The 55744-nt window shown below is 55.7% G+C and carries 58 protein-coding genes, 11 tRNA genes, 1 pseudogene and 2 riboswitches (1 of these 72 cut by a window edge); of the genes and pseudogenes, 57 read left to right on the forward strand and 13 right to left on the reverse strand.

The window, feature by feature from the left end; genetic code table 11:
• Together KDN35_RS00005 and KDN35_RS00010 are read left to right on the forward strand one after the other, a co-directional pair.
• A partial coding sequence (locus KDN35_RS00005) for an SRA domain-containing endonuclease (protein ID WP_481752762.1) occupies positions 1 to 252 on the forward strand: 252 nt, incomplete at its 5' end.
• 78 nt (positions 253 to 330) lie between these two features.
• A complete protein-coding gene (locus KDN35_RS00010) occupies positions 331 to 1155 on the forward strand; it encodes a nuclease-related domain-containing protein (RefSeq protein WP_171564465.1) in 825 nt (274 codons plus the stop codon).
• Positions 1156 to 1205: 50 nt separating this feature from the next.
• On the opposite strand, the gene KDN35_RS00015 is transcribed toward KDN35_RS00010, so the two are convergent.
• Positions 1206 to 1490: a hypothetical protein gene (locus KDN35_RS00015; RefSeq protein WP_171564464.1), complete on the reverse strand. Its 285-nt coding sequence runs from the start codon at positions 1488 to 1490 to the stop codon at positions 1206 to 1208.
• A gap of 1093 nt (positions 1491 to 2583) precedes the next feature.
• On the opposite strand from KDN35_RS00015, the gene KDN35_RS00020 reads away from it, so the two are divergent.
• From KDN35_RS00020 to KDN35_RS00140, 25 genes are all read left to right on the forward strand, one after another.
• Positions 2584 to 2913 (forward strand): PadR family transcriptional regulator, encoded by a 330-nt coding sequence (locus tag KDN35_RS00020; RefSeq protein ID WP_171564463.1) that lies wholly within the window; start codon positions 2584 to 2586, stop codon positions 2911 to 2913.
• Positions 2859 to 3623, forward strand: a complete 765-nt coding sequence (locus KDN35_RS00025; RefSeq protein ID WP_212131803.1) for a VanZ family protein — start codon at positions 2859 to 2861, stop codon at positions 3621 to 3623. Before KDN35_RS00020 ends, KDN35_RS00025 begins: the two co-directional genes overlap by 55 nt.
• Positions 3624 to 4069: 446 nt before the next feature.
• Complete coding sequence (locus KDN35_RS00030) at positions 4070 to 5074, forward strand: LacI family DNA-binding transcriptional regulator (protein ID WP_171564461.1); 1005 nt, start codon at positions 4070 to 4072, stop codon at positions 5072 to 5074.
• A gap of 383 nt (positions 5075 to 5457) precedes the next feature.
• Positions 5458 to 6456, forward strand: a complete 999-nt coding sequence (locus tag KDN35_RS00035) for a Gfo/Idh/MocA family protein (RefSeq protein WP_212131804.1) — start codon at positions 5458 to 5460, stop codon at positions 6454 to 6456.
• Positions 6457 to 6592: 136 nt separating this feature from the next.
• Positions 6593 to 7609, forward strand: a complete 1017-nt coding sequence (locus KDN35_RS00040; protein WP_212131805.1) for a Gfo/Idh/MocA family oxidoreductase — start codon at positions 6593 to 6595, stop codon at positions 7607 to 7609.
• A gap of 83 nt (positions 7610 to 7692) precedes the next feature.
• The gene (locus KDN35_RS00045) at positions 7693 to 8667 is read left to right on the forward strand and encodes a sugar ABC transporter substrate-binding protein (protein ID WP_212131806.1); all 975 of its coding nucleotides are present in this window, start codon (positions 7693 to 7695) and stop codon (positions 8665 to 8667) included.
• A gap of 16 nt (positions 8668 to 8683) precedes the next feature.
• Complete coding sequence (locus tag KDN35_RS00050; RefSeq protein WP_171564457.1) at positions 8684 to 10189, forward strand: sugar ABC transporter ATP-binding protein; 1506 nt, start codon at positions 8684 to 8686, stop codon at positions 10187 to 10189.
• A gap of 27 nt (positions 10190 to 10216) precedes the next feature.
• Entirely contained in the window at positions 10217 to 11221 is a 1005-nt protein-coding gene (locus tag KDN35_RS00055) for an ABC transporter permease (RefSeq protein WP_212131807.1), read from the forward strand.
• Positions 11222 to 11271: 50 nt separating this feature from the next.
• The gene (iolD, locus tag KDN35_RS00060; protein WP_212131808.1) at positions 11272 to 13206 is read left to right on the forward strand and encodes a 3D-(3,5/4)-trihydroxycyclohexane-1,2-dione acylhydrolase (decyclizing); all 1935 of its coding nucleotides are present in this window, start codon (positions 11272 to 11274) and stop codon (positions 13204 to 13206) included.
• A gap of 21 nt (positions 13207 to 13227) precedes the next feature.
• Entirely contained in the window at positions 13228 to 14145 is a 918-nt protein-coding gene (gene iolE / locus KDN35_RS00065) for a myo-inosose-2 dehydratase (RefSeq protein WP_212131809.1), read from the forward strand.
• Between the two features lie 10 nt (positions 14146 to 14155).
• The gene (iolB, locus tag KDN35_RS00070) at positions 14156 to 15001 is read left to right on the forward strand and encodes a 5-deoxy-glucuronate isomerase (RefSeq protein WP_212131810.1); all 846 of its coding nucleotides are present in this window, start codon (positions 14156 to 14158) and stop codon (positions 14999 to 15001) included.
• A complete protein-coding gene (gene iolC, locus KDN35_RS00075; protein ID WP_212131811.1) occupies positions 14998 to 16005 on the forward strand; it encodes a 5-dehydro-2-deoxygluconokinase in 1008 nt (335 codons plus the stop codon). The genes iolB and iolC overlap by 4 nt, the downstream gene beginning before the upstream one ends.
• 456 nt (positions 16006 to 16461) lie before the next feature.
• Positions 16462 to 17124, forward strand: a complete 663-nt coding sequence (locus KDN35_RS00080) for a YitT family protein (protein ID WP_171564451.1) — start codon at positions 16462 to 16464, stop codon at positions 17122 to 17124.
• A gap of 208 nt (positions 17125 to 17332) precedes the next feature.
• Positions 17333 to 18142, forward strand: coding sequence for a hydroxyethylthiazole kinase (thiM, locus tag KDN35_RS00085; RefSeq protein ID WP_212131812.1), 810 nt, complete (start codon positions 17333 to 17335; stop codon positions 18140 to 18142).
• Between the two features lie 254 nt (positions 18143 to 18396).
• Positions 18397 to 18489 (forward strand) — tRNA-Ser (locus KDN35_RS00090).
• Positions 18490 to 18499: 10 nt separating this feature from the next.
• Positions 18500 to 18576 (forward strand) — tRNA-Glu (locus tag KDN35_RS00095).
• Positions 18577 to 18663: 87 nt separating this feature from the next.
• Positions 18664 to 18739: transfer RNA gene (locus KDN35_RS00100), tRNA-Val, on the forward strand.
• A gap of 23 nt (positions 18740 to 18762) precedes the next feature.
• Positions 18763 to 18849: transfer RNA gene (locus KDN35_RS00105), tRNA-Leu, on the forward strand.
• Positions 18850 to 18891: 42 nt separating this feature from the next.
• A tRNA-Gly gene (locus tag KDN35_RS00110) sits at positions 18892 to 18967 on the forward strand.
• Positions 18968 to 18989: 22 nt separating this feature from the next.
• Positions 18990 to 19066: transfer RNA gene (locus KDN35_RS00115), tRNA-Arg, on the forward strand.
• A gap of 46 nt (positions 19067 to 19112) precedes the next feature.
• A tRNA-Pro gene (locus KDN35_RS00120) sits at positions 19113 to 19189 on the forward strand.
• 68 nt (positions 19190 to 19257) lie between these two features.
• Positions 19258 to 19331: transfer RNA gene (locus tag KDN35_RS00125), tRNA-Gly, on the forward strand.
• 9 nt (positions 19332 to 19340) lie between these two features.
• Positions 19341 to 19417: transfer RNA gene (locus tag KDN35_RS00130), tRNA-Met, on the forward strand.
• Positions 19418 to 19427: 10 nt separating this feature from the next.
• Positions 19428 to 19503: transfer RNA gene (locus KDN35_RS00135), tRNA-His, on the forward strand.
• A gap of 40 nt (positions 19504 to 19543) precedes the next feature.
• Positions 19544 to 19628: transfer RNA gene (locus tag KDN35_RS00140), tRNA-Leu, on the forward strand.
• A gap of 303 nt (positions 19629 to 19931) precedes the next feature.
• On the opposite strand, the gene KDN35_RS00145 is transcribed toward KDN35_RS00140, so the two are convergent.
• Complete coding sequence (locus tag KDN35_RS00145) at positions 19932 to 20840, reverse strand: EamA family transporter (protein WP_212131813.1); 909 nt, start codon at positions 20838 to 20840, stop codon at positions 19932 to 19934.
• A 258-nt stretch (positions 20841 to 21098) separates the two neighbouring features.
• Here KDN35_RS00145 and rarD point away from each other — a divergent pair, with 258 nt between their 5' ends.
• Positions 21099 to 22007, forward strand: a complete 909-nt coding sequence (rarD, locus tag KDN35_RS00150; RefSeq protein WP_171564448.1) for an EamA family transporter RarD — start codon at positions 21099 to 21101, stop codon at positions 22005 to 22007.
• A 54-nt stretch (positions 22008 to 22061) separates the two neighbouring features.
• On the opposite strand, the gene pdxK is transcribed toward rarD, so the two are convergent.
• Positions 22062 to 22877 (reverse strand): pyridoxine/pyridoxal/pyridoxamine kinase, encoded by an 816-nt coding sequence (pdxK, locus tag KDN35_RS00155; protein ID WP_171564447.1) that lies wholly within the window; start codon positions 22875 to 22877, stop codon positions 22062 to 22064.
• Between the two features lie 173 nt (positions 22878 to 23050).
• A complete protein-coding gene (locus KDN35_RS00160; protein WP_171564208.1) occupies positions 23051 to 23224 on the reverse strand; it encodes a hypothetical protein in 174 nt (57 codons plus the stop codon).
• 212 nt (positions 23225 to 23436) lie between these two features.
• Here KDN35_RS00160 and KDN35_RS00165 point away from each other — a divergent pair, with 212 nt between their 5' ends.
• The 3 genes from KDN35_RS00165 to KDN35_RS00175 are packed head-to-tail and all read left to right on the forward strand — an operon-like array spanning position 23437 to position 27167.
• Positions 23437 to 24138: an ABC transporter ATP-binding protein gene (locus tag KDN35_RS00165; protein ID WP_171564446.1), complete on the forward strand. Its 702-nt coding sequence runs from the start codon at positions 23437 to 23439 to the stop codon at positions 24136 to 24138.
• Positions 24139 to 24162: 24 nt separating this feature from the next.
• Entirely contained in the window at positions 24163 to 25620 is a 1458-nt protein-coding gene (locus KDN35_RS00170) for an ABC transporter permease (RefSeq protein WP_171564445.1), read from the forward strand.
• A 20-nt stretch (positions 25621 to 25640) separates the two neighbouring features.
• Positions 25641 to 27167, forward strand: a complete 1527-nt coding sequence (locus KDN35_RS00175) for an efflux RND transporter periplasmic adaptor subunit (protein ID WP_212131814.1) — start codon at positions 25641 to 25643, stop codon at positions 27165 to 27167.
• Positions 27168 to 27277: 110 nt separating this feature from the next.
• On the opposite strand, the gene KDN35_RS00180 is transcribed toward KDN35_RS00175, so the two are convergent.
• Together KDN35_RS00180 and KDN35_RS00185 are read right to left on the reverse strand one after the other, a co-directional pair.
• Entirely contained in the window at positions 27278 to 28063 is a 786-nt protein-coding gene (locus KDN35_RS00180) for a class I SAM-dependent methyltransferase (protein WP_212131815.1), read from the reverse strand.
• 95 nt (positions 28064 to 28158) lie between these two features.
• Positions 28159 to 28323 carry a hypothetical protein gene (locus tag KDN35_RS00185; RefSeq protein WP_171564442.1) on the reverse strand — a complete coding sequence of 55 codons (165 nt, stop codon included), beginning with the start codon at positions 28321 to 28323 and terminating at the stop codon, positions 28159 to 28161.
• A 152-nt stretch (positions 28324 to 28475) separates the two neighbouring features.
• On the opposite strand from KDN35_RS00185, the gene KDN35_RS00190 reads away from it, so the two are divergent.
• The 3 genes from KDN35_RS00190 to KDN35_RS00200 are packed head-to-tail and all read left to right on the forward strand — an operon-like array spanning position 28476 to position 30000.
• Positions 28476 to 28928: a DUF1284 domain-containing protein gene (locus KDN35_RS00190; protein ID WP_212131816.1), complete on the forward strand. Its 453-nt coding sequence runs from the start codon at positions 28476 to 28478 to the stop codon at positions 28926 to 28928.
• Positions 28929 to 28949: 21 nt separating this feature from the next.
• Positions 28950 to 29171 carry a hypothetical protein gene (locus KDN35_RS00195; protein ID WP_212131817.1) on the forward strand — a complete coding sequence of 74 codons (222 nt, stop codon included), beginning with the start codon at positions 28950 to 28952 and terminating at the stop codon, positions 29169 to 29171.
• Between the two features lie 19 nt (positions 29172 to 29190).
• Entirely contained in the window at positions 29191 to 30000 is an 810-nt protein-coding gene (locus tag KDN35_RS00200) for an EcsC family protein (RefSeq protein ID WP_212131928.1), read from the forward strand.
• 62 nt (positions 30001 to 30062) lie between these two features.
• Here the strand turns inward: KDN35_RS00200 and KDN35_RS00205 are convergent, their stop codons facing one another.
• Positions 30063 to 30608, reverse strand: a complete 546-nt coding sequence (locus KDN35_RS00205) for a GNAT family N-acetyltransferase (RefSeq protein ID WP_212131818.1) — start codon at positions 30606 to 30608, stop codon at positions 30063 to 30065.
• Between the two features lie 125 nt (positions 30609 to 30733).
• Positions 30734 to 31177 (reverse strand): flavodoxin, encoded by a 444-nt coding sequence (locus tag KDN35_RS00210; protein ID WP_171564437.1) that lies wholly within the window; start codon positions 31175 to 31177, stop codon positions 30734 to 30736.
• A gap of 149 nt (positions 31178 to 31326) precedes the next feature.
• Positions 31327 to 31513: riboswitch (Lysine riboswitch) on the forward strand.
• 92 nt (positions 31514 to 31605) lie between these two features.
• Between KDN35_RS00210 and dapD the strand changes: the two genes are divergently transcribed.
• From dapD to KDN35_RS00235, 5 genes are all read left to right on the forward strand, one after another.
• Entirely contained in the window at positions 31606 to 32316 is a 711-nt protein-coding gene (gene dapD, locus KDN35_RS00215) for a 2,3,4,5-tetrahydropyridine-2,6-dicarboxylate N-acetyltransferase (protein ID WP_171564436.1), read from the forward strand.
• Positions 32317 to 32332: 16 nt separating this feature from the next.
• The gene (locus KDN35_RS00220; protein ID WP_212131819.1) at positions 32333 to 33550 is read left to right on the forward strand and encodes an aspartate aminotransferase family protein; all 1218 of its coding nucleotides are present in this window, start codon (positions 32333 to 32335) and stop codon (positions 33548 to 33550) included.
• A 4-nt stretch (positions 33551 to 33554) separates the two neighbouring features.
• Positions 33555 to 34700, forward strand: a complete 1146-nt coding sequence (locus KDN35_RS00225) for an N-acetyldiaminopimelate deacetylase (RefSeq protein ID WP_212131820.1) — start codon at positions 33555 to 33557, stop codon at positions 34698 to 34700.
• Between the two features lie 375 nt (positions 34701 to 35075).
• Positions 35076 to 35669, forward strand: a complete 594-nt coding sequence (locus KDN35_RS00230) for a hypothetical protein (RefSeq protein WP_171564433.1) — start codon at positions 35076 to 35078, stop codon at positions 35667 to 35669.
• Between the two features lie 123 nt (positions 35670 to 35792).
• Complete coding sequence (locus tag KDN35_RS00235; RefSeq protein ID WP_171564432.1) at positions 35793 to 36155, forward strand: DUF4912 domain-containing protein; 363 nt, start codon at positions 35793 to 35795, stop codon at positions 36153 to 36155.
• A gap of 60 nt (positions 36156 to 36215) precedes the next feature.
• On the opposite strand, the gene KDN35_RS00240 is transcribed toward KDN35_RS00235, so the two are convergent.
• A complete protein-coding gene (locus KDN35_RS00240; protein WP_171564431.1) occupies positions 36216 to 36644 on the reverse strand; it encodes a DUF1885 family protein in 429 nt (142 codons plus the stop codon).
• A 184-nt stretch (positions 36645 to 36828) separates the two neighbouring features.
• On the opposite strand from KDN35_RS00240, the gene KDN35_RS00245 reads away from it, so the two are divergent.
• From KDN35_RS00245 to KDN35_RS00265, 5 genes are all read left to right on the forward strand, one after another.
• On the forward strand, positions 36829 to 37353 hold the full coding sequence (locus KDN35_RS00245; protein WP_171564430.1) for a MarR family winged helix-turn-helix transcriptional regulator: 525 nt from the start codon (positions 36829 to 36831) through the stop codon (positions 37351 to 37353).
• Between the two features lie 179 nt (positions 37354 to 37532).
• Positions 37533 to 37832, forward strand: a complete 300-nt coding sequence (locus KDN35_RS00250; protein WP_171564429.1) for a DUF3055 domain-containing protein — start codon at positions 37533 to 37535, stop codon at positions 37830 to 37832.
• Positions 37833 to 37884: 52 nt separating this feature from the next.
• Positions 37885 to 38688 (forward strand): alpha/beta hydrolase, encoded by an 804-nt coding sequence (locus tag KDN35_RS00255; RefSeq protein ID WP_212131821.1) that lies wholly within the window; start codon positions 37885 to 37887, stop codon positions 38686 to 38688.
• A 151-nt stretch (positions 38689 to 38839) separates the two neighbouring features.
• The gene (locus KDN35_RS00260; RefSeq protein ID WP_171564427.1) at positions 38840 to 38965 is read left to right on the forward strand and encodes a GapA-binding peptide SR1P; all 126 of its coding nucleotides are present in this window, start codon (positions 38840 to 38842) and stop codon (positions 38963 to 38965) included.
• A 118-nt stretch (positions 38966 to 39083) separates the two neighbouring features.
• A complete protein-coding gene (locus tag KDN35_RS00265) occupies positions 39084 to 41180 on the forward strand; it encodes a hypothetical protein (protein ID WP_212131822.1) in 2097 nt (698 codons plus the stop codon).
• A gap of 112 nt (positions 41181 to 41292) precedes the next feature.
• On the opposite strand, the gene KDN35_RS00270 is transcribed toward KDN35_RS00265, so the two are convergent.
• Positions 41293 to 42765 (reverse strand): aminotransferase class I/II-fold pyridoxal phosphate-dependent enzyme, encoded by a 1473-nt coding sequence (locus KDN35_RS00270; protein ID WP_171564425.1) that lies wholly within the window; start codon positions 42763 to 42765, stop codon positions 41293 to 41295.
• 111 nt (positions 42766 to 42876) lie between these two features.
• On the opposite strand from KDN35_RS00270, the gene KDN35_RS00275 reads away from it, so the two are divergent.
• On the forward strand, positions 42877 to 43914 hold the full coding sequence (locus KDN35_RS00275; RefSeq protein WP_171564424.1) for an NAD(P)H-dependent flavin oxidoreductase: 1038 nt from the start codon (positions 42877 to 42879) through the stop codon (positions 43912 to 43914).
• A 115-nt stretch (positions 43915 to 44029) separates the two neighbouring features.
• On the opposite strand, the gene KDN35_RS00280 is transcribed toward KDN35_RS00275, so the two are convergent.
• Complete coding sequence (locus KDN35_RS00280) at positions 44030 to 44680, reverse strand: YktB family protein (protein WP_212131823.1); 651 nt, start codon at positions 44678 to 44680, stop codon at positions 44030 to 44032.
• Positions 44681 to 45086: 406 nt separating this feature from the next.
• Between KDN35_RS00280 and KDN35_RS00285 the strand changes: the two are divergent.
• The 6 genes and pseudogenes from KDN35_RS00285 to typA all read left to right on the forward strand — a co-directional run.
• Positions 45087 to 45368, forward strand: a pseudogene (locus tag KDN35_RS00285) (hypothetical protein); the annotation flags it as partial.
• A gap of 186 nt (positions 45369 to 45554) precedes the next feature.
• Positions 45555 to 46208, forward strand: coding sequence for an endonuclease III domain-containing protein (locus KDN35_RS00290; RefSeq protein ID WP_171564422.1), 654 nt, complete (start codon positions 45555 to 45557; stop codon positions 46206 to 46208).
• Positions 46209 to 46284: 76 nt separating this feature from the next.
• The gene (locus tag KDN35_RS00295; RefSeq protein WP_171564421.1) at positions 46285 to 46809 is read left to right on the forward strand and encodes a DUF4446 family protein; all 525 of its coding nucleotides are present in this window, start codon (positions 46285 to 46287) and stop codon (positions 46807 to 46809) included.
• 324 nt (positions 46810 to 47133) lie between these two features.
• Positions 47134 to 47730 carry a hypothetical protein gene (locus tag KDN35_RS00300; protein ID WP_171564420.1) on the forward strand — a complete coding sequence of 199 codons (597 nt, stop codon included), beginning with the start codon at positions 47134 to 47136 and terminating at the stop codon, positions 47728 to 47730.
• A gap of 234 nt (positions 47731 to 47964) precedes the next feature.
• The gene (speD, locus tag KDN35_RS00305; protein ID WP_171564419.1) at positions 47965 to 48369 is read left to right on the forward strand and encodes an adenosylmethionine decarboxylase; all 405 of its coding nucleotides are present in this window, start codon (positions 47965 to 47967) and stop codon (positions 48367 to 48369) included.
• Between the two features lie 171 nt (positions 48370 to 48540).
• Positions 48541 to 50382, forward strand: coding sequence for a translational GTPase TypA (gene typA / locus KDN35_RS00310; protein ID WP_171564418.1), 1842 nt, complete (start codon positions 48541 to 48543; stop codon positions 50380 to 50382).
• 81 nt (positions 50383 to 50463) lie between these two features.
• Here typA and KDN35_RS00315 read toward each other — a convergent pair whose 3' ends face one another.
• On the reverse strand, positions 50464 to 50694 hold the full coding sequence (locus KDN35_RS00315) for a hypothetical protein (RefSeq protein WP_171564417.1): 231 nt from the start codon (positions 50692 to 50694) through the stop codon (positions 50464 to 50466).
• A gap of 159 nt (positions 50695 to 50853) precedes the next feature.
• On the opposite strand from KDN35_RS00315, the gene KDN35_RS00320 reads away from it, so the two are divergent.
• The 4 genes from KDN35_RS00320 (at position 50854) to KDN35_RS00335 (ending at position 53831) form a co-directional block, all read left to right on the forward strand.
• The gene (locus tag KDN35_RS00320; protein WP_171564416.1) at positions 50854 to 51714 is read left to right on the forward strand and encodes a deoxyribonuclease IV; all 861 of its coding nucleotides are present in this window, start codon (positions 50854 to 50856) and stop codon (positions 51712 to 51714) included.
• 3 nt (positions 51715 to 51717) lie between these two features.
• Positions 51718 to 52044, forward strand: a complete 327-nt coding sequence (locus tag KDN35_RS00325) for a YlaH-like family protein (RefSeq protein WP_171564415.1) — start codon at positions 51718 to 51720, stop codon at positions 52042 to 52044.
• Positions 52045 to 52054: 10 nt separating this feature from the next.
• Positions 52055 to 52327, forward strand: a complete 273-nt coding sequence (locus tag KDN35_RS00330) for a hypothetical protein (RefSeq protein ID WP_171564414.1) — start codon at positions 52055 to 52057, stop codon at positions 52325 to 52327.
• 205 nt (positions 52328 to 52532) lie between these two features.
• The gene (locus KDN35_RS00335; protein ID WP_212131824.1) at positions 52533 to 53831 is read left to right on the forward strand and encodes a hypothetical protein; all 1299 of its coding nucleotides are present in this window, start codon (positions 52533 to 52535) and stop codon (positions 53829 to 53831) included.
• Positions 53832 to 53834: 3 nt separating this feature from the next.
• Here the strand turns inward: KDN35_RS00335 and KDN35_RS00340 are convergent, their stop codons facing one another.
• On the reverse strand, positions 53835 to 54167 hold the full coding sequence (locus KDN35_RS00340; protein WP_171564412.1) for a DUF5665 domain-containing protein: 333 nt from the start codon (positions 54165 to 54167) through the stop codon (positions 53835 to 53837).
• 150 nt (positions 54168 to 54317) lie between these two features.
• On the opposite strand from KDN35_RS00340, the gene KDN35_RS00345 reads away from it, so the two are divergent.
• Both KDN35_RS00345 and KDN35_RS00350 read left to right on the forward strand, forming a co-directional pair.
• Positions 54318 to 54776 (forward strand): pyridoxamine 5'-phosphate oxidase family protein, encoded by a 459-nt coding sequence (locus KDN35_RS00345; protein WP_212131825.1) that lies wholly within the window; start codon positions 54318 to 54320, stop codon positions 54774 to 54776.
• Between the two features lie 89 nt (positions 54777 to 54865).
• Positions 54866 to 54978, forward strand: a riboswitch (SAM riboswitch).
• A gap of 96 nt (positions 54979 to 55074) precedes the next feature.
• Positions 55075 to 55744, forward strand: the 5' portion of a protein-coding gene (locus tag KDN35_RS00350; protein ID WP_212131826.1) for an aminotransferase class I/II-fold pyridoxal phosphate-dependent enzyme. 497 nt of this gene lie beyond the right edge of the window; the window shows 670 of its 1167 coding nt (coding positions 1-670); the start codon lies at positions 55075 to 55077; its stop codon lies beyond the right edge, outside the window.

Below are 55744 nucleotides of genomic sequence, written 5' to 3' on the forward strand. Positions count from 1 at the left end.
ACCGGTGAAGGACAAGAAGGGGATATGCAGTTCATCAGGGGAAATAAAGCAATTTTAGAGCATGAAAAGGACGGGAAGGATATACACCTCTTTGAGTACGTCCGAACCGGGTATGTGAAGTACGTTGGTCAGATGCTCTGTGTTGGATATAGGGTAAAGGACAAGGACAACAAGGGACAAAATCGGAAAGTAATTGTGTTTGAGTTGATGCCGATCGAAGCGGAGTTACCTCAGAAGGGTTCATTTAAGTGATGACTTAGCGAAATAAGAAGAGAATTGAGATTGAAATTTTACGGAGCAGCAATAGCATTTCTCCAAGGAGTGTTACTCTTGATATCCAAAATACTTGGTCTCTTTCAGTCAAAAAAAGAGGAACCTGCCACGAAAAAGGTGACGCAAAATAAAAATAAACAAGAGCAGCAGAAAAAATCTGTGAGAAAAGGGGAAATCGGTGAGTACAAGGTAAATATTCAGTTGGACCAGATGCCAAAAGAGTATAAGCATCTTGCTGACCTTCTGGTGACAAACCCAGCAGCGAAGTCTGGCTATTCTCAGATTGACCACGTACTCCTTACACCGTATGCCATTTTTGTTATCGAGACGAAGAATTATCAAGGGGAGATCAAAGGAGGGCGAGACGACAAACAGTGGAACGTTAACAATCGATTTACTATGATGAATCCGTTTAACCAAAATTACGGACATATTGAAATCGTACGAAAGATTACAAACGCATCACGAGAAGATATCGTTTCCCTAATCTCATTTACCAGACGGGCTACGTTTAGTGTCGATCCAGCGTTACGGAAGATTTCTTCCAATGACCTGATAGTATATGACATAGAGTTGACGGAATTCATTGAACGAAAGATAAACTACATCAAACTGACAGAGAAGAAAAGCAAATTTACGGCTGAGCAGATTGACGAGATGTATTTGGCGTTAAAACAAGCCAATATCACCGATCCGGCAATTCGAGCATTGCATACTGACAGTCTGAAAGGGAACGGCCTTTTTACTCAAAAGACAATTGTTAATGAACAGGCAAAATGTGCCATATGCGGCAAGCCAGTACCCCAAAAGGTAAAAGAGTACTGCCTGGCCAATCCCGCCCGATTTAAAGGAAAAATTTATTGTTATGATCACCAAAAATAAGTCGCTTGTGCGAAAGGACATGAAGGGTATGTCATAAGAAAAGCCGCCTTTTACTGGCGGCTATTTTGTCTCACGTAAATGTTCAAGAGACTGTTGATGCTATCCACTGCATCGAATCGCTGGTAGAGCCGATACAGGATCTCAATGATTTCTGCAAACCCATACATTAAGATACTGCTGACAATAGAGTAAACCAGAGGGGACACGAGGGTGAGAAAGAAGTGTCTCTCGTCAATCATCCAGAGTACGACTCCACTGATAATTCCAACGGCAAGTACTACACCTGCAAGTACACGAATCCAGCGCGCATATTGATTGGTATAATGATCAAACACCGAATGCCACACTCCTAACAGCAGAAATCCTTGAGAAATCAAGGATTTCTTGATTTTATCGGTAACTTGCTGAACAGGGGAAACCAGAACGGAAAACGATCGAATAACGGCCAATCTTTTTACAAAGTAGGTATAAGCACAAACCTGATAAGGATGAAACCATTAAAAGGCTTCTTCGGAATCCCACAGATTTTGCAGCCGCCCTTGAACCTTTTTATGGAAAGGCAATCGCAGCACGACTTGGCGATTTGTTGAGCCTGACATTTTACGATAGCGGCTGAACTGGTTCAGGCGCTGAAAACAGGCAATACCACAGCAGCTGTAGATGCCCAGAAACGTTGGTTCGCAATGAGGATGAGATTGCTGCCTTCTGGGCAGAATTAATGGTCCACAGAGGAATGGAGAGACATGTTGTATAAACATTTGAGGCTGCTCAGCAGCGAAGTGGCTGCCCGTATCGCCGGAAACTATGTAGAAAAACATTGCATTAAGTGACAGGATTGAAGCACAAGCACTTAAAATGACCGACGTTATGACGAACGGAATTGTTCAACAATTTACGATGGCCTTTGCCTATTAATTGTACAAAATGGTTACACACCCCGGTAAATCGTAATTAACCAATGTGTAGGGAGATTATGGTTGTTTGTTGGATTTAAGATTTTTGTCGAAAGAATCCCAGAGATAATACACTGCCCAGAATACGATTACGACAAGCAATGTAAGTGGTTTTTGTTTTGGAGGTAACCAAAAAGCCAGTATTACTGCAATTGCCAAAAAAGGAGGGAGTAACATCCAATAAATTTTATTTCGGAACATAGGGTAACCTCCTCACAAACATTAAAACTTCCACCTATTTTACCACAATGTGGCTTTGACTGTTTCGAGAATTTCGATTCTAATCACCCCATTTATATTTGCTAAACAAAAACCCCAGGGATTACCCCGGGGACGGCCGAGCGACTCTTGGAGAACATCATTTCCATTGCGTTCAGTCGTTGGGAGTGCTTAATGCTCACCAAAATTTTTTTACCGTATTACCTTGTAAAGCGACATATGTTGCTATACAATGTCTACCAGGAGGTGTAAACATATGGATAAGGAGATATTAAAGGGGAGTATTGATATCCTACTTCTTTCTATTATTGGCCGGCAGGATACATATGGATATGACATTATCCAGCAGCTAAAGGCTCTTAGTAACGGTGAATATTTGATGAGCCAGGGAACGCTATATCCTGCTCTGAAACGGTTGGAGAAAAAGGGATTGTTGAGATCCTATTGGGTAGAGAATGAAGAAACGGGACGGAGGAAATTCTACTCCCTTACGAACGAAGGGAAAGCGGAATTGCAAGAAAAATTACGATCATGGAATCAGATAAATCTTCTTATTCAAGCATGCAGAAAGGTGGAATTCGCATGAATCCTTTCGATTCATATCTTAAAAAAATCATTGCAAACATTGATGTCTCGGAAGAAGAAAAACATGAACTCTACACTGAATTTTTGGATCATCTTACGCAGTTAAAAGCGGAGTATATAGCAAAAGGTTTTTCGGAGTCAGAGTCTATACAAATGGCAATTAACGCTTTTGGTGATACGGAAAAAGTTGGCAAGAGCTTGGAAAATGCCATCTTTCCTTATAAGCAGTGGATTAATGGGTGCGCCTGGATCGGGTTATTGATCTACATTGCGGTGGTACTTCAACTACTCTTTTTTGATGAGTTTAGATTGAGTTCTCGGGAGCATGTAATAACCTCGGGTGTTGAACCCACAAGTCGTTATAACCTGGTTCCATTTAAAAATATCATTACCTATCTCCTGAATTTTGAGCACTATAATTTTAATACGTGGTTTTTCAACACCTTCGGAAATATTTTGATATTCCTGCCTTTCGGTGTGCTGCTGCCAGTACTGTTTTCGAAAGCTAGATCCGCATTAAGAATTCTCGGTTATTCCCTTGCATTTAGCTTGGCGATCGAGATTATCCAAGTTACTACGAAGCTGGGATATTTTGATGTTGATGATCTAATTTTGAACACATTCGGCGGGTATGTTGGGTTTATTCTTTGGATGCTGATGAATAAAGTCATCGCCAAGTTGACGAAAAAAACAAAACCAACGATAGCATGAGGCAATTAACATATTCCAATAGTTGACCAAGAGGCCGAGCAGTGTTAGGGGTTTTACCTGATCACTTGTTCGGCTTTTCTCTTTTCGTATCCTCTGAGAATTTTCTTGGCAAGCTTTCGCTACCGGAACATTAAAGATGAGTATGATAAATCTCTCCAAAATTATCCAGCCTTCAGAGCCGCATAAGCGAGCACGCAAACGTCAATAAGCATGCTCGCCAAACAGCCGTACTTCATCAACAGGAGACGTACTGTCATGTATCACTTCCTCCGCATACCCGCCCCCAATAGCTCAGGGGGAGGGTTGTTTTGTGCAAAATCGTTAAAAAATTCCCACAAAAATCAATTGCGAAACAAAAAACGACCCGGTAAACTGAAGACAGACAGGAGAGCAAGCGCTTTCCCAAATGGCGAATCGCCAAAGTCTGATAGGAAAGTGGATGAGAAATGAAGACGACCATTTACGACGTGGCAAAAAAGGCTGGCGTGTCCATCTCCACGGTATCCCGGGTGATCAACAATACCGGCCGGATCAGCGCGAAGACGAAGAAACGGGTCCTGGACGTGATTGAACAGTTGGGCTATCAGCCCAGCGTGGTCGCATCCGCGTTGACGGGAAAGCGTACGCGCACGATCGGCCTCATCATTCCGGATGTGGCCAATCCTTTTTTTGCGGAGCTTGCGCGGAGGGTGGAGGACCGGGGACGGGAATTGGGCTTTAACCTGTTGATGTGCAACACGGACAACAACCCGGATACGGAAGACATGTACCTGTCCTTGTTGAGGCAGAAAAGTGTCGACGGTATCATCATCGGCACGAACGCGAGAAATCATCGCGTCCTCAGGGAGCTGTTGGAGGAGAATCTGCCGGTGGCGCTGATTGCGCAGGACATCCCCGAATTGATGATCGACGTGGTAGCGGTCGATGACTATCTGGGCGGGTATCAGGCGGCCCAGCATCTGGTATCGCTGGGGCACAAACGGATCGCCATCCTGGTGGGCAACATGAATCGCACGAGTGACAAATATCGGCTGGAGGCGTTTCGGCAGGCGCTGGAGGACCATGGGCTGGAGCTTACGGAAGACCTGGTGATCCGGACGGATTATTCGCGGGAGGACGGGAAGCGGGCGGCGCGTGAACTGCTGACGTCACCCAAACGGCCGACAGCGATTTTTGCTTGTTTTGACTTCCTGGCGATTGGCGTCTACCAGGCAGCCAAAGAGTTGGGGCTGCGCATCCCTGACGATGTGTCTGTCGTTGGGTTTGACAACACGATACTGGCGTCCATTGTTGATCCGCCGCTGACGACCATCGCCCAGCCGATTGACGAGATGGGACGTCAGGTGATGGATTTGCTGGTACGTGAAATCGAAGGTGACAAAAAGACGAAGCAGCGTGTCATTTTACCGCCCGAGCTGATTATTCGCCAGTCCACAAAGCCCATTGCGTAGACGGACCAGCAGTAGGACGGACCGGCGGTAGATTCCCATAAGCATCGCGATGCTGCCCGGAGACAGACGCTCTGCCCCTCTTCACACACGTGAAGGGGATGGCTGCGCGTCTTTTTCTTTCTTTTTTAAATTTTTGAAAAAATGTGTTGCAAGAAAATGGGCAATGGATGTAAAATGAAGGCAAATTAGAGAAAGCGCTTGCGCAAGTATCGGCAGGAAGCCTCCTGCACCATAAACGCAGTGATTTCACGGCATAAACCATCCTCTCAATCGGTTCAGTCTACTAAGAAAAGCGAGCAGGGTGCAATTTTTCGGAGGAAAAGTGTAAGCGCTTTCCACTGACGTTAACCCGGATTTGTGTGGAGAGAGGAGAGACGTTTTGCATGGCACAGGTAAAGGTAGGCATTTTGGGAGCAGGCGGGATCGCCAAGGTACATACCTCGATCCTGAAGCGCGATGAGCGGGTGGAGATTGTGGGCGTGGCCGATATCTCGCAAGAACGGGCGACAGCCCTGGCGGTGGAGGCAGGGAGGGCGAAAGCGGTCGGAAGCCTGGAAGAGCTGTTTGATCTCGGTGTTGACGCGGTCTATGTCACCACCCCCAATACGCTTCACGTGGAGCCGGTGCTTGCGTGTTTGCAGCGCAACATCCACGTGTTTTCTGAAAAACCGATGGCCACGTCGTTGGCGGAAGCGCAGCAAATCAGAGAGGCGGCGGCAGCGTCGAAAGCGGTGTACAATCTGGGGATGAATCGCCGGTATGCGTCCGTGTACAAACGCGTGAAGGAGTTGATTGGCTCCGGCGAGGTCAACCCGTACCTGGCGCACCTCAAGATGAACCGGGGAGAACTGCTGCACCCCGCCTGGACTGCCGACCCGAAGGTTACCGGCGGGTTCCTGTACGAAACGCCTTTTCACCTCCTGGACTTGAGCCGCTACTTGTTTGGAGAAGTGCAATCTGTCTCCTGCGAGGGCAGACAGCATATCTCCCAGTCGGAATTGGACACGTTTGCCATTCTGCTGACGTTTGAATCGGGAACCGTGGCCACGTTTGTCACGTACGCCCATGCCGGTTGGAGCTTTCCGTTTGAGAGCGTGGAGGTGTACGGGACATATGCGACTGTCGCGACACAGGAATTGGAAAAGGTGATGTACGCCCCGGGCTTGAAGCAGGCGGCACACGTCCACGACTTCTTCCAACTGCCGATGGAGGAGAAGTGGGGGTACGCGGAGGAAGATCGGCTGTTCATCGACGCGATTGTCCACGGGACAAAACCGCCCGTGACCGCAGAAGACGGATATCGTTCGATTCAACTGCTGGAAGCCGTGTACGAAAGCGCCAAAACGGGCAGGCGCATCGAGATGCGACAGGCGGCACGGTAGGCGGGCAGGCAGCGGCAGTGATGCTGCGGACGGCATTGCACAAGCAGCAGGTACGGACCGGATGAATTGGTCCGGACAATGAGCAAAATGGTCTGAATATACCGTAAATTCATCAGTCGGAAAGGAGCGTGATTCCATGACGGTTCGCTGTGCAGTTCTGGGATTGGGACGCCTGGGGTATCACCATGCGAAAAATATCGCCACCCATCAGATCAGCGGGGCCAAACTGGTGAGTGTTGTCGACACGATGGAAGGACGGGCGGAACAGGTTGCAAGGGAATTGGGCCTGCAAACGTGGGCGAAGAATCCGGAGGAAGTCATTGCCGATCCCGATGTCGACGCGGTCATTATTGTGACGCCGACCAGCACCCATGCCGAGATGATCAAACAAGCGGCAAAACACGGCAAGCCCGTGTTTGTGGAAAAGCCGCTCACGCAGCATCTCGAAGAGGCGGACGAGATCATCGACATCATCAAGGAGAGCGGGGTGATCTGCCAGGTGGGCTTCATGAGACGGTTTGATCCTGCCTACGCCGAGGCAAAGCGCAGGATCAGCGCAGGAGATATAGGAAAACCCGTTTACTTCAAGGCAATTTCCCGTGACGCCGGATCGCCGCCCGCTTCGTTTATCAAGCACAGCGGACGGATGTTTATGGACGTCTCCATCCACGACTACGACATGGCGCGGTACCTGATGGGGGCGGAAATCACTGCCGTGTCCGCACACGGGCGAGTGCTGGTGCATTCGTTCATGGAAGAGTACAACGATGTGGATCAGGCGCTCACGTATGTCGAATTTGACTCCGGTGCAGCAGGGGATATCGAGGCCAGCCGAAACTCGCCCTACGGTCACGACATCCGCACGGAAATCATTGGCACGGAAGGCTCGCTGTTTATTGGAACACTTCGCAATCAATCGATCACGTATCTGAACCACAAGGGCAGCCACTACGAGATCATCCCCGATTTTCAGACCCGCTTTGACGATGCCTACCGATTGGAACTTGCTCATTTCATCCACTGTGTCCAGCACAAGCAAACACCAAGCGTTACAGAATTAGACGGCAGACGCAATCTGCAAATCGCCATCGCGGCCACTCAATCATTTGACACCGGGAAAAAGATCACAATCGAGGGGGGAAGTCCGGAATAAAGAGCGGATCGGGTCTACCTGTCTACGATGGAACGCGGTGTGCAAACGGGCAGGATCGCCTGCAAATAAGGAGGGGGCTATTCATGAAGGGACAAAAAAAGGGTGCATGGTGGTTGATTGTATGTCTGGTCGCTGTCTTGGTCGCCGGATGCGGAGCCGACCAGGAGACAGCGCAGCAGGCAGGCTTTGACAAGAAGGACAAGATTGTGATCGGCGCAGCGCTTCCCGACTTTGATGACAAGTGGTTGAGCTACCTGCAGGACGGTATGAAACAGTACGAAAAAACGCAGGAGAACGTGGAAGTGATTTACGTCGATGCGATGAATGACGCCAGCAAGCAGCTCTCCCAGGTGGAGAATTTCATCCAGCAGAAAGTGGACGCGATCGTGCTTATTCCCGTCGATACCACGTCCGCGCCCAATCTGGTCGAAAAAGCAAACCAGGCCAATCTGCCGATCGTGGTCGTGAACCGCATATACGACGGGGTGGAAGCGGCCACCGCCTATGTGGGGTCCGAATCCATCAAGGCTGGTCTCATGGAAATGGAGGAAGTGGCAAAACTGCTCGGCGGAAAAGGAAACATCGCGATCATGAACGGACAGATGGGGCACGAGGCGCAGATCAAGCGAACGGAAGGGAACAAGCAGGTCATCGAGCGGTACCCGGACATGCAGGTGGTCATGGAAGGAACGGCAGAATGGGATCGGGCCAAAGGCATGGCCTTGATGGAAAACTGGCTCCAGTCCGGAAAGCAAATCGACGCTGTTGTCTCCAACAATGATGAAATGGCCATCGGCGCGATCATGGCGCTCGAAGCGGCAGGAAAACTGAACGACGTCGTCGTGGCCGGCGTCGATGCCACTCCGGATGCGTTGGAATACGTAAAAGCCGGAAAATTGCAGGTGACGGTGTATCAAAATGCGATCGGCCAGGGACAAGGCGGCCTGGAAGTGGCGATCAAAGCGGCCAAAGGCGAAAAGGTGGAAAAGTTCAACTGGATTCCGTATGAACTGGTAACCAAAGAGAACGTGGACGAGTACATGAAAAAATGGCAGTAAAGCGGGGGGAGTCGTCATGCACAGCACGTACATCCTGGAAATGGAGAATATCTCCAAGGCATTTCCGGGAGTAAAAGCTCTGGACCGCGTACAGCTCAAGGTGAGGAAAGGGACCGTACACGCCCTGCTGGGGGAGAATGGCGCGGGCAAATCAACCCTGATGAAAATCCTGATCGGGATGTACAGTCCGGACAGCGGGCGCATTATCTTTGACGGGGAAGAGCTGAAGCTGTCCAATGTCAAACAGGCGCTCGACAAAGGGATCGCAATGATTCACCAGGAGCTCAGCCCGATCCCCTACATGACCGTGGCCGAGAACATCTTTTTGGGAAGAGAGCCCAGTTACCGGTTTACGGGGTGGGTGAAGCAGAGGGAGATGGAGGAAAACACGAGACGGCTGTTCGAGCGGCTGGAGATTGACATCGACCCGCGAGCAAAGATGATTGACCTCAGCATCGCCCATACGCAAATGGTCGAGATCGCCAAGGCGATTTCCCGCCAAGCCAAGCTGATCATCATGGACGAACCGACGTCCGCGATCACGGAAAAAGAAGTCCAGCATCTGTTTTCCATCATTCGATCGCTGAAAAAGGAAGGCGTGTCCATGATCTACATTACGCACAAAATGGAAGAACTGGCGCAGATCACGGACGAGATAACGGTCCTGCGCGATGGAAAGTACGTGGGCACAAGGCCGAGCGACCGCATCAGCAAGGAGCACCTGATCGAAATGATGGTGGGGCGGGAGCTGCATCACGTGTTTCAGAAAAAGCGTGCGGACATCGGAGAGGTCGTGCTGGCGGTCAACCGTCTGACCAGAGCGGGGAAATTCGCGGACGTCAGCTTCGAAGTCCGCCGGGGAGAGGTTGTCGGCTTTGCAGGGCTGATGGGGTCTGGCAGAACGGAGGTAATGGAGAGCGTATTTGGGATTGTGCCTCCCGATTCCGGTGAGATCGTGGTGAAGGGCAGGAAAACGGCGATTCGTTCGCCGCGCGATGCGATTCGGTGCGGGATGGGATTTTTGACAGAGGATCGGAAGGGAACGGGCCTGTTCCTCCCGCTGTCGGTGCAGGACAACATGATCACGGTGAACATCGATCGCTACACAACCTGCGGCTTTCTCAATGCCGGGCAAATCCAGGCCGATTGTCGGCAGCAGTGTGAGCAGCTGGCCATCAAGACGCCGAGCCTGTCTCAAACGATCAAGTATCTGAGCGGCGGGAATCAGCAAAAAGCGCTGCTTGCCCGCTGGCTGCTTCACGATCCCGACATCTTGATCCTGGATGAGCCGACGCGCGGGATCGATGTGGGGGCCAAATTGGAAATCTACCAACTGATTGCCGATCTGGCCCAAAAGGGCAAAGCCATCGTGGTGATTTCCTCCGAACTTCCGGAAATATTGGGTGTGAGCGACCGGGTCATCGTAATGCACGAAGGACGAAAAATGGGGGAATTGCGCCGGGAGGAGGCGACCCAGGAAAAAATCATGCAGTTGGCGACCGGCGAGCTGATCGCCAGCTAGTCTCATACAAGTCTGGAGGACGTGCGGATGAACAGTGAAGTGACGATCGCAAACAAGCCAAACAAGTCCGAAGCAGTCGGAAAACGCCGCTGGAAAGAAACGGCCTTCCGCCTCTTCGGACGATACGGGATGCTTTTTATTCTGATCGCGCTGATCCTGGTGATGTCGATTCTGTCCCCTACGTTCTTTACATCTGGCAATTTGCTCAATATCGTCAGGCAGATGTCGATCGTCGGCATTGTGGCGATTGGCGTCACGATGGTGATCATCACCACCGGGATCGACCTCTCATCCGGTTCCGTGATCGCGCTCGTGTCCGTAGTTGTCGCAACTTTCGCGCATCCGGACAGCTATCCGCTCGTGGTTCCGATCGCCGTCGGACTGGGGATCGGACTTTTGACAGGAGTGATCAACGGGACGATTATTGCCAAAGGAAAAATTGCCCCGTTTATCGTCACCCTGGGGATGATGACCGGGGCGCGAGGGGCGGCGCTGCTCTTCAGTGACGGAAGACCGATCGGAAATCTGTCCGATTCGTTCAAGTTCATCGGCCAGGGAGCGGTGTTCGGGATACCGCTGCCCATCATCATCTTTGCCCTGGTCGGACTGGTTTCTTATCTCCTGCTGACCAAAACGAAATTTGGCAAGTACGTCTATGCGATGGGCGGGAATGAACAAGCGGCGAGGATCGCGGGGATTCCGGTCGACAGGTATATGATCATGATTTACGCCTATGCCGGTTTGCTCTCTTCGATTGCCGGGATCATCCTGACGTCCCGGATCGCCTCCGGTCAGCCGACGGCGGGCGTGATGTATGAATTGGACGCGATCGCCGCAGCGGTGATTGGCGGCACCAGCCTGTCCGGCGGGATCGGAACGATTGGCGGCACCATTATCGGGGCGCTGATCATCGGCGTGATGAACAACGGTCTCGACCTGCTCAACGTATCCTCGTACTGGCAGCAGATCTTGAAGGGCGGGATCATTGTCACCGCTGTCTTTCTCGACGCCCGGAAAAACAGAAAATCCTGAAACAAAAATCGTGAGTTCCGGCAAGATGCGAAAGGTGGGACACGAACGGAATGAAGACGAGGAGACTGACAACGGCGCAAGCGTTGGTAGCCTTTTTGCAGCAGCAGTATGTGGAATGGGACGGCAGGCAGGAGCGGTTCGTCAAGGGAATCTTCACCATATTTGGCCACGGAAATGTACTGGGACTTGGCCAGGCGCTGGAAGAATATGCGGAAGAGCTGGAAGTGTACCAGGGGCGAAATGAGCAGGGGATGGCACACGCCGCGGTGGCCTTTGCCAAGCAAAAAAACCGTCGGCAGATCATGGCATGCACGTCGTCGGTTGGGCCGGGTGCGGCCAACATGCTGACAGCCGCGGCGACGGCGACCGCCAATCAGATACCGGTCCTGCTGCTGCCTGGCGATACGTTTGCCACCAGGCAGCCGGACCCCGTTTTGCAGCAGATCGAACACGGCCATGACCTGACCATCACCACCAATGACGCTTTCCGCGCTGTCAGCAAGTACTGGGATCGGGTAAACCGACCGGAACAGTTGATGACCGCCATGCTCAACGCCATGCGCGTGCTCACCGATCAGGCTGATACAGGGGCGGTAACCATCTGCCTCCCTCAGGATGTACAGGGAGAAGTGTATGACTTTCCCGAGTCTTTCTTCCAAAAGCGCGTCCACCGGATCGACCGCCGGATTCCGAGCGAATCGGCGCTGCGCGATGCGGTGGAGCTGCTGCGGCACAAGAAAAAGCCGATCATCATCTGCGGCGGGGGCGTTCGTTATTCCGATGCGGCTGATGCCCTGCGGCGCTTTTCCGAAACGTTTCACATTCCGTACGGGGAGACCCAGGCCGGGAAAAGCGCGGTGGACAGCGGTCATGCGTACAATCTGGGAGGCATCGGCGTGACCGGAAACCTCGCGGCCAATCGGATGGCCAAAGAGGCAGATGTCGTCATCGGAATCGGCACCAGATTCACCGACTTTACGACGGGGTCGAAACGCTTGTTTCAACATCCGGATGTGGATGTGCTCACGATCAACGTTTCCGAGTACCACGCGAGCAAGCTGGACGCGGTGAAAATCGTCGCTGACGCCAAATTGGCCCTGCTCGCGCTGGAAACCGAACTGGAACGGATCGGATACCGGTCCGGGTACACGGATGAGATCGAACAGGCCAAACAGGCGTGGCAGCAAGAGCTGGACCGTCTGCGCAGCATTCAGTACCGGAAGCAGGGGTTCACGCCGGAAGTGGCCGGCCAGCTCGATCAGGTGCTGCCCGAATTCGCAGACACCTTCCAATCCTGCCTGACGCAAACCGAGGTGATCGGCCTGGTGAACGCCTTGATTGAGGAGGACGCGATCATCGTCGGGGCCTCGGGAAGCCTCCCCGGCGACCTGCAGCGGATGTGGGAATGCCGCCGGCCGAACACCTATCACATGGAATACGGCTACTCCTGCATGGGGTATGAAATCGCCGGGGCGCTGGGCGTCAAAATGGCCGAACCGGACAAAGAAGTCTATGCCATGGTGGGGGACGGCAGCTACCTGATGCTGCATTCTGAATTGCTGACGAGCATCCAGGAAGGCAAAAAAATCAATGTGCTGCTGTTTGACAACGCTTCGTTCGGGTGCATCAACAACCTGCAAATGGGCAACGGCATGGGCAGCTTCGGGACGGAATTCCGCTACCGGAACCCGGAAACCGGTCGCCTGGACGGCCGCCTGATGACCGTTGATTACGCCGGCAGCGCCGCCGGATACGGCGTAAAAACATACCGTGTGCGGACGACAGATGAACTGCGGGCAGCCATCGCAGACGCGAAACGGCAAACCGTGTCTACCCTGCTCGACATCAAGGTGCTGCCAAAGACGATGACCGGCGGGTACGAAGCATGGTGGCATGTCGGCATCGCGGGGGTTTCGCACAACGCTGCGGTGAGGGCAGCGTATCGGGAAAAGGAAGCGAACCTAAAACACGCACGACCATACTAAACCAAAAACGGGGTGTGCAAGATGAGTCAACCCAATCCCTTTCGCATCGGAATCGCCCCCATCGGCTGGGTGAATGACGATATTCCCGGCCTCGGCGACCATTACACGCAGGATCAGGTTTTGTCCGAAATGTCTGCACTCGGCTATGTTGCCACTGAAATGGGTCGCCTGTTCATGCAGGAACCTGCGGCGCTGAAGGCCAAACTGGACGCGTACGGCATACAGCTGGCCAGCAAGTTTGTGGCGACGCTGTTTTCGGACGCCAACCGTCTGGAAGAGGAATTGCAGATTTTTGGCTCATGGGTGCGTTATCTGAAGGAAATGGGCTGCGAGCATGTGATCGCCTGCGAGATGGGCGGGTCGATGCATTGGGACCCCCGGCGCGCACCGGGCGACACGGCAGTCCGCAAACTGACGGATGACCAGTGGGAGTCGCTGGTGGAGGGACTGCATCGGGCGGCCCGCCTGTGCCGGGAACACGGCATGAAGCTCGTCTATCATTACCACGCCGGCACCGTGGTGGAAACGGCGGACGAGATCGATCGGCTCATGGAGACGACCGACCCGGCCCTGGTGCATTTGCTGTTCGATACCGGGCATGCGCTGTACGGCGGATACGATCCGCTGAAACTGGCAGAGAAGCACGGACAGCGAATCCAGTACGTCCATCTGAAAGACGTCCGCCGGGATGTGCTGGAGCATGTCCGGCAGCAGAACCTGGATTTTCTCACGGCGGTAAAGCTGGGAATGTTCACGGTGCCGGGCGATGGCTGCATTGACTTTGCGCCGATCATACAGAAGCTGCTGGAAAACGGCTACACGGGCTGGCTGATTGTCGAAGCGGAACAGGACCCGGCTGTCGCTCATCCCTACACGTATGCGCAGCGGGCAAAAGAATATCTCGAGGCGACGATTCGGTCAGCGGCGAAGCAGAGATAGGAGGGAGACGATGAGTACGCTGATTGTTCCCGGTTCCCGACCGGACGAAGCAGGGTTGGTGCTGCGCGTTACCCCGGAATCGGCAGGGTGGAAATACATCGGCTTTGAGGTGTACGCGCTGTCAAAAGGGCAGACACTGAAAAAGCATACCGGCGATCAGGAAGTGTGCATCGTGCTGTTGACGGGCATCGCTCATGCCGCCACCGCCCGCGCAGCATGGGAAAGCATCGGCCAGCGCATGAACGTTTTTGAAAAAGTACCGCCGTATGCCGTGTACGTCCCTCCGGGCGACCATTGCGAAGTAACAGCTGTAACGGACGTGGAACTGGCGGTCTGCATAGCGCCGGGGAAAGGAACGTACCCCGCCCGCCTGATTTCTCCCGCCGACGTCGGCGTTGAGCAGCGGGGAGCGGGCAACATCGAGCGAAGAATTCACAACATTCTGCCAGAGCGGCAGCCGGCGGACAGTTTGCTGGTGGTGGAAGTGTTCACACCGGAAGGCCACTGGTCCAGCTATCCGCCGCACAAGCACGATCAGGACAATCTGCCGCATGAATCTTATCTGGAGGAAACGTATTACTACAAAATCAATCCCGGTCACGGTTTCGCCGTACAGCGCGTGTACACGGACGACCGCTCACTGGACGAGACGCTGACCGTGCACGATGGCGATGCGGTGCTGGTCCCCAAAGGGTATCACCCCGTTTCCGCCCCGCCCGGCTATGACGTCTACTATTTAAACGTCATGGCGGGACCGGTACGTACGTGGAAATTTCAGAACGATCCGGCCCATGAGTGGGTAATGGCAAGCAAAATGGCCAGCCGGCAGGATGGAAGGGAAGGGGATGCTCCATGAACAATCTGACCTTTGACAGCCGCAAGCCGATGGATTTCATCGCGATCGGCAGGCTGTGCATCGACCTGAATGCCAATGAGATCAACCGCCCGATGGAAGAAGTGATGACCTTTACCAAATACGTGGGCGGCTCCCCGGCCAACATCGCCATCGGCTTGTCCCGGTTGGGGATGAAAACGGGGTTTATCGGCCGGGTGGCGGATGATCAGATGGGGCGGTTTATCGTCAATTACCTGAAACAGAATCAGATTGACACCTCCCAGGTAATCGTCGACCGGTCGGGCAGCGTAACGGGGCTGACGTTTACCGAAATCAAAAGCCCGACCGATTGCAGCATCCTGATGTATCGGGAGAATACCGCGGATTTGCGGCTGGAACCCAACGACGTGAAGGAAGAGACGATTCAAAATGCCAAAGCGATCCTGATCACCGGCACGGCGCTGGCGAAGAGCCCGTCGCGTGAAGCGGTGTTTCTCGCCCTGGATTACGCCAATAGGCACGGCGTCGTGACGTTTTTTGATCTCGACTACCGTCCGTACACGTGGACTTCTGCGGAAGAAACGGCGATCTACTACAAGCTGGCTGCCGAAAAGTGTGACGTCCTGATCGGCACCCGGGAAGAATTTGACCGGATGGAACACTTCGATCGCATTGACCGGCACGATGACGCCGTCACGGCGAGAAGATGGTTTGACTGCCGGGCTAAAATCGTCTTGATCAAACACGGGAAAAACGGTTCCGTCGCGTACACCAACGACGGCCAGTGTTATACGGGAACGGTTTTTCCGGCCAAGGTGGTCAAGACGTTTGGTGCGGGAGATTCTTATGCCGCCGCTCTGATCTACGGACTGATGCAGGGATGGGACATTGCGAAGGCGATGGAATACGGGGCTGCTGCCGCCGCGATTGTCATTTCCTCCCACAGCTGCTCGGAGGCGATGCCGACGGTGGAGCAGATCGAACGCTATATCCAACAGTGCCGCAGCGGGGAAGGTGTACGCTGACTCAAAGTACGTGGCGCATGGGTGATGGGGGCCTGGATCATGTCCGCTCCAAAACGAGGCGCGGACAAGGGGCAAACATCTGGCCAAAAACAACGGAAACAGCGGAAATCTGCGGGGATCAATGACGTTTGCAGTCCAAACACGGAAAAGGGCGGTTTTTTCCGCGAAGTCGCCGCTTTTTGCGCCTTCCGGCCGTTCGACGCCTCCCCCCTGATTATGGTAAAATGGAGCCATCAAACAGGAAAGGATCTTGATACCGATGGGTCCGTATAAGACCATCTGGAAACGTTATGACCTCTCCTACATCTAGCGACGTAGCTGTTGATCGTCTCTTGGGCGACCCAACCTGCTACGAAAGCGAGATAATGGATATGAAACGAGATCGAATCGTCAGGAGTTCCTCCGTAGCCGGAAGGGCGCCCGCGCCAAAACGGTTTACGATGCGAGGAATCTCAGATGAGGAGAGCAGTTGCGTACGTTCGCCAATTGTGTTGGATTGTGTTCGGCGCGTTTGTATTGGCATTTGCGTATTATCACATCAATGCTCAGAACCATTTGTCGGAGGGCGGGTTTGTCGGGTTGGCCCTGCTGGCCAAGTACGCGTTTGACCTGTCGCCGGCTATCACGACGCTGGCGCTCGACATTCCGCTGTTTCTCGTCGCTTTTCACGTGAAGGGACGTCAGTTTCTGGCCAACACCATCATTGCATCCATCGCCTTTTCCGTCTTTTACGATTTGTTTGAGCGGTTCTCGCCGCTGCACGTTGATCTGAGCGGCCTCATGCCGCTGGCCGCCCTGCTGTCCGGCCTGCTGACCGGTTGGGGGGCGGGGATCGTCTTGCGGTATGGCGGCGCCACTGGCGGGGACGACATCCTGGCCGTGCTGCTCAGCCGTCAGATCGGACTGTCGATTGGAACGGTCTTTCTGCTGCTGGACGCGCTGGTGCTCAGTCTGTCGCTGTGGTACCTGCCGCTTCGCGAAACGCTTTACACGATCCTGGCGGTGACGATTGCCAGCCGGGTGGTCAACTGGACCGCCGCTGCAAGCGGCCGGGCAGATGATGGCGACGAATCGGAAACAAAAAGCATATCGCGTTCGCTTACCCTGCCGGATCATTGATGCCAAACCAGTTTCAGACCGGATGAGGTAAATGCCGGCAGGTCCATCCAACGCGAACCCCTCCTGGTAATACAGCGCGTATCGCTGTTTGCCGCGAGGGGTTTTTTCACGGCAAAACGGCAGCTTGCGTGCGTGCTTGTCTGTCTCACGCCTCGGTCTTGTGAGATAATGAGAAGACAACCGAACAAAGGATCAGGAGGCGCTTTTCATGACATTGCTGCAAGACATCGGGAATACGCTGGTGAAGGTGCGTGAGGCCAACCCCCTCGTCCACAACATCACCAACGTCGTCGTCACCAACTTTACCGCCAACGGCCTGCTGGCCCTGGGCGCTTCGCCTGTCATGGCGTACGCCAAGGAAGAAGTGGCGGACATGGCCAAAATCGCCGGCGCGCTGGTGCTCAATATCGGCACGCTGAATGAGGCAAAGGTGGAGGCCATGCTGATCGCGGGCCGTTCGGCCAATCAGCACGGCGTGCCGGTCATCTTCGACCCGGTGGGAGCGGGGGCGACCGCCTATCGGACGAAAACCGCGCAAACGATCATGCGGGAGGTCCGGGTGTCCGTCATTCGCGGCAACGCTGCGGAAATCGCTCATGTGATCGGCGAGAGCTGGACGATCAAAGGCGTCGATGCGGGGGAAGGGAGCGGCGATGTAGTCTCGCTCGCGCAGTCGGCGGCGAAGCAGTTGGGCACGATCGTCGCGATTACGGGGAAAACGGATGTCATCACGGACGGCTGCACCACCTACCTCATCCGCAACGGCCATCCCATCCTGACCAAGGTAACGGGCACGGGCTGCCTGCTCACATCCGTCCTGGGGGCGTTTGCTGCGGTGGAGAAAGACCTGCTGCTTGCGGGGGCGGCTGCACTCGTCAGCTATGGCGTGGCGGCGGAAGTGGCAGCTGCCGGCAAAGGAGCGGAAGGCCCGGGACAATTTCAGATCGAGTTTTTGAATCAATTGGCGCGGATCACCGCAGACGATGTCCGCAGATACGGAGCGATCGACCGCGTGTAAGCCGGGGAGAAGAGCGCGTATCGGCCGGGTGACGGCGAGACTGCTTTCCCGCTGTTGGGCGAAAAAGGCCCCTTTGTGCTTGTTAGCGAGGGGGCCTTTGCGTTGCCTTTCATAAGCGGAATCGATACAATGAAATAAGCACGAGGCCAACATCTTCTCTTTTAACCAGAAAAAAATTTTAAAATACCACTTGAAAAAGCTTTTGAGATGTGATAGATTAATTCTTGCCGATGAGAGAACGGCAAAAACGATCTGGATGGATGTCCGAGAGGCCGAAGGAGCACGATTGGAAATCGTGTAGACGGGGATGACTCGTCTCGTGGGTTCAAATCCCACTCCATCCGCCATCAATCACCTGGCCCGTTGGTGAAGTGGTTTAACACAGCAGCCTTTCACGCTGTCATTCAGGGGTTCGAATCCCCTACGGGTCACCATAGAAAAATCCCCCTGGACGCTGTCCGGGGGACCCCGCAAAGCATACGGATTCGCTGAGAAGCCTCCGTTCACTTTGCGGACGGAGCGGAGGCTTAGCTCAGCTGGGAGAGCATCTGCCTTACAAGCAGAGGGTCGGCGGTTCGATCCCGTCAGCCTCCACCACCTTTACGGGTACAATGACATATGCGGTCGTGGCGGAATTGGCAGACGCGCTAGATTCAGGTTCTAGTGGTGGCAACACCGTGGAGGTTCAAGTCCTCTCGACCGCACCATACAAAATGTCTTGATTGTTACATCTCAGAAGGTATTAACATGCGGACGTAGCTCAGCTGGTAGAGCGTCGCCTTGCCAAGGCGAAGGCCGCGGGTTCGAGCCCCGTCGTCCGCTCCAGTGCAATCTCTTACATCGTTTTGTGCCCTTAGCTCAGCTGGATAGAGCGTTTGACTACGAATCAAAAGGTCGGGAGTTCGAATCTCTCAGGGCACGCCATAGCAAGAGGTGGGAAGTTGGCACAGCCCGTGTCTCACCTCCACGTCGGGAAGTGGCTCAGCTTGGTAGAGCGCTTGGTTCGGGACCAAGAGGTCGCAGGTTCAAATCCTGTCTTCCCGACCATTCTTATTCTCATCAGCAACGGGCGGCGCAGAGCAGCATCCGATCTGCTGCGCTGGCCGATAACGCGTGCGGGTGTAGTTCAGTGGTAGAACCCCAGCCTTCCAAGCTGGTCGCGTGGGTTCGATTCCCATCACCCGCTCCAAATGTTTCTGGCGGTGTAGCTCAGCTGGCTAGAGCGTTCGGTTCATACCCGAAAGGTCGGGGGTTCAAGCCCCTCCACCGCTACCATATGTACATGGCGATCGTGGCGAAGTGGTTAACGCACCGGATTGTGGCTCCGGCATTCGTGGGTTCGATTCCCATCGATCGCCCCATTTTTTTATTCATCAAAGGACGTCCCCAACCCAGACACATGCGGTCGTGGTGGAATTGGCAGACACACCATCTTGAGGGGGTGGCGGGGCGACCCGTGCGAGTTCGAGTCTCGCCGACCGCACCATCTATGTTCACACAGCCCGGTGAGTGCAGCAAACCGCTGCAAGCGCCGGGCTTTTTGATTTTGAATCGTTTCTGTACCAGGCCGCTTTTCCACGGGCGGACGCCTCTCTCTTTCACTTTCGCAATATTGTGACGAGTAAATGCGCTTAAGTTCGCCGCTTCCTTTTCAAGGCGGCCACGTTTTGGGGTATGGAAGGGCGAAGGCGCACAAAAACAGGCGCGCCAACCTGTTATCCGGTCGACACGCCCGCATGGTGCATGAGGCAAAAGCGCTGAACCGTTCAGCGCCTTGCCGTATCCTTTTTTACATCTTATGCCGGTGAGGCTTTCGGGCAGGATGGAACAGCCGATTCCACTTGATCTGCGGCACGGCAATGGCGGCCAGGATCAACAGCACACCGCTCCACTTGTAGAGGCTGACCTGTTCGTGCAGCACCAGACTGGAGAGCAGCACGACTGCCGGCAGTTCGGCGGCGCTGAGAATGGTCGCCAATCCGTTGCCGATACGCGGCACGCCAATCGACAGACAGAGAATCGGGATGGCTGAGCCGAAGCAGGCCACCAGCAGGGCGTACGGCAGCAATCCGTCCCACAGTCTGCCGTTGATGAGGAAGGTCGGCGGATAGACCAGCGACAGGCAGAGCGCGGCCATGCCAATGGAGACGGCGCTGCGCAGATACGGGTTCACGTCCGGCGCCAGCCGTCCGCTGAGAAAGATCACCATCGCAAACGTAAACCCGGACAATAGACCATAGATGAGACCGGTGGCGCTGACGTCATGCAGGCCGGATTCCATCAGGCCGCTGGCCAGCACGGTGCCGATGCCGAGGAGGACCAGCGAGGCCCATTTTTCCGGTCCGGGCCACTTGCGGTCGGCAATACACTCGATCAGCACGCCAATCCAGGTAAACTGGAACAGCAGCACTATGGCGAGCGAGGCCGGGATTTCGCTGACCGCCCGGTGGTAAAACAGGCTGGTGCCGGCCATCATCAGGCCGGACGGCAGCAGGATCAGCAGGTGGCGCAGCCGAAACCGCTGCCTGGACAGGAACAGCGCGACGCCGGACATGATCAGCGTCCCGAACACAAGCTGCCCGCCGCTTAATTCGACCGGGGTAAAACCGGCGGAAAAGGCGGATTTCATGATGACAGAAAGCACGCCGTAGCTGCACGCGCCGGCCAGGACGAGCAGCACGGATCGCCAGTAACTCATAAGCAAACGTTCCTTTCTTGTGACAAAACATAAGTATGCGAAAATTATTGTACATGAGATTCAGAAATGATACAATAAAATTTTACACATATCTTTATCATACTGCTGTGATGATTCGTTACCATGCTAAACAACTGCCGTGGCGTGCAAGCATGTGCCTTCTCCCGGCCAATATGCTGCATGTTAATAGATAGCTGTTCCGGCCTGCTTCAGCTACACTAGAGATGACAGAGCAAATAATTCATGGAGGCTGGAGAGATGAGAAAGGGTGTCTTCTACGCGGTGGGGGCCTATTTGGCCTGGGGACTGCTGCCGCTCTATTGGAAGGTGTTTCAGGAAATGGCCGCGTGGGAGATTCTCGCCCACCGAATTGTCTGGTCCCTCGTTTTTGTTGCCGTACTGCTGTTTGTGACGAAGCGCTGGCTGCAGATGCGAAAGGCGATTTCGACGGCGAAGGAGAGAGGGGCGCTCCTCCTGTGTTCGCTGTTTATCAGCGCCAACTGGCTGATTTTCATCTGGGCGGTCAACAACGGCAACGTGTTGGAAACCAGCCTCGGGTACTACATCAACCCGCTGCTGAACGTGCTTTTTGGCGTCTTGTTCCTCAAAGAGCGGCTGGGAAAGGGGCAATGGATGGCGATTGCGCTGGCCGCAGCCGGCGTTTCCGTGATGACCGCGCACTACGGCAGGGTACCGTGGGTCGCGATTTCCCTCGCACTGACGTTTGCCTGCTACGGGCTGGTCAAAAAGTTGATAAAAACGGACGCGATCATCAGTCTGGCCTGGGAAACGCTGGTGGTGGCTCCGGTGGCGCTGGGGTACCTGGTGACGCTGCACGTCAGCGGGACGGACACGCTTTCCCACGTGACAGGCTGGCAGATTGCACTGTTGACGCTGTCTGGCGTGGCGACGGCCTTGCCGCTCTTCTGGTTCGCTCAAGCGGCCAAGCTGCTGCCGCTGTCCACGGTGGGGTTTATCCAGTACCTGGCCCCGTCGATCTCGCTGTTCATGGCGGTGTTCCTGTTTGGCGAAACATTTGGCGGCGTTCACCTGGTCAGCTTCGGCTTGATCTGGAGCGCGCTGTTCGTGTACACGGTCAGCTCGATGCGAAAAAAACCGGGTTCTGCACAGCAGCCGGTGGAGCTGGCGATCAAAAAGGAAGCGTAACACAAAAAAACTCCAATCTGTCCGAAGCAGCGGACGGATTGGAGTTTTTTGCTGTCAGTTGTGTTGCAGGCTGCGGTACGCGCCGTGATGTGTCGGTCCGACGTATTGATTGAGCGGGAAAGAATGGCGGATCGCTTCGGTGATGAACGCCTTGGCTACCGCTACCGCCTCGCGCACCGATTTGCCTTTGGCAAGCTCCGCACAGATGGCGGCGGAGTAGGTGCAGCCGGCGCCGTGCGTGTAGGTGGTGTTGATCCGCTCGCCTTCCAGAATGTCAAATGTGTGGCCGTCGTACAGGACGTCAATCGCTTTTTCGTGCGCGAGCTTGCCGCCGCCTTTGACCAGCACGTAGGCCGCCCCTTTGTCGTGAATGCGCTTGGCCGCTTCTTTCATGTCGTCGACGGTTTTGAGCGCCCCCATTTGGCTCAACTGACCGGCTTCAAACAGGTTGGGCGTCACGACAGTAGCCCGGGGAACGAGGACGTCGCGCAGGCTGTCGGCCACTTCCGGGTGAAGCACTTCGTCCGCTCCCTTGCAGACGAGCACCGGGTCGACGACGACGTTCTTCAATTGGTATTGGTCGATTTTCCGGGCCGCCAGCTCGATCAGCTCCGTCGTACCCAGCATGCCGGTTTTCACGGCATCGACGCCGATGCCGGAGAGAACCGTTTCCAACTGCTTCTCCAGAGTGCCGAGGTCGATCGGAAACACCTCGTGAAACCAGGAATTGTGCGGATCTTGGGCTACGATTACGGTCAGGGCGGTCATTCCGTAGACGCCCAGCTCCTGAAACGTCTTCAGGTCAGCCTGGATGCCGGCGCCGCCGCTGGTGTCAGATCCTGCGATGGTTAACGCTTTGCGAATCGTCATGGCAGATGTCTCCCTTTTCCAGCCGCAACTGATGGTGCGGTTCGTTTACGTTCTACCTAAATTGAAGTGGAAAACCAGGGCGGTGTCAATACGTTCGTCCCATGAAAAAACGCCTCTCCGGCGGGGAGAAGCGTTTCGATATCGTGGGCGATTTTCTATGTAGGGTTACTTTTTCAGACAGATGCAATGTGATGGAACGAGAAGGTGATCGGAGTGGACATGGCCTTGGCGCGCTTCGAGGCGAGGCGCTTGGCCTCTTTGGCTGCCTCAAACATGCTGGGTGCCTTGATGATTTCAATCCATTGACGTGACGCCGTTTCAAACAAAAACCGATAGATTCTCATCATCTATCCGCCCTCTCTCGTTTTTCTTCACACCTTTATTGTATCAACGAGCAGCATGTATTAGATCACCGCGGTGTTACATTTTCATGAAGAAAGTATTGCGTTTGCGTGAACAAGAAAATATTTACCAAGTCGCGTTACATTTCTCCAGTTACTGCGTCTATAGATAAAGGATGCCAATTTTACACGTATCGACAAACGAGGTGGAAAACGAGATGGCCAACGGAACAGGCGAATTGACGGTGAACGGCGTCAATCACAGCTACGGGACGGGCAAGATCAAGGTGCCCGTGCTGTTCGACATCAATCTGCACGTCGACAAAGGGGAGTTTGTCGCCCTGTGCGGATCGTCCGGATCGGGCAAGTCGACGCTGTTGAACCTGCTGGCCGGTTTGACCAAACCGGACGAGGGGAGGATTTTCGTCAATGGGGAAGAAATCTCCCGCTTGAACGAGAATGAACTGTGTCTGTTTCGCCGCCGGTGCATGGGCTTTATTTTTCAATCGTACAACCTGCTTCCCAACCTGACCGCGCTGGAAAACGTGGAACTGCCGCTGATTTTTGCCGGCGAAAGCCGCAAAAGCAGACGGGCCAAAGCAAAGGAGATGCTGGAACGCGTCGGGTTGGAAGGGCGGATGGACCACAAGCCAAACGAACTGAGCGGCGGGCAGCAGCAGCGGGTCAGCATCGCCCGCGCCCTGGTCAACCAGCCCAGCATTGTGCTTGCCGACGAACCGACCGGGAATCTGGACAGCAAAACCGAGCAGGAAATCTTGGCGTTGATGAAGCGGATGAACCGCGAAAACGGCACGACGTTTATCATCGTCACGCACGAACAGGAAGTGGCGGAACAGTCCGACCGCGTCATCTATCTGCAGGACGGACGGGTCGTGCAAAAACGGACCAAACCGGCATGAGAGAGGGCATGAGGTGAACCTACTGTGAAACTTCTGGATTCGTTTCGCATCGTCTGGCGAAACTTGTGGCGCATGAAGCTGCGCACGGCGCTGACCTCCGTCGGCGTCATGATCGGGACGGCCGCGATTGTGGCGATGATCGCCCTCAGTCTGGGACTGAAGGAAAATGCCGTCAAAAGCCTGGAGAACTTCGGCAACCTGACGGAGCTGGACGTAGAACCGGCGTATTGGAATTACGAAAAGGACGAGCCTATCCCGGACGACCAGCGGAAAAAGCTGAACATGGAAGCAGTGCGGGTGATCAAGGGCATACCCGGCGTGGCGGCGGTCATGCCGATCAAGCGGATACACGGGGAAACCAAGCTGAAAGTGGGCAGGCGAGAAGGGTATGTCGAGGTAGTCGGAGTGGACGTGCACGAATCGGCCGCCTACCGCAAGGATGACGTGGAAAAAGGCAGCTACCTGAGCGGATCGCCGCAGGAAATCGTCGTGGCCTACCGAGTTCCCACCATTTTGCGGGACGTGGAAAAGGAGCGGCGGGAAGCGCGGCGGAGAAGCGCGGACGCCAAACGGGGCGGGGGAATGGAGATCATGCGCCCTGGTTTTAACGGTGGCGATGCCCCTCAGTCGTTCAATCTCGTCGACAAGACGGCTACGATCGTGCTGACGCGCGAGTACCGGATCGACGACGAGCCGCACTTCGAAAAGAAAGAAATCCGCGTGAGAGTCGTCGGCCAACTGCGGCAGGACGACAACCACCGCTACGGACACGCGGTCTATGCGCCGCTCAGCCTGGTAAAAGAGATCAACGACTGGCTCAACCGCACCCGGGGCGACGAATTTGGCGATGGAGGCGGCAGCACCCGGCGCAACCGCGAGACTGCGAAGCAGGACAGCTTTGAGTTTGACGAGATGACGGTGAAGGTGGAATCGCGCGAAAAAGTGGAGAGCGTTGTGCAGGCGCTAAAGGAGCGCGGGTTTGAAGTCTGGTCGCCGGCTCGCGAACTGGAGCAGATCAACAAGTTCTTCTTCATCATCCAGATCGTGCTGGGCGGAATTGCCGCCGTCTCGCTGTTGGTCGCCACGATCGGCATTGTCAACACGATGATCATGTCCATTCTGGAACGGACCAAGGAAATCGGCATCATGAAGGTGATCGGCGCCACCGTGTACAACATACGCTGGCTGTTCCTGATGGAATCAGGCTTCATCGGATTGATTGGCGGACTGGCCGGCCTCGGCATCGCCTGGGGAGCGGTGGAGCTGGTCAACCACTTTGGAGAAGCGGGCGGCATCATGGACAGCCTCAACATCGGCTTCGGCGGACCCGAGGGAGAGGAGAAACTGCGCCTGGCCATCATTCCGACGTGGCTGTCTCTGTTCGCCATCGGATTTTCGTTTGTCATCGGTTTGCTGGCGGGTATTTTCCCAGCCATCCGCGCCTCCCGGTTGAGCGCGCTGCAAGCGATTCGATCTGATTAAAGAATGTGGGGATAGGGAGTATGAAAAAGAAAACGTGGATCATTCTTTCGGCAGTCATTGTCCTGTTGGGCGGTGGCGGATACGCTGGCTATCACTATCTCGGCTCCAAAGACGCGGCAGCCGAACAGACTCAGGAGGAGCCGCCCTCCTTTCCCACCGCAGTCGTGGACAGGGGGGACGTGAAAAAGACCATTTTTGCCTCTGGTACCGTGGAAGTAAAGGCGCGCGAGGAAGTAAAACCGGAACTGTCCGGCAAGGTGGAGCAGGTCTTCGTGAAAGAAGGGCAGCGCGTGAACAAGGGAGATCCGCTGTTCTCCATCGACAGTTCGGACGCCGCCCTGGAGCTGCAAAAGCAGGAGTTGAGCATTGTCCGCGCCAAGCGGGAATTGAACGATTTGAAAAACCGGAAGGACAAGATTGTCTTTTCCATGGGCGGCAAGGTGAAGGAAGTGCTGGTCAAGGAAGGAGACACGGTGACGCCGGATACCGTGGTCGCCAAACTGGTTGACACCGAACACCTGAAGATTACCGGAAAATTTTCCGCCTTTGAAGCAGAGCACTTCAAGGTGGGCCAAAAGGTGAAAGTGTTTATCTCCTCGTCGATGATCTTTCTCGACGGAACGGTGACCAAGGTCGACCTGGTCGGCAAGAAGGAAAAAGGCGTCGGTGGCGTTCACGACGTGGAAGTGCTGGTGAAAAAGCCGGGAGCTCTGTACGTGGGAGACCTGGGAGAGGTACAGTGGGTCAATCCAAACGGCGTTCTGTTCGCCAGCCAGGTGGCGACGCCGTTTGAAGACCCGGACGACGTGGAGATTGTGGCCGGTACCCACGGCAAGGTCGGCAAGGTGGAAGTGGAAAACGGCGACGAGGTCAAGGCGGGTCAACTGCTGGCGAAAATGGACATGTCCGCCTCCGAACTGGACCTGAAGGAGAAGGAACTGTCCTTGAAAGAGTCGCTTTTGTCCCTCGAGCAGAAGAAGCGGGAGATCGCGAAAAAGCAGGTGACGGCGCCAATCAGCGGGGTAGTCACCAAGGTGGAGGTCAAACCGGGAGAGACGCCGGACTCCAGCAAGCCGGCTATGGTCATCATGGACAGCAGCGCCGTGTATTTTGTGGCGGGTGTGGATGAAATCGACATTCCGTCCATCAAGGTGGGTCAGACGGCCGAGGTGTACGTGACGGCGTTTGGCAACAAGCCGTTTATCGGCAAGGTCGTGGACGTGCCCAAAGAGGGGACGAAAGAGGACAAGTCGGTGCGCTTCGCGGTGAAAATCGAGCTGACTGATGCCGCTGAGATGAAGCACGGCATGACCGGCGACTGCGACATTTACGTCGAGAAAAAGGAAAACGTGCTCCGGCTGCCGCTGCAGGCGGTCGAAGTGCTGGAGGACGGCAAGGGAACGGTCATGGTGAAGGATCCAAAAACCGGAGAGCCAACGCCAAAAGAAGTGGAGATCGGGATCGAAGGAGCAGAGTTCATCGAAATCAAGAGCGGCCTTGAGGAAGGCGAGGAAGTGCTGATGATGAACGGCGGCGACGTCTTCTAGCACGGCCGCGTCGGCACGCCTCCGGCTCAAATGAAACCCGCCTGCTTGTGCCATTGCGGCAGAGCAGGCGGGTTGTTTGTTTGGACGCCCTGCTGTTCAGCCAATCCGCTTTACGGCAGCGGCCTTTGCTCGGGCGGCTTGATGGCGGCGACCCGGATTCGACAGTAGTCCAGGACCCAGGAGCCGTCGCGGAACAAGGCGGGACGCAGCCGTTCGGCGATCATCGCGCAGGTTTCGTCTTTTTCCTGCGGAGGCATGTCGGCAAAAAACGGGCCGCAGAATGCATCCAGCCAGTGGCGCAGCCCCTGTTCCCCGTCCGGGAGCTCTGTGGGCCGTTCAAAGTGCTGCGCCAGTTTGATGACAAAGCCCTGCTGTTCCAAAAGCCAGGTGTAGGCGCCGATGCCGGGGAAGTACCAGGGGTTGCAGCTGTCCGCATCGCGCCCCTTGTCTGCCAGGACGGCGCGGATGGCCTGGACGACCCGTTCCACGTTGCCCGCTCCGCCAAATTCGGCCACGAACCGTCCGCCCGGCTTCAGCGCCAGCCACACCTGGCGGATGACCGCTTCCGGCCGCTTCATCCAGTGCAGGGCGGCGTTGGAAAAGACGGCGTCAAACAACTCCTCCGTCACAAACGTCTCGGCGTTGGCGACGAAAAACCGCAGCGCAGGGTATTTGCTCCGCGCCGTGTCAATCATCTCGGCTGACAGGTCCATTCCTGTCGGCACAGCCCCGGCCTTGGCCATCTCGGCACAGAGATCACCTGTTCCGCAGCCCAGGTCGAGAATCGTTTCCCCCGGCTGCGGCTGAAGCCATTCCAGCACGCCTTTGCCAAACCGGGAGACAAAGTCCAGCTTGCTGTCGTACAGCCGTGCGTTCCAGCGGTTCTCTACATGCATGGAAAATCCCTCCTTGGTATCGTTGTACCAGTGGAGGGGTTATTCGTCAAATCTATAAAAATGATGAAATATATAGTTTTTACCTATTTATGCTCCTATATTCGGTCAAGATACAGCGTGGTTACCGAGGTGGAGTCGCCGTTTTTTATTTCTTCTTCCGTCGCCTTTTCTTCCAACTCGTCCATCTCCATCCCGGGCGCGATGGTCGGTTCGTGCTTCGGATTGCGATTCGGTTTGCGCTCGTCCGTCCGCTTGTCCATCGATCCTGCCTCCTTTCATTTGGGCTGTCCCTAGCGTTTGCCGGCAGCGCCAGCATTATGCCTGTCCCGGCAGCCGCCTTGTGGCGGGATGGTGAAAGCGGTACGATAAAACCAGGGAAAAGATGCCGGATGTCGGCAGGGAGGAGGAACGTATGGAGCCGATTATGCTGCGCGGCCATCATCTACTGTGCGTTCACGGGTTTCAGGGGATGGGGTACAGCCCCGCGTTTGTCGCCAAAATGGGGGAAATCGTCGAGCGAATCCGCGATCCCCGGCAGGATTTTCCCATCCGGGTTGTGCGGGACTTTGACGACGCGTGCCAGGCGTGTCCCAACAAGGGAGCGGAACGGTGCGAAGCTTCCCCCGATTCGGAAGAGCACGTGCAGACGCTGGACCGAAACGTTCTTACCCATCTGGGCTTGACCGCGGGAGAGGTCTACCTCAAGTCGGAACTGGTGGAGCGCACCCGCCGCCTGGTGGCACCGGACGATCTGGCCTTCCTCTGCGCCGGGTGCTCCTGGTACGAATACGGCGTGTGCCGCGAGGGCATCGCCCGCTTGTGCCAGACAGAGGCCGGCAGGCAGGAGCGGAAAACCGCCCCATAGCCGGAAAGGAGAGAGAAAATCGTGACCGACGAAGAGCGCAGCGTATTGGAAAAGCTGGGGTTCCGGTTGGAGGACGGCGCGGTGAAACATCTCAAGCTGGGGATCGTAGAACGATGTGAGGTCTTTGAGGGATTTGCGTCTCTCGCAGAACTGGAGACCTTTGCAAAAGCGATGCTGCGCACCCGCTGCCGGTTACGTAAAACGGCCGCACAGCCGGGCAGCGAGGGGCAGACGCGCGGGTAAGGAGATGAGTAGAGTCAGCATGGAGACGAGAGAGATGCTCTTGCGGGCGTTGAACGAAGTGGAAGCGTGGGAACGGGATCAGAAGGACCTGTGGTTCTGGGAAAAGCTGGGTCGGCTGCCGTTTGTGCTGTTGGACCGCATTACGCCTGCCGTCGTCAGGGAAAAGCTGGGGACGGCTGTCGATGAAATGGCCGCCTTTTTGGAACAGGGGGGTACCTATCTGGTAAGCGATGAGGCGGTGTATGCGCGGTTTCAGGAGGCCCAGCAGGGGAAGGGACGGCCCAAGCAGGAGGACGTCAAGGGATTGCCGCTGGCCAGCATGGACCAGGTGGCAGCGGAAATAGTGTCATCCCGCGCCGCATTTGCCACGGTGCAGGGAGCGACAACGGGGTTGGGCGGCCTGTTCACCCTGGCGATCGACGTTCCGCTGCTGTTGGGCACCTCGCTCAAGGTGCTGCAGGAGATGGCACTCTGTTACGGATACCGCCCGGAGGAAAAACGGGAGCGGCTGTTCATCGTCAAATGTTTGCAATTTGCCTCTTCCGACATTGTCGGCAAGCGCGCGATCCTGGAGGAGCTCTCCCGCTTTGACGAGCCCGAAAGACAGCGGGATGTCATTGCCCAACTGCAGGGTTGGCGGGAAGTGGTGGTGACGTACACGGAAAACTTTGGATGGAAAAAGCTGTTTCAGATGGTACCGGTGGCGGGCATGCTGTTTGGCGCTTACCTGAACCGCTCCACCGTGCAGGATGTGGCGGAAACGGGCCGGATGCTGTACCGCAAGCGGCGGATTCTGGAGCGGCTGAGGCAGGAAGAAGCCGGAACCTGACGGGCAGGATGTCCCGTGCGCTCCGGCTTTCCCGCTGCCAGGGCGGCACGGGACTGGCCGCTTTACGCCCACTCCTCGCTCGTGATCGCGAAGATCAGGTGGTCTTCCCAGACGCCGTTGATCTGCAGATACCGAAGCGACAGCCCTTCCCGGCGGAAGCCGGTCTTTTCCAGCACGCGGATGGAGGCCGTGTTGCGCGGCATGACCGCCGCCTGTACGCGGTGCAGTTCGGCTTTGGCAAACGCAAAATCCAGCACCTGCCGGACGGCCTGCGTCATACAGCCGCGTCCGCCACATGACTGGTCGAGAAAGTAGCCGATGGTGGCGTTTTGCCAGGCGCCACGCACGATGTTGGTAAGGTTGACGCGGCCGATCAGCTCGTCGCCTTCACGCAGAAAAACGCCAAATGCGTAGGCGGTACCCGCCGCGAAGTCGCGCTCGGCGGACGCCAGCTGCTTCCGCTGTCCCTCCAGGGTAAAAAACGACGCGGGACGGATCGGTTCAAACGGTTGAAGAAACGCCTGATTGCGAACGCGCAGGTCCAACAGGGCCGGTGCGTCATTTGCCGTCAGGGGGCGGATGTACACGCTGGGTGCCTGTGAAGACATGGGGCGGTCCTCCTTATCCTCTTGATAGAATCTGGACCGCCAGTGTATCACGTATGCGTCCTTTTTGAAAAGACGGCTTGGCAGATTGGCCGGAACCGTACGGATGGGGCGCTAGCGCTCTTTTGCTACATCAGCGACTGTGCAAACGAACGTCCGAATTCCCGGCAGGTTTCCTTCTCCTGGGCGGACGGGGACAGTTCCACCTTCAACCCGTTCAACGGGACGTCTGCGCCCAGCGCAGTTACTTTTTCCAGCAGAATGTCGACGGCGGCTCCCACTTTTTCGTAGCCGGAGTCGCAAGAGCCGAATACCGCCGCTTTTTTGCCCCGCAGGTCAAGCCCTTCCATCTCTTCGTAAAAATCCAGAAACTCGTCTGGCAGTTCTCCGTCTCCCCACGTGTAGGCACCAAGCACAATGCCGTCATAGTCGGCCAAATCGGAAGCGGAGCAGTCCAGCACTTCCTTTACCTCCGGTTCGATTCCCGCCGAGCGAATGCCCTCGACGATCGCATCGGCCATCTCCCGGGTGTTTCCTGTCATGCTTGCATAAACGAGAATAATCGTTTTCATAAGCCCTCCGAATAGATAATGGTTATCATTTTCAATTACAAGATAATGAAAATGATTATCGTTGTCAACTATTATGTTTCGCTTCTTCTTCATTCAGATGTTGCCACCCGGGGAGGATTTTGATAGAGTAAAAGGAAATTCCATAACCATTAACAAATAGAGGTGCGCTGCGGAAGAGTACGTCTTGCCATACAAACGCGGGGGGCGTGGAAAGACGGAAAGGCCAAGGCGCCGAAGTTCTGGCCGTACCCCTCGGACGGCGAGGGCTGGGGTTCCCGTGAACAACGGTCGCCCTGTCATGAAAGGCACGGCCTTTCGTGGAGCGCTATTTACGGTTTGCTTTCAGGTATCAAAAAAGCAATGAGGATAGCGTCTGCACTCATTGCTTTTTCTACATTTTCACATACATGTGATGGAGGAGATTCACAGTGAACATGATGGATGCGCATGAAATTATCTCGTTTATTCAAAAAAGCGAAAAGAAAACGCCGGTGAAGGTATACCTGAAAGGGGAGCTGGACGGCATCGACTTCGGCCCAAGCGCCAAAACGTTTATCAGCAACGGCACGGGCGTGGTCTTCGGCGAATGGAAGGAAATCGAGCCGGTGCTGCAACAGCATAAGGATAAAATCGCCGATTACGTGGTGGAAAGCGACCGCCGCAACTCCGCCATTCCGCTGCTGGACACGAAAGGCATCCAGGCGCGCATCGAGCCGGGCGCGATCATCCGCGACCAGGTGAGCATCGGCAACAACGCCGTCATCATGATGGGTGCCGTGATCAACATTGGCGCTGTCATCGGAGAAGGAACGATGATCGACATGAACGTGGTGGTCGGCGGCCGCGGCACTATCGGGAAAAACTGCCACATCGGTGCCGGTGCAGTCATCGCAGGCGTGATCGAACCGCCGTCCGCCCAGCCTGTCGTGATTGAAGACGACGTGGTAGTCGGTGCCAACGCGGTAATTCTGGAAGGCGTTCGCGTCGGCAAAGGTTCCGTCGTGGCTGCTGGTGCGGTCGTCATCGAGGACGTTCCGCCGAACGTGGTCGTGGCTGGCACTCCGGCGCGCATCATCAAGCAGATCGACGAAAAGACACGCTCCAAGACGGAAATCAAGCAGGAGCTGCGGCAACTGTAGGAGCGTGAGTGAGAAGATGGCTACGGACTGGCGTTCACTCGACGAACAGTACATCGTCCCGACGTACAAACGGCTGCCGATCGCAATCGCCAGAGGAGAGGGCAACTACCTGTACGACACCGACGGCCGGGCGTATCTTGACCTGTTTACCGGACTGGCCGTCAATGTTCTCGGCCACTCACATCCGCGGATTGTCCAGGCGCTCCGGGAGCAGGGCGAGCGGTTTTTGCACATCTCCAACATCTTTCTCAACCCGCCGGCGATCCGGCTGGCACAGCGGCTGATCGACAACACCATCCCCGGCAAGGTCTTTTTCTCCAACTCCGGGGCGGAGGCGACGGAAGCGGCGATCAAGCTGATTCACAAATGGACAAAAGCGGAGGGGGCCGGCCGGTCGGGTATCGCCGTCCTGCGCAATAGCTTCCATGGGCGCACGCTGGGAGCGGTGCGGCTGACGCGGCAGCCCCATGTCTATCAGGATTTTCCCCAGCCTGACTTTCCCGTCTACGAGCTGGATGCAGAAGACGCAGAACAGCTTCGCGCCGTCTGCCGCAGCGAAAAGCCAGCCGCCCTCCTGATGGAGCCGGTGCTCGGCTCCGGCGGTGTGGTGCCGCTTTCCGAAGCGTTTCTGCGGGAAGCGGAGGCGATCTGCCGGGAAGAGGGCGTGCTGTTTGCCATGGATGAAATCCAGACCGGCATGGGACGAACGGGTCGTCTGTTCGCGTATCAGCACGCCGGAGTGACGCCTGATTTGATCCTGTTTGCCAAAGGAGTGGGCGGCGGTCTGCCGCTCGGCGGGGTGATCGCCGGCCAACGGCTGATGAATCTGTTCAAGCCGGGGGATCACGGCACCACCTTTGCGCCCTCGCCGCTCTCCGCCGCGCTGGGCAATGCGGTGCTGGACGAATTGCTCGACCCGGCTTTTTGTGACCAGGTGAGCGACGTGATCGGCTACCTGTGGGGCCGTCTGGAAGAGCTGAGACACCGCCTGCCGGAGCAGCTTCATGCACTGCGCGGCAAAGGGATGATGGTGGGCATTCCGCTGAACGTTACACCCGAAGAAGCGGCCCGGCTGCAGCAAAACCTGCTGGCTGCGGGCTTCCTCGTCGACGTGACGCAAAAGACGATCGTCCGCCTGCTGCCTCCGCTTACCTTGAAGCGGGCAGATGTGGACCGGTTTATCGACGAGTTTGCCCGTCAGCTGACGGCGCTCGGCACCGGAAAGGAAGTGTAGAGGGATGACCGATTCTGCGTTTGTGCAGATTCGCCGCGACTTGCATCAAATACCTGAACCCGGTTTTGCGGAGTACAAAACGCAGCGCTACCTGCTGGACTATCTGGAGCGGCTGCCGCAGGAGCGCCTGCAGATCAGGACCTGGCGCACCGGCATTCTCGTCAGGGTGCGCGGGCTTCATCCCAGGCGGACGATCGCCTGGCGGGCGGACATGGATGGTCTGCCGATCCGGGAGGAGACGACCTATCCGTTCCGCTCCAAGCACGAGGGGTACATGCACGCCTGCGGCCACGACATGCACATGGCGATCGGGCTGGGCATTCTGACCCATTTTGTGCACCATCCCGTCGATGACGATCTGCTCTTCGTGTTTCAGCCGGCCGAAGAAGGACCGGGCGGCGCCAAGCCGATGATGGAGAGCGAAGAATTTGCTGAGTGGCGGCCTGACTGCATCTTTGCGCTGCATATCGCGCCGGAGTACCCGGTGGGACACATCGCCACCAAGCCGGGTATCCTGTTTGCCAACACCTCGGAGCTGATGATTGAGCTGACCGGCAAAGGGGGGCACGCGGCCTTTCCCCACAAGGCAAACGACATGGTGGTGGCGGCCAGCCATCTGGTGACGCAGCTGCAGTCGATTGTGGCCCGCAACGTCGATCCGCTCGATGCGGCCGTCGTGACGGTGGGCAAAATCGAAGGGGGCACCCGGCAGAACATCATCGCGGAAACAGCGCGGTTGGAAGGAACAATCCGGACGATGTCGCTGGAGTCGATGGCCCGGGTGAAAAGCCGCATCGAGGCGCTGGTCAAAGGTATCGAAGCGGGTTTTGAGTGCACGGCTGCCATCGATTACGGCTGCGGGTACTGCCAGGTGTACAATCATGAGCTGCTGACGGAGCAGTTCATGGAGTGGGTGGGCACCCAGCGCCCGGACATCACGCCGAATCGCTGCAGCGAAGCGATGACGGGAGAGGACTTCGGCTTTTTCCTGTCAGAAATCCCCGGCTTTTTGTTCTGGCTCGGGGTGAATACCTCCTACGGCCTGCATCATGCAAAGATCGAACCGGACGAGCGGGCGATCGACATCGCAATCAGCCTGGTGACGGACTATCTGACCTGGCTGTCCGGACAGGAGGAATGGCCGATCTGAGCGACCCATTCATCAACCGAAGCCGTAGACAATGTACATCGCATGGAGGGATGGGCCCCGCGTCTCGTTTTGGAGCGGACTTCATCCGCTTCTGTGCTGGGCGTCAAGCGAGCGAGCGGGCCCAATCTCCCATGCGCCTCGGACTTTGTCTGCATGCTGAAGCGACTCCACGCGAGTCGCTTTTTCTTTTATCTGAATAGAGTGTTGATAAGTCCTTCCTCCAGCACGAGATCCGCCTGTGGATATTGTGGATATTGTGAAAAAAGTTTGCGGGGCGACCACAACTATTTGCCGGCTTGGGCGTATAAGTTAATGCAAAAGAAATTGGGAAATTACGCGCTGAGAGAGGCGCAGAACATACTGGAGGATTGTGACATGAAGAAAGCATGGTTGTCTGCCCTGTTGTTGCTGACGATCGCCGGCGTTGGAAGCACGGCCCTGGGCGAAGGCGCGATGCGGGTCTATCTGAGCGGCGAGCGCATCGTCGACAGCTTGCCCGCTTCCACGAGCGCTTCGATGCAGAAACTGGTCAAGCGGATGGGAGGCTTTGTCGAGTACGATCAACGCTCCGGAAAACTGGAGATCGTCAAGCCGAACGTCAATATTCTCGTGCTGGAAGGCATTCAGCAATCCCGCAACAAGAACATCATTTTCAGCAATCCGATCAAAGGGTACAGCGACAAGGACGTGCCCCGGACGTTTAACGTGTTTGTCGAGGTGGATGACGCGCCGGTGACGAAAGACCTGAGGCTGCGCCTGGTGCTGATCGGCCCGGACGGCAAAGAGGTAGACCACGGCAAAGAATGGAAGTACTCGACGCTGAACGCCAACAGCTTCTACTTCTCCGAACCGTTTGTCTCCACCAAATTGGAACTGTACGGAACGTACAAAGTGCAGCTGCAGATGAAGACAGAGAAGTCCAACGAGTACATCACCGTCGGCGAAAACAGCTTTACCGTCGGACGATAGCCCAATGAGAAAATTGGCTTGGTCGCGTTTCCACATGGCTTGTTGTCATGGTATAATGAGTAACAAATGACGTTTTGCGTCACCCTGATGCAAGTACATGAGAGAAAGGAACGATGGGAGCGAATGGAGACAAATCCCGCGCGGTCATCCACAGACATAGAAGGCCCGAGTATACGGATTGCCTGGAAAGATGAGCATTCGATCCTGGCCCAATGGCACATGACAAAGGAGTTCGAACGGGAAGTGGAGCGGAAATTTGCCATCCCGTTTGCCGAACTGCCATTTGTCCTCCGCCTCTTTGATGTGACAGACCGCAACGAGATCCGCAACGACGGCACCGACCTCTACACTGACTTTGACATTAACCACCGCTCATCGGAGTGGATCCTCTACGGCGTCACACAGGGCTTGCGCTACTGTGTGGATTTGGGGATTCGAATGGTTGATGGCAGATTTTATTCGCTGTCCCGATCTCAACCGATTTGATCAACGTACGCATTAAAACGGCTCTCCACTCGGGAGAGCCTTTTTTTGTCGTCCGGCCGCTCACGGTTTGCGCGGCTGGAAGTACTGGATGCGTTTGTTGAACAGGTGCAGCTCCGCCTTGTATTCGCGGGCCAAATAGCGGCAGAATTCATTTGCCTTGTTCATATCGCCGTGCGTGGCCGACTCCGGCAGGGAGACCTGAATGAAAAACTGCTCCTGGCCGTTCTCCTCGCGGGAGCCCACGCCCACGATGATGGCCTTGTAAAGATTGGGATCCTTGCCTTTCAGCAAAAACCAGGAACCCTTCCCTTCCGGCCGCTCCTCGATCACGTACGGAAAGGCGGCGTCCGCGTAGGTCCACCCCAGTTGTTCCCCCGTTTTTTTCGTCATCTCAATGTATCGCTCAAACTTTGCCTTGACGTCGTCGATGTCCGCTTTCGTGGCTGTGGAACCTTCCACGAAATAGATGTAGGCCGATTTCAGGTTCACGATTGCCGTCACTCCTAGTCCCGGGAATCTCTTGCGATTAGTGTAGCATTTCCTGCCACTCATTGGCAATGCGACATGTTATAAGGAAAATAATTGCGCGTCTTTTCTGAAAAGTGTAAAATAAATATCACATTCATTACAGGAAAGAGAAACAATGATAAAGGATCGTGGAGGAATGGACCCGATGCACGAGGTTTCAATTCGAAACGTTTATGAAGCATTAAACACGATGCGCGCCATTGATGTCGTCAACAAGGAAGACTGGGAACGGGCGGCCAAGGAAGCGGAGCTGGATTCGTCCGTGCAATTGAATATTCTCTGGATCATTTACTGCTACGAAGGCGTCCGTGTGACGCAGATCGCTGAATGGACCTTTTGGCATCCGTCTTCCATCGTCATTCATATCAAAAAGCTGGTGGAAAAAGGGATGGTCTCGATCGAAAAGTCGGAGCTGGACGGGCGCGTGGTGCACGTCTACCCGACGCAGAAGGGACGGGAAGTGATCGAAGCGAGCAGGCGGAACGTACCGTCGATATTTCGCCTCACCTATGCGCTGGAAAAGCTGGAGGAGCGGTACAGTTCGGCCGTTGTGGAACTGTTCTTTGAATGTTTGTCGTTTGTCGCCCAATCGTTGCATGGAGCGGAAAAAGTTCGCTGGATTCAGGAAGGGGAGGACCGCGTTCCCAACCTTCGCCATCTGATCAGCTAGGATCACAGCAGGATTGGTGAGCAAAAGAGGCGGCAGAACACCCAGGCGCTTTTGTGCGGCCACGAGGCTGCTGCGAGGGCAGGGGTGGAAATCTGCCGCTTTTTTTGATATACTGATAAACAATCCGAAAATTTCATCAATTTGCTTTTGGACAACAATGCCATGAGGAGGGATTGCTGATGGAACGGTTCGACCACTTGTACGACGTTGCGGAGACTGCTCAGGTGCGCTTCTTCGGTGTTGCGACGGAACTTGCACGGCACGACTTTGGGATCGTCTTCACCAACAAGTTTGATGGTAAGCCGCTGGTCATCTGTATGCAGACGGGGCAATCCACTCTTCTCAGTTCGGAGGACGCGGTCAATCCAGAGTACCTGAAAAAGGTTTTTCGGATCGACTGCCAGAATGAAGCAGAAATGCTGTCGCAGTTTTTCCAGGAGTGTTTGCCATCGGTGCCGTTGGAAGATAACCAGTACTGACATTGGGCAGAAGGATTCCTTCTGCCCGTTTTTGTCTTGGGGAGGGAGGAGAATGGACAGCTATTTCCATGCCTGGACGGTCGCCGATCCGGTCGCGGCGGTCGTGCTGGTGCACGGAACTGGCGAGCATCACGGACGCTACAAGCATGTGGCGGCCTTTTTGAATGACCACCGCGTGGATGTATTCAGCGGGGATCTGCCCGGGTGGGGTCGTTCGCCGGGGAAAAAGGGGCACATTGATTCGTTTTCACAGTATCTGGACGCCGTGGAAACCTGGACGGAGCGGGCGCTCAAGGCAGCTGGAGACGAGCGGCCCGTTTTTCTCCTGGGGCACAGCATGGGCGGTCTGGTGGCGGTGCGGTTTGTCCAGCGGTATGAGAAGCGGCGTCAGCTGGCCGGGGTGATGCTCAGTTCGCCCTGCCTGCAGTTGAAGATCGACGTGCCAGTGTGGAAGGCCAGGCTGGCGCAATGGCTGGATCGCGCCATGCCCAGGCTGGTGATGGCAAACGGGATCACGGCGGACATGGTCTCCCGCGATCCGCAGGTGCAGGCGGAATACGTAAACGATCCGTACATCTATTCCAAAGTGAGCGTCCGCTGGTTCCAGGAGCTCAACCGGGCCATACGGGCCGCCTGGGAAGAGCGGGAGCGGCTTGACCTTCCCGTGCTGGTGCTGCAGGCAGGAGATGACCAACTGGTCGATCCGGACGGAGTGGAACGGTTTGCGTCTGGCTTGCCGGCGGAGGTCACCTTTGTCCGTTTTCCCGGACTGCGCCACGAAGTGCTGAACGAACCCGAGCGGGAGGACGTGCTGCGGCAGATGCTGGAGTGGCTGAAGCGACACGGTGGTCAATGATAAATGTGACATACTAAATTGGCGATGTTGTGTGTGTTTTTCGTATTGACTCTCATTAGTATGTCATATTAATATAAAAGTACCATCACATTTTGATGTCACTTTTGGCTGATCTGCGCTTAGGCAGTACGAACGCGGAGGGATTTCGAATATGGGTACGATTGTTTGTCAGAGTTGTGGGACGATTATCGAGCATTTTGAAAGCAACCAGGTGAAAACGCTGTACGGGATCTGCAACTGCGACTGCTGCCCCAGTGAAAAACAGGAACAGGAGTAACATGCAAATAGTTCGTCAGGCGCTTGTCGATAGCGCCTGATTTTTTTTGACATCCATTGCCATATGTCGGATAATTGGTAAAAGAGGGAGAAACGTCACAAAAGGAGGAATCGTTACAATGAAGAGAACCCCCATCCGAGGTTTGTTGGCGGCGGCGCTGCTGGCCACGACCCTGTGGAGCGGGACTCCGGCTTTTGCGTACTACGTAGGGGAAGAAGTCCGCATCGACTCAGGCAATCCGGTCATTTCCAAAGCCGGTTTTGACATTTCCAAGGATTACGCTGTCTGGATCGCAGAGGGCGAAAAAGTTATCACTCTGTATGATCTCGATGAGCATAAAGAAAGCCAAATCGGGGACAAGCAATCTGCCAAATCCCACCTGCGCGTGGATGGCAAGTACGTGTCCTGGATCGATTCCCGTCACGGCGGTTCGGATGTCTACCTGTACGACATCGCAAAGAAAAAGGAAGTGCGCCTGACGGACGGCTCGACAGAAGCGATGGAACTGGAACTGGCCGGAAACTACGTGGCCTGGAGCGGCAAGCATGGCGGAAAATCCGACATTTACCTCTACAATATCAATACCGGGGAAGAAGTCCGGATCTCCACAAGCGGCCAGGCGAGCAAACCGACGGTAAGCCCCTCGTATGTCGCGTGGGAAGACCGTCGAAACGGCAACGTCGACATTTACTACTACGACATCAAGAGCGGACGGGAACGCGCAGCGGTTACCTCGCTCGGCCATCAGACCAATCCCTCGATCTATGATGACCAGATCATTTACCAGGACGAGCGATACGACGACCTGTACGTCTACATGATCGGCCGCGAGCGAAACAAGCGCCTGACGGACGACTCCAACGAGCAGGCATACCCGCATCTGTACGGAGATACATACGTGTATATCGAAGAGGGTGCACTGATGATCGGCGATGTAGACTACGACGATGCGGAGGAGTTGGACGAAGAGGTCTACGACAAGCTGCCGCCGCGCATTTACGGCGATTACGTGATCTTTGCGAAACAAGACGGCGACAAGAAGGTGCATCTCTATCTGTACGACTTGGACGAAGAAGAGTTGGTCCCAATCGGCGGCTTGTCCGGAGAACCGAGCCAACCGGACGGCGATGACCGCTATGTGGTCTACCTCAATGAAAACAAGAAAGCATCTTCGGTGGTTCTGCACGATCTAAAAACGCAGACCAGTTCCGTGATCAGCAAATCCGGTTCGGAGCCGCGCCGTCCCCTGGTCAGCGACCGTTATGTCGTCTGGTATGACGCTGAGGACGAAGCGTTGATCGCGTACGACATTCGCCGCGGTACCCAGAAGAGGGTGACGAGCAGCAAGGACGAACCTTCCGACACGCTGTACGAACTGGACGGCAGCAAGCTGGCGTGGATCGACGATGACCGCGATCTGTACGTAACCGACTTGTCCACGGAGAAAACCGAGGATATTGCAAGGGTGAGCAACCCCAAGGCTGTTGACATTTACGGCAACTACGTGCTGTGGGTAACGGAACGCTCCGGAAAAGACAGCATTTACCTGTACGACCTGGACGATGAGGACGAGACGGAAGTGCGCACCAATGCTGACATTACCGGGGCCAGCGTGGGCGACAACGTCGTTGTGTGGAGTGAATATTCATCCAAAACCAAATCGTACGATCTGTACTATTACGACATTCGCCGGGACCGTACCGATGTGCTCACGCGCTGGACGGACGGGGATCAGATTGAACCGCAGGCGTCCCGCAACCTGGTCCTGTTCAAGGAAAAGCGCGGTTCGCGCAGTAAAGACTTCAGCTACGAGTTGTACGACATTGAAGACGAATCGTACAGCAGGTACTACTGGTCCGATGATGCGGAAATGGATGAGGTTCGCCTGAGCGGCAACCGCGTGGTGTGGATCGATAACCGCGACGGCAATCCGGCCGTGTACACGCTCGCAGTCACAGACCCGCGGGACGATGAAGACGACGATGAACCGTCGGGCGATTACCGGGATTACAATTTCCTCAAAGTGCTGGAGGACGACTCGTTCTTTGACATTATTGACGAGAACGACTATGAAGACATCTATTTCGTCTTCTTTGTCGGCACAAAGAACGAAGTGTCCCTGAACTTCCTGGATGCGCTGAGTGACGCCGATCTGTTTTTAGACTTGGTGTATGAATCCGGTCTGGACAACGTTGTCATCCGCGTGTACAAATAATTTTTCAGACAAAACAGGCAGGCTGCGAGGGCGTGGTTCCCTCCTGGCCTGCCTGTTTATTTTAATCAAAAAAGCCGCTGCACTCGAGATGAGGCAGCGGCTGTCACTGTCTTTAGCCGGAGATGGCGGCCTGCTGTTTGACCACCTTGACGGTCCGAAGCGTCTCGTCTTCCGGCCCCTGTACCGGGAGACCGACGCGAATGTTTTCCTGAATGTAGGCGATGTTGTCGGCCGTAATCACTTCGCCGGGGAGAAAAATCGGGATGCCCGGCGGGTAGACCATGATGAATTCGGTAATGACGCGGCCCTCCGCTTCCGCCAGCGGGATGACCTCCGTCTCCGCGTAAAACGCGTCGCGCGGCGTCATGGACAGCACGGGGATTCTCGGCAGGACAATTGCCGGCTTTTCCTCCGCCTGCACATGGGCAAATTCCACTGCCAGCTCGCGCAGAGCGTTGACGAGTACCTCAATCGTCTCGTCCGTGTCGCCGGGGGTGATGAGACAGAGCACGTTGTACAGGTCGCTCAATTCCACTTCGATGTTGTACTTGTCCCGCAGCCAGTTTTCCACTTCCCAGCCGGTGATGCCAAGATCCCGCACGTGGATCAGGAGCTTCGTCGGGTCCATTGCATACGTCGCCGGTTTGCCGAGTATTTCCCGGCCGATGCAGTAGATGCGGGGAATCTCGTTGATCATCTTCCGCGCCTTGTCGGCGAGCCGAATCGCTTCGTCCATCATCGCCCGTCCGTTCAGGACCAGATGCTGCCGGGCCATGTCCAGCGACGCCAGCAAAATGTACGATGTGGAAGTGGTGGTCAGCATGCTCATCACCGTTTTCACCCGGTCGATGTCCACCAGTCCTTCCCGCACGTTGAGAATCGAGGTCTGGGTGAGCGACCCGCCCAGCTTGTGTACGCTGGTGGCCGCCATGTCCGCCCCCGCCTGCATCGCGGAAATGGGCAGGTCCTCATGAAAATGGATGTGCACGCCATGGGCCTCGTCCACGAGTACGGGAATGCCGTATTGGTGGGCGATGCGCACAATTTCCCGCAGATCCCCGGCGATGCCGTAATAGGTGGGATTGATCACCAGCAGAGCGGCCGCGTCCGGATGGGTCTGCAGCGCTTTTTGCACGGCCTTGACCGTAATCCCGTGGGAAATCCCCAGGCGTTCGTCCATGGCCGGGTGAATGAACACCGGAACGGCTCCGGCAAAAATAACCGCCGACATGACGGATTTATGCACGTTGCGCGGCACGATGATCTTGTCACCGGGTTTGCAGGTGGCCATGATCATCGCCATGATCGCACCGCTTGTCCCTTGTACGGAAAAGAATGTATGATCAGCACCGAACGCTTCGGCGGCCAATTCCTGAGCCTCTTTGATCATCGCCTTGGGATGATGCAGATCGTCCAGAGGAGCAATGTTGATGAGGTCAATCGAGAGCGCATTCTCCCCGATAAACTCGCGGAATGCCGGGTGCATGCCCATGCCCTTCTTGTGACCCGGAATGTGAAACTGGATGGGATTTTTTCGGGCGTGCTCCACCAACCCGCTGAACAGAGGAGTTTTCATTTGACTCATACGATCGCCTCGCTTTACCAGAAAGATGAATATGCGAAAATGATGGATGCAACGAAACAAACAAAGTTGAGTATAGCAAAAAGCATCGGGAAAGCAAGCGGATTTTTATTCATGTATGCGTTTACAGGCAGGAGTTTTGCCCCTGCACCGAGAAGTTTTGTGATAAGCGAGGTGAAGAGGATGAAAACGAGAGTAACGGAACTGCTTCACATCCGCTATCCCATCGTCCAGGGGGGATTGGCGTACCTGGCCTACGCCGAGCTGGCTGCAGCCGTCTCCAATGCCGGCGGTCTGGGGCAGATCACGGCAATGTCCCTGCCGTCACCCGAGGCCCTGCGCGAACAGATTCACAAGGTACGAGCGCTGACAGACAAGCCGTTCGGCGTCAATTTTGCCATCGGCCAGCACGGTCGTCCGTACGAACACATGCTGGAGGTCGCGCTGGAGGAGGGCGTCAAGGTCATATCAATCACCGGCGGCAACCCGGAACCGCTGATTCGACGAACCGACGGCCATGACGTGAAAAAGCTGGTGCTCGTCGCCTCCGTGCGGCAGGCGCAAAAGGCGGAAGCGATCGGTGCCGATGCGGTTATGGCTGTGGGTCAGGAGGGCGGCGGCCATTTGGGGCGCGACGACATCGGGACGTTTGTGCTCATTCCCCGCGTCGTGGATTCGGTGAAAATTCCCGTCCTGGCCAGCGGCGGCATTGGTGACGGTCGCGGTCTGCTCGCGGCGATGGCGTTGGGAGCGGACGGCGTGGAGATGGGCACCCGATTCATCGCCACGCAGGAATGCGTGCACGCCCATCCTGCCTACAAGGACGCACTGTTAAAAGGCACAGAGCACGATACGGCCGTCATCAAGCGAACGCTTGGCACACCCGCTCGCGTCGTGCGCACCCCTGGCTCCGACCGAATCCTGCAGCTGGAGCAGGAAGGCGCTGACTACGAACGCTTGAAGCCCTACATCAGCGGCGAGCGCAATCGTACCTTCATCTACGAGGGGAACGCTGAGGAAGGCTTTGGCTGGGCCGGGCAGGTGATCGGCTTGATCCACGATGTGCCGACCGTGCAGGAACTCTTCGAGCGGATGTTCCGGGAGGTGGAGGAAAGACTTGCTGCGCTGCGCGCCAGTGTCGAGCGGGAATAGCCGATACCGCTTATTCCCATCTCTCGTCCGGTACGCGAGACAATGAAAAAAGAACAGGCACGCCTCATTTTCGATAGAAAGCGGACCTGTTCTTTTGCATATATTCTCACTACCTTTAGCGAGAAGCAGCCAGCGAACCGGACCTGCACAGGTTGTACAGCCTGGTCAGCACGGCAAATGTATCGTCCATTCGCTGCAGCAGCTTGTCGCCGTCGGCCAGCACCGGATCGTGCCGGTCGATGGTAATGCCGCAGAGAATCTCCGCTTTTTTCACGGCAGCCAGCCTGTCCACCAGCTTGAGGATGCCCTCCCGTCCCAATTCAGCCTGCGGGGTGCTGTCCGGCTGGGTGTGGTCGGGGGACCAGCGGAAATCATCGGGGACGATCTCCAGGATCTCATCCAGATGCTGCTTCATCGATTGACTGATCTCCTCTTTTACGGGCGATTCGTAGATGACGGCGTACCAGACAAACAGGTGCGTGCCCCACAGCCCCACCTGAAAATGCGGGTGCTTTTTATACCCGCGCTTGTCGGGAGCCCAGGCCACCCATGTATCGTTTGGCGGATTGACGGTCCGGCGGGCGTGTTTGGCCACATGGTAAAACATTTCGCTGCCGCACGCCGTGGAGAGCGTCGGGGCGAAATGATGGCCGAGCGCCTCCAGTTTCGGGCGGATGACGGTTTTGATCGCCTCCATCCGGTTATCCAAGCCGTCAATGGCAAATACGTCAAAGTCTTCCTGACGAAAACCTGAAAACGTTTTCATGAAACGGACACCTCGCTTCAGACTGTCTCGCAAGTTGCCCGTGAGAAACGGGCAGGCGTCCCCGTCAAGGGAGCTTGTAATCCCCCATATGATAACATAACAAGCCGGAAAAAAATACATGTCGGGAAATGAATAGCAATCCAAGCCGCAGAATAATATGATATACCACTCGCTCCCGTCTGCAGCAACATTGTCTGAGTATTCTGTGAATGGGGGTGGATGAACTACGATAAGGAATCTGGAGTTTGGGGAGCTGGCAGGTTGGCTTGGCCGGACCACCGGCACGCGATGCCGCACACACTCGAAAGCGGGAGCAGCGTCTCGTGAAGGGAGTCCTACAGGCAGTTTCTTTTCCGCGCGAACACCCCCGACGGCATGGCCGAATGAACGTACCGGCACCTCGTCGGTAAAGCGCATTCGGCAGGAAGAGGCCGTCAGAACAGTCGAAACAAAAGGAGCTGAGAAAACAATGATCCACGAAAAGGCTTGCAATGTAACCATGGATCAGGTGATTGCCGCTCTGAAACGACGCGACGCCGAAGAACGCATACCCGTCCTGCGCCTGGAACTGGACTACGAACTGGCCACGCTGTACGATGCGCTGCAGGAGAATGACAAGGTGCAAATTCGCAAATCAACCGAACGGTTAAAGCAGCTCAGCCGTGAAATGCTGCTGCTGGAAGCGTAACGAACGACTGGAGGAACGTACAGGAAGATGAGTCTCGAACATGTGCATAGAGAATAAAAAAAGCGACATCTCGTCATGGTAGGTGTCGCTTTTTTTGGTCTCGGAATGGGGCGCGGAAGGCGTCTTTTTGCTCGCGGTGTATCTGCTACAATGAAAGGGAAACGCGTCTGCGGGAGGGATGAGCGCATGTGGAAGCGCATATACCACACGTTGGAGCGGACATTCCCGTCGTTTACCGTGGATGAGTGGTGGGGGGTGACCGAGCCGTTCGCCCGCATGGCGGGGAGCGTACTGGTGCAGAATACGACCTGGATCAATGCAAGCAAAGCGCTTGACAGACTGGAAGAGGCGGGATTGCTTGAACCGGCGGCACTGGCTGGCGAGACGGTCGAACGACTGGCGGAGGTGATTCGTCCGGCCGGATTTCAGCGGGCGAAAAGCGCTGCGCTGCTGCGGCTGGCCGGGTGGGTCGTGGAGCATGGCGGAGTGGACAGGCTTCGCCGGTTGACAGACAGCACGGACGAGCTGCGCCGACAGCTTCTGCTCCTGAAAGGAATCGGGCCGGAGACGGCGGACACGATCCTGGCCTACGCATTGACCCGGCCGACCATTTCCGGGGACGCCTATACCCGTCGATTGTGGCAGCGGCTCACCGGCGAAGTGCTTTCCTACGAACAGGTGCGGCGGGCCATTCTGGCGGAGCTGACGGAGGCGGAAGACCTGCGCCGGCTGCACGGTTTGATCGTGGAGCACGGCAAGGCGATTTGCGCAAAGCGCCTTCCCCGCTGTTCGGCCTGTTTGTTTGCAGACGATTGCCGATATTTGCATGATTCCATTTGAATTGCCCGACCGGACGGAGGTACAATAGTAGAGGATTTTGGCATTTACGCACCACCAGAAAGGAAGAAAACATCGCATGGAACCACTCCTATCATTGACGGCCGACACGCCAATCTTGCTGTTGACCGTGCTCGCGTTTAACCTCCTCCTGCTCGTGCTCATCATCATGCAGTCCGTGCGGATCAAACGGCTGCGCAAATCGCTCAACCGGCTGCTGTCGGGGACGGGCGGGGCCAACCTGGAAGAGGGCATGCACCGGCTCATGGACGAAGTGGTCGAGGTGAAGAAGCGGCAGGATGACCAGCAGTTTACGCTGAACCGCCTGGCGCAGCGCGTTGGAAGCCAGTGTGCCAACGTGGCGCTCGTCCGCTACAATGCGTTCGCCGAACTGGGCAGCGACTTGAGCTTTTCGCTTGCCATCGTGGACGACGCGCAGAACGGCGTGGTCATCACCAGCATCTACGGACGGGATGAATCGCGCATGTATGCCAAACCGGTGCAGGGCGGCGAATCTCCTTATCAGCTCTCCGAGGAAGAACGTACCGCCATTCGCAAAGCGATGAACAACAGTGCTGGCCGACTGGATGAGAAAAGCCGGTAAATCCTACAGGAATGGCACGCATTGCACAGATTCAGGGAGTTCTTTTTCCCTCCTCGCCATTTCTTGGGGATATTTGAGCTTTTTGCGAAAATTCATCCGCTTTTCGCTCAAGACTTTTGCCTGCACATCGTGTATAATAAAAGTGTCAAGGACGGTTTAATTACAAAAAGTAGGTGATCCGCCTTCATTACCCAAATCGATTATCGATTCACGGGGCAAGGCCAGATTCTACAACGTTCCTTTGTTGACACGTAGCGTATCTCCTCAATTGGCAGTCGTTATTGTCTGAACGAGCCAGGAATTTACAAGAATTGAGGAGATAGTATGGCACAGCGTTTAGCAACCAATTACGCCAAGGCCTATTTCACGATGAATGAAGAAGAGCTGGACCGATTTGTCGCGCTCTTCGCCAATGAACACATTTCAGTCGATGTTAAAGTATGCGACAACGGTGATCGTGACGTGTTGCTGACGGATCAGAACGGGGAGATCCAACTGACCTTCCACCGGACTGGCAACCGTTATTCGTGTGAAAGTTCCTACCTCATCCGAGACATGCAGTTGGCCAACGCGATGCGAAAAGCCATGAAAACATTTCGCGGTCACGGAATCGTGCACCGAATCTACGACGGATTTACAATCGTCTACCATTACGACGAAGGCTCTGTCGTAAGCATTCAGGAAGTCTCCGGCGACGAAGAGGTGTCCATCTTCGAGAACACCGAGGGAAACGTTGCACGGGAACTGGAATCCCTGTTCCGGCAGATGGGCAGCGAACAGGAGATCGAATCGATTCGGCAAGAGACGGATCGATGGCTTGATTTGCGTAATTGGGCAAAGAGAACGGCCCCGGAAAAGGTCAATGCGATTGATCTTCGACTGGCCGCGTTGTCACGCCGTTTGTTTCAATTGGAAGCATAAGAGCAAGCAAAAAATGGGCGCATCCGCCCATTTTTTGTTTTCCTGGTTTTTCTCCAAAAAAAGTATTGTCATTTGGGCAGAAGCATGGTATGTTTGTTTTCGTTGGAAACAAGATTAGGAACCAGGATTCACTTTAAAGGGTGGATTACATGAGGAAAACCGCCCCCGTTAGTGAATGACGCAGGTCCTAGCGATGTTTAACATTACACTTGCTAGGAAGGGGGAAACCGAAAGATGGAATACTCGACTTTCGGAAGACACGTTGCCGTTGACACATGGGGAGTTCAGTTTGATTTGTTGAACGACGCCGAATATTTGAAGAAAGAAATGATTGAGGCTGCCGAAGCGTGTGGCGCCACCGTATTGGGCGTGCAAGCCAAGCAGTTTTCTCCTCAAGGGGCTACCGTTCTGGTTCTCCTCTCGGAAAGCCACCTGTCCATTCACACCTATCCCGAGCGCGGATTTGCCGCTCTGGACTGCTACACCTGTGGCGAAACTGTCGATCCGCAAGTGGCGATCGACTACCTGATTTCCGTGCTGAAGCCGGAAAAAGTGTACGCGAAGAAACTGGTACGCGGCACCGGCGAACTGCAAGTTTCCGAACCGGAAATCAAGACGTTTGAAGTAGCAAGCAAGTAACAATCGCCAGCAAAGCCAAGAGGTGCGGAATCATCCGCACCTCTTTTACGTCAATCCTGCTCCGGGATTGGCGGCTGAGTGACATCCAATCGTCGTTCATCGCAGGTGTCCATTGTGCCGTTTTTCACAACCTGATAATATGAAAGGTACGCATACCTAGAGGAGGTACACATGAAGCGTCTTGACATCCGCAACATTGCGATTATTGCCCACGTCGACCACGGGAAAACGACGCTGGTTGACAAATTGCTGATCCAATCGGGGACGTTCCGCAGCAACCAGCAGGTGGAGGAGCGGATGATGGACTCCAACGATCTGGAGCGGGAGCGAGGCATTACCATCCTGGCGAAAACGACGTCCGTCAAATACAAGGAGTATACCATCAACATCCTGGACACGCCCGGCCACGCCGACTTCGGCGGTGAGGTGGAGCGGATCATGAGCATGGTGGACGGTGTGCTGCTTATCGTCGACGCATTTGAAGGCTGTATGCCGCAGACCCGTTTCGTGCTGAAGAAGGCGCTGGAAGCGAAGGTGACGCCGATCGTCGTCGTGAACAAGGTGGACCGGGAAAACGCCCGTCCCCAGGAAGTGATCAACGAGGTGTACGATCTGTTCATCGACCTGGACGCGACGGAAGAGCAGCTGGAGTTTCCGATTGTATACGCATCCGGTCTGCAGGGCATTGCGGGGATGGAGCCGGATCAATTGCAGGGCGACCTGGGCCCGCTGTTTGAAACGATCGTCAAGCACATTCCGGCGCCGGAAGCGGATGAAGCGTCTCCGCTGCAGATGCAGGTCACGATGCTGGATTACAACGACTTTTTGGGCCGCATCGGCATCGGCCGGATTTACCGCGGGACGATCAACGTCAACGACATGGTGGCTGTCGTCAAACGGGACGGCTCGATCAAGCGGATGCGCGTGCAGAAGCTGTTCGGCTTTTCCGGCCTGCAGCGCGTGGAGCAAAAGACGGCCAAAGCGGGGGACATTGTGGCGATCGCCGGACTGGAGGACATCAACGTCGGCGAGACCGTCTGCCACGTCGATCATCCCGACCCGCTGCCCCTGTTGAAAATTGACGAGCCGACGCTGCAGATGACCTTCCTCGTCAACAACAGTCCGTTTGCCGGACGGGAGGGCAAGCACGTCACCTCCCGCAAACTGCGCGACCGGTTGATGGCGGAGCTGGAGACAGACGTGTCGCTGCGTGTGGAGGAGACCGATTCGCCCGACGCGTTTATCGTATCCGGCCGGGGCGAACTTCATCTCTCCATCCTGGTGGAAAACATGCGCCGGGAAGGGTTTGAGCTTGCCGTCTCCAAACCGGAAGTGATCGTGCGGGAAATCGACGGCCAAAAAATGGAGCCGGCGGAGCGCCTGATTATCGATGTGCCGGAGGAGTACACGGGTGCCGTCATGGAGACGCTGGGTCAGCGCAAGGCAGAGATGGTCAACATGATCAACAACGGCTTCGGCCAGGTGCGGATGGAGTTCATCATTCCCTCCCGCGGGCTGATCGGCTACCGCACCGAGTTTTTGACCATTACCCGCGGATACGGCATCATGAACCATTCGTTTGACAGCTACCGTCCGTACGTTCCCGGCAGCGTGGGCGGCCGCCGTGCCGGCGTGCTGATCTCCAACGAGACGGGCACAGCGACCACGTACGGTCTGATGTCCGTCGAAGACCGCGGCGTGATGTTTATCACCCCGGGGACAGAGGTGTACGAGGGGATGATCGTAGGCGAGCACAACCGGGACAACGACTTGACCGTCAACGTCTGCAAGGAAAAGCACGCCACCAACGTCCGCTCGGCGACCAAAGAAGAGACGGTGAAGATGAAAACCCCCCGTCTGCTGACGCTGGAGGAAGCGCTGGAGTATCTGAACGACGACGAACTGTGCGAAGTGACGCCGCAGTCTGTCCGCCTGCGCAAGAAGTTCCTGACCAAGTCGGAGCGGGAGCGCTACGAAAAGCAAAAACGCTGGGAAGCGCAGGCACAGGCGTAACGACAACGGAAGAAGCCGTACTGTCTATACAGGCAGCACGGCTTTTCTTTTTTCCGTCATGCGGTTTGCTCGTGGGATTGGCTACAGCTGTTTCAGGATGTTTAGTTCTTCCTCGGCGAGGATGATCTGCTGCAGCGATTCTGTTCCGTTTCGCACGGTGCTTTGCAGGACACGGACTACGCCGTCCTGGTTTTGCACCACAATCGTTCGCACTTGGCCCAGTCCGCTTTTTCTCACCGAGTCGTACATGGTGCGGTAGGCGAACCGCTCCTGCAAAAATTGCACGCTGGCCATCGCTTGTGCATGTTTCACCCGTTTCCCTCCCGCTCTGCTGAATGGTCACTACTTCATAGGTAAGCGGACGGATCGCGTTTTATGATACTGCTGCATGCGCAGGGTTCTCATTTTGACAGGGCACGGGCCAACTGATAAAGTTAAATGGACAGATTTTATCGTAGGAGTGAAACCAGATTGAAAATCGGATGCCATATCAGCGTTGGCAAGGGACTGGAACAAGCAGTCCTGCGCGCCATTGAGCTGGGGGCGGAATCGCTGCAGGTGTTTACGAAGAACCCGCGCGGTCTGCGCCCGAAAAAAATTGACTACCGGGACGCGACCAAAGGGGTGGACCTGCTGCAAAAGCACGATCTCACCCTGGTCTGCCACACCCCCTACATCACCAACCTGTCTACGCCCAAGCCGGATCTGCAGGAAGTGACGATTCGCTCGATTTTGGAAGATTTGCATATTGCCGAAGCCTACGGGGCGGTCGGCGCCGTGGTGCACTGCGGCAAGCACGTCGGCGAAGGGGAAGAATACGGGACAAAACGAATGGTAGAGACGTTGGACCTGATTCTGGAGCAGTACGACGGTCCGGTCAAGCTCCTGCTGGAAAACACGGCTGGCCAAGGCTCCGAACTGGGACTGACGATCCGGGATCTGATGGAGATTCGCGCCGCCACCCGTTTCCCCGAGAAAATCGGGTTCTGCTTTGACACGTGCCACGCCTTTGCCGCCGGGCAGTGGAGAGGAGAGACGTTTGACGACCTGCTGGAAGAGATGGAGCGGACAGGCTATCTGGAGCACCTGGTGGCGATCCACTTCAACGACAGCAAGGCCCCTTTTGCCAGCCGGAAAGACCGCCACGAAAAAATCGGCAAAGGGGAGATTGGCAGTGAAGCGCTGGCCAAATTCCTGGTGAGCGACAAACTCCAGCACCTGCCTGTTGTATTGGAAACCCCAGTGGAAGACGAACGGGAGTACGCAGACGAGATGGTGTACCTGCACGAACTGCGCCGCGAGGGCCTGGACGCTGCGGGGCAGGAGGGGTGACGCATGGAGTGGTTTGAGCTTGCCTCCACCTATTCACCAGCCGCACCGGACCAGCTGTCGGCGTACGACAGCTTCCGCTTGTGGGCGGACCACTACCGCACCTGGATCATTTTTGTCGAGTTGATCATCGTGTACTATCTCGGGTTTGCCACCCGCTGGCGCATGCCGATTCTGAAAACGCTCCTGTTGTATGTGCTGCTCTTTATCGGCGCATTGATTTTTGCCATTCTGGACGTGCAGCTCCCGGTGAAAAGCGCACTTTTGGTCGCCGTTGCCATTCTGGTGATCGTCAAGATGCGGAACAAGCCGGGAGAACGCAGCGGGAAGTGAGGGAACCGTCGTGAAGCGGGAGGATGCGCTCTACAACTGGCTGCAGATTCAAATCGTCGCCGACGCGCGGCCGGATGACCGGTCCGCTCTGGATACGGCAGCATTTTTCGCGGACATCCTGAGAGAGGACCACCAGGCATCGGAATGCGAGTATCGCCGCGAAGGGGACTGGTACGTGGTTCGCTGCGTCTTCCCCGACGAAGTCTGGGAACGCCGCTATCCCTCGGAGGAAGCGGAATCGCTTTTGGCTGCAATCGAAAACGAACCCCGGTATAACGAGTAGAACCGGCATGAGGCTCCGCCGAACGAAAGAACGGTTGGGACTTCGGCATTATCCCCGTCTCCGCCAGAGGCGGGGTTTTTTTGTGTCGTTTGTCCCAATCTGGTCTCGGCATCCCCCGTTTTTGGTCGTAACTGCAACCTTTGCAGGAAACCTGTCGTCTGTTAGGGTGTCCAGGGCAGGAACTACATAGAGAGGAGAAGGCAGCATGAAGAAAATAGGAACCAAGCCCGTATTGGCAGTCGTGACTGCCGCGGCGATCATCGGGGGAGTGACTCCGCTCCTGGCAGATGCGAGCACCCCCGTACCCGCAACAAACAGCACCAAAGTTGTCATGAACGATGAAAGCAAACACGTCACCCGATACAATCTGAAAGAGTTGGCGGCAAACGATCCGGCGACGCTGAACATGCTGTTGAAAACGCAGGCCGACCACCTGTATCTGGTCGTAAAAGAGATCGGGCTGGACGCCAAATTGCGGACGTACATCGAGGAACATCCGGAAGAGTGGGAGCGCGTCTACCGCGAACACTACGCCGACATCTACCTGGAAGTCCGTTTTGACGTCGATGAACAAGGTTTCATCAGCGTGAAACCGGAGACCCGCGACACAATTACGTACCTGAAAGGGAAAGTGTCGGAACATGTGACCAAAGTAGTCGTCGAAAAGCCAAACGGCGGCACGATCGAAGTGATTCCCACCGCGGAGGATACCTTCACGGTCAGCTTTACGGCGATCGTAAGCGCCACGCCGCAGTACGCGACAGTCAAGGCGTACGTGGACGACAAGCTGGTGGACACCCGCAAGGTGCAGGTAAACACGGGAACTGTCGTGCAGGCCGACGTGCTGATTCACACCTTGGCTCTGTTGGATGAGAAGAAACAGGAACTGAAAGTAAACGGCATCATCAGCCAGGAAGCGGACAAGGTGATCGTCACGTACAACGGCAAATCCAAAGAAGCGAACGTGAAAAAACTGTGGCAAGGCGTCGGCTCTTTCTCTGTCAGCCTGAAGGACGTACAGGCCGGCAAAGGCAAGGTGTTGATCGCAGCTTACAAAGACGGCAAGAAAATCGATTCCGAATCCGTGGAGCTGAAGGTAATCAACGACGCTGACAAGCCGCACAGCTACCGCATCGAGGGAACCGCAACGATCAATGCCAAGGAAAAACAGGTTCGCGTGAAAGGAAGCATTGACGGCCTGAACGGCAAGGGCAAGGTGAAGCTGTACGTCGTGGCGCCGGACGGCAAAAAGCACGAGGTGAAAGTGAAAGACGGCCGGTTTGAGGCGAAGCTGAAGTACCACGATCGCTCGTACAGCGCGAAAGCAGTCCACCTCGAGCTGTACCTGGACGGCAAACTTGTGGCCAAAGCCGACATCCCGCACAACAAGCCGGTCAACGGCGATGACGATGAAAAAGGCAAAGACAAGGGGAAAGACAAGGATAAGGGACCGAAAGGCAACGGCAATGGGAAAAAGCACGGTGATGACGACGATCACAAATAAGGCTTACTGTCGATAGGCCTGCACGTAATCGATCAATTGGCGGATGTAATCGCCGATAATCGGGACGGACAGGAACTGGCTGAGAAAAGAGCCGAGCAGCACCAGGACGATGGCCGTACCGATCGTCAATCCCAGGCCTCGGGCAAGACCTGCGAGGAAGTTGATCCACAGCAGCTTGCTCGGGGCTGTATAATTTTGAATCACGTCGGCGAGGCGGATATCCTCCAGAAAGAGGGCGATTTTGTCCATCCGTTCGTTCAGTTTGCGCACTTCCTGCAGCTCTGCCAGCAGCTTGTCGATCTTGGCCAGCAAGCGGTCGGTGGGGGATGGGGGCATGCGGCTCTCCTCCTGTCTTGCATTCGTTCCCGTTACGTATCAGTGTAGGAAAAAAACGGGTGAGAAGCAAGGTGTTGGACGGAAAGGTTTGCCTATCGCCAGGCGGGTAGGTACAATAGACGTACATTCCCTTTTCAAGGAGGCATCGGAATGGCTGAAACCGTTTCCCAAACGCTTTCGGAGGAACTGTTCGCGCTTTTGCAGCAGGAGCGTTTTGTCACACTCGGAACGATTGACCACGAGTCCGGCGCTCCGTCGCTCAGTTCCCTTTCCTGGACGTTTGCGCCGACGCCGCAGTTGATCCGTTTCGCCGTAGACAACCGCTCTCGTATTTTGGCCAACATTGCCAAGGAACCGCAGGTCGTGCTGCACTTGATCGGGGCCGGTTCCTCCTATGCCATCAACGGCAGGGCGACGATCAAGACGGAACGGATGGAGAATGTCCCGCTGAAGCTGGCGATGGTGGAAGTGGCCATCGAGGCCGTTCGCGACGTGATGTTCTACGGCTCCCGCATCTCGGTCGAGCCCCAATATGAAAAGACGTACGACAAAAATGCGGCCAGCAAACTGGACAACCAGGTGATGACCGCATTGAAAAACGCAACGTGATCGGGTTACCAGCATAATGAAAAACAGGTTGACAGGTACTGCCGATTTCGGTAGTATAAGGTCAACCAATTGCAAATTGCATAGCAAACTTCTTATCCAGAGAGGCGGAGGGACTGGCCCGATGATGCCCGGCAACCAATCACCTGTACAAGGGGATACTGGTGCTAATTCCTGCAGAGTGTAACGCTCTGAAAGATGAGAAGGATTTGCTTACGTACGCGTAAACAAAGCCTTCTTTTCAGAGAAAAGAGGGCTTTTTTTAATGCCCTCGGTCATTTTGTTGGAGGGAGAGATCCATATGCATCTGGAGACAAAATTGGTGCAGGCGGGCGTCGCCAAAGACGAGCGGACCGGCGCAATCAGCTTTCCCGTTTACAACGCCACCGCGTATCGCCATCCCGCCCTCGGGCAGAGCACGGGGTACGATTACACGCGCACAGCCAACCCGACCCGGACCGTGCTGGAGCAGACGATTGCCGAAGCGGAAGGGGGAGACGCCGGGTTTGCCTGTGCTTCCGGCATGGCCGCGATACATACGGTCATGGGACTGTTCTCCCAGGGAGATCACCTGGTCGTATCGCTCGATCTGTACGGCGGGACGTACCGGTTGTTCGAGCAGGTGCTCTCACGTTACGGACTTCGCTTCAGCTATGTCGACCTGCGTGACGTGAAGAATCTGGAAGAAGCAATCCGCCCGGAGACGCGGGCTGTTTTTGTGGAAACGCCGACCAATCCCCTGATGCAGATCACCGACATCGCGGCGGTGGCAGAGGTGGCCAAGCGAAACGGGCTGTTGACCATTGTGGACAACACGTTCATGACGCCGTACTGTCAGCGGCCGCTGGAGTTGGGGGCTGACCTGGTGCTGCACAGCGCGACCAAATACCTCGGCGGCCACAACGACGTCCTCGCTGGATTGATCGTCACAAAGGGTGAAGAGTTGTCCGAAAAAATCCGGTTTTTGCACA

Origin of the sequence: Brevibacillus sp. NL20B1 (assembly GCF_018195675.1) — a bacterium.
GTDB classification, from domain to species: Bacteria; Bacillota; Bacilli; order Brevibacillales; family Brevibacillaceae; genus Brevibacillus; species Brevibacillus aydinogluensis.

Excerpts from the sequence above, each read along its gene's own strand:
- iolD (WP_212131808.1), top strand. The coding sequence starts at position 11,272 with ATGAAGACGAGGAGACTGACAACGGCGCAAGCGTTGGTAGCCTTTTTG.
- KDN35_RS00160 (WP_171564208.1), bottom strand. The coding sequence starts at position 23,224 with ATGATGAGAATCTATCGGTTTTTGTTTGAAACGGCGTCACGTCAATGG.
- KDN35_RS00250 (WP_171564429.1), top strand. The coding sequence starts at position 37,533 with ATGGAACGGTTCGACCACTTGTACGACGTTGCGGAGACTGCTCAGGTG.
- KDN35_RS00035 (WP_212131804.1), top strand. The coding sequence starts at position 5,458 with ATGGCACAGGTAAAGGTAGGCATTTTGGGAGCAGGCGGGATCGCCAAG.
- KDN35_RS00225 (WP_212131820.1), top strand. The coding sequence starts at position 33,555 with ATGACCGATTCTGCGTTTGTGCAGATTCGCCGCGACTTGCATCAAATA.
- KDN35_RS00290 (WP_171564422.1), top strand. The coding sequence starts at position 45,555 with ATGTGGAAGCGCATATACCACACGTTGGAGCGGACATTCCCGTCGTTT.
- KDN35_RS00220 (WP_212131819.1), top strand. The coding sequence starts at position 32,333 with ATGGCTACGGACTGGCGTTCACTCGACGAACAGTACATCGTCCCGACG.
- KDN35_RS00295 (WP_171564421.1), top strand. The coding sequence starts at position 46,285 with ATGGAACCACTCCTATCATTGACGGCCGACACGCCAATCTTGCTGTTG.
- iolE (WP_212131809.1), top strand. The coding sequence starts at position 13,228 with ATGAGTCAACCCAATCCCTTTCGCATCGGAATCGCCCCCATCGGCTGG.
- KDN35_RS00270 (WP_171564425.1), bottom strand. The coding sequence starts at position 42,765 with ATGAGTCAAATGAAAACTCCTCTGTTCAGCGGGTTGGTGGAGCACGCC.
- KDN35_RS00340 (WP_171564412.1), bottom strand. The coding sequence starts at position 54,167 with ATGCCCCCATCCCCCACCGACCGCTTGCTGGCCAAGATCGACAAGCTG.
- thiM (WP_212131812.1), top strand. The coding sequence starts at position 17,333 with ATGACATTGCTGCAAGACATCGGGAATACGCTGGTGAAGGTGCGTGAG.
- KDN35_RS00230 (WP_171564433.1), top strand. The coding sequence starts at position 35,076 with ATGAAGAAAGCATGGTTGTCTGCCCTGTTGTTGCTGACGATCGCCGGC.
- KDN35_RS00280 (WP_212131823.1), bottom strand. The coding sequence starts at position 44,680 with ATGAAAACGTTTTCAGGTTTTCGTCAGGAAGACTTTGACGTATTTGCC.
- KDN35_RS00210 (WP_171564437.1), bottom strand. The coding sequence starts at position 31,177 with ATGAAAACGATTATTCTCGTTTATGCAAGCATGACAGGAAACACCCGG.
- KDN35_RS00200 (WP_212131928.1), top strand. The coding sequence starts at position 29,191 with ATGGAGACGAGAGAGATGCTCTTGCGGGCGTTGAACGAAGTGGAAGCG.
- KDN35_RS00325 (WP_171564415.1), top strand. The coding sequence starts at position 51,718 with ATGGAGTGGTTTGAGCTTGCCTCCACCTATTCACCAGCCGCACCGGAC.
- KDN35_RS00275 (WP_171564424.1), top strand. The coding sequence starts at position 42,877 with ATGTATGCGTTTACAGGCAGGAGTTTTGCCCCTGCACCGAGAAGTTTT.
- KDN35_RS00025 (WP_212131803.1), top strand. The coding sequence starts at position 2,859 with ATGGAATCAGATAAATCTTCTTATTCAAGCATGCAGAAAGGTGGAATT.
- KDN35_RS00260 (WP_171564427.1), top strand. The coding sequence starts at position 38,840 with ATGGGTACGATTGTTTGTCAGAGTTGTGGGACGATTATCGAGCATTTT.
- iolB (WP_212131810.1), top strand. The coding sequence starts at position 14,156 with ATGAGTACGCTGATTGTTCCCGGTTCCCGACCGGACGAAGCAGGGTTG.
- KDN35_RS00190 (WP_212131816.1), top strand. The coding sequence starts at position 28,476 with ATGGAGCCGATTATGCTGCGCGGCCATCATCTACTGTGCGTTCACGGG.
- KDN35_RS00235 (WP_171564432.1), top strand. The coding sequence starts at position 35,793 with ATGGAGACAAATCCCGCGCGGTCATCCACAGACATAGAAGGCCCGAGT.
- KDN35_RS00030 (WP_171564461.1), top strand. The coding sequence starts at position 4,070 with ATGAAGACGACCATTTACGACGTGGCAAAAAAGGCTGGCGTGTCCATC.
- iolC (WP_212131811.1), top strand. The coding sequence starts at position 14,998 with ATGAACAATCTGACCTTTGACAGCCGCAAGCCGATGGATTTCATCGCG.
- KDN35_RS00300 (WP_171564420.1), top strand. The coding sequence starts at position 47,134 with ATGGCACAGCGTTTAGCAACCAATTACGCCAAGGCCTATTTCACGATG.
- KDN35_RS00205 (WP_212131818.1), bottom strand. The coding sequence starts at position 30,608 with ATGTCTTCACAGGCACCCAGCGTGTACATCCGCCCCCTGACGGCAAAT.
- speD (WP_171564419.1), top strand. The coding sequence starts at position 47,965 with ATGGAATACTCGACTTTCGGAAGACACGTTGCCGTTGACACATGGGGA.
- KDN35_RS00080 (WP_171564451.1), top strand. The coding sequence starts at position 16,462 with ATGAGGAGAGCAGTTGCGTACGTTCGCCAATTGTGTTGGATTGTGTTC.
- KDN35_RS00165 (WP_171564446.1), top strand. The coding sequence starts at position 23,437 with ATGGCCAACGGAACAGGCGAATTGACGGTGAACGGCGTCAATCACAGC.
- KDN35_RS00245 (WP_171564430.1), top strand. The coding sequence starts at position 36,829 with ATGCACGAGGTTTCAATTCGAAACGTTTATGAAGCATTAAACACGATG.
- KDN35_RS00050 (WP_171564457.1), top strand. The coding sequence starts at position 8,684 with ATGCACAGCACGTACATCCTGGAAATGGAGAATATCTCCAAGGCATTT.
- KDN35_RS00345 (WP_212131825.1), top strand. The coding sequence starts at position 54,318 with ATGGCTGAAACCGTTTCCCAAACGCTTTCGGAGGAACTGTTCGCGCTT.
- KDN35_RS00180 (WP_212131815.1), bottom strand. The coding sequence starts at position 28,063 with ATGCATGTAGAGAACCGCTGGAACGCACGGCTGTACGACAGCAAGCTG.
- KDN35_RS00145 (WP_212131813.1), bottom strand. The coding sequence starts at position 20,840 with ATGAGTTACTGGCGATCCGTGCTGCTCGTCCTGGCCGGCGCGTGCAGC.
- KDN35_RS00020 (WP_171564463.1), top strand. The coding sequence starts at position 2,584 with ATGGATAAGGAGATATTAAAGGGGAGTATTGATATCCTACTTCTTTCT.
- KDN35_RS00055 (WP_212131807.1), top strand. The coding sequence starts at position 10,217 with ATGAACAGTGAAGTGACGATCGCAAACAAGCCAAACAAGTCCGAAGCA.
- typA (WP_171564418.1), top strand. The coding sequence starts at position 48,541 with ATGAAGCGTCTTGACATCCGCAACATTGCGATTATTGCCCACGTCGAC.
- KDN35_RS00335 (WP_212131824.1), top strand. The coding sequence starts at position 52,533 with ATGAAGAAAATAGGAACCAAGCCCGTATTGGCAGTCGTGACTGCCGCG.
- KDN35_RS00045 (WP_212131806.1), top strand. The coding sequence starts at position 7,693 with ATGAAGGGACAAAAAAAGGGTGCATGGTGGTTGATTGTATGTCTGGTC.
- rarD (WP_171564448.1), top strand. The coding sequence starts at position 21,099 with ATGAGAAAGGGTGTCTTCTACGCGGTGGGGGCCTATTTGGCCTGGGGA.
- KDN35_RS00255 (WP_212131821.1), top strand. The coding sequence starts at position 37,885 with ATGGACAGCTATTTCCATGCCTGGACGGTCGCCGATCCGGTCGCGGCG.
- KDN35_RS00040 (WP_212131805.1), top strand. The coding sequence starts at position 6,593 with ATGACGGTTCGCTGTGCAGTTCTGGGATTGGGACGCCTGGGGTATCAC.
- KDN35_RS00175 (WP_212131814.1), top strand. The coding sequence starts at position 25,641 with ATGAAAAAGAAAACGTGGATCATTCTTTCGGCAGTCATTGTCCTGTTG.
- KDN35_RS00265 (WP_212131822.1), top strand. The coding sequence starts at position 39,084 with ATGAAGAGAACCCCCATCCGAGGTTTGTTGGCGGCGGCGCTGCTGGCC.
- KDN35_RS00185 (WP_171564442.1), bottom strand. The coding sequence starts at position 28,323 with ATGGACAAGCGGACGGACGAGCGCAAACCGAATCGCAATCCGAAGCAC.
- pdxK (WP_171564447.1), bottom strand. The coding sequence starts at position 22,877 with ATGACGATTCGCAAAGCGTTAACCATCGCAGGATCTGACACCAGCGGC.